The following is a 57,671-nucleotide window of genomic DNA, read 5'->3' on the forward strand; positions in this document are numbered from 1 at the left end:
CACCCCCTTCTCGCTGTCGCCCCCTGTTCCGCGCGTCTTGTTCCAGATCTAAACTCCCCCGGCCCCCCCCGCCCCCCCCCCACTACGGATTGGGCTGACTTGTGGGAGCGGCGTAGGCCTCGAAGCTGGCAATGCTTGAAAGGCCTCAAGAGCCAACCCCTCCCCAACCCTCCCCTACGCCTTCGGCGCAAGGGAGGGAGCGAAACAAAACAAAACCCCGCCTTTCGGCGGGGTTTTGTGTACTGCAAGCAGCGGTGAGGCTGCGGCGGACTTAGAAGTCCATACCGCCCATGCCACCCATGCCGCCCATACCGCCGCCGCCCATGGCCGGCTCGTCCTTCTTCGGAGCTTCGGCAACCATGGCTTCGGTGGTGATCATCAGGCCAGCGATCGAGGCTGCGTTCTGCAGTGCCGAACGGGTCACCTTGGTCGGATCCAGGATGCCGAATTCCAGCATGTCGCCGAATTCGCCGGACGCGGCGTTGTAGCCGAAGCTGCCAGTGCCTTCCTTGACCTTGTTGACGATGACCGACGGCTCTTCACCGGCGTTGGCAACGATTTCGCGCAGCGGGGCTTCCATCGCGCGCAAGGCGATCTGGATGCCGTGGTTCTGGTCTTCGTTGTTGCCCTTCAGGCCGGCCAGAGCGGTGACAGCGCGCACCAGCGCAACGCCGCCGCCCGGGACCACGCCTTCTTCGACGGCAGCGCGGGTAGCGTGCAGGGCGTCGTCAACGCGATCCTTCTTTTCCTTCATTTCGATTTCGGTCGATGCACCGACCTTGATCACGGCAACGCCGCCGGCCAGCTTGGCAACGCGTTCCTGCAGCTTCTCGCGATCGTAGTCCGAAGAGGTTTCTTCGATCTGGGTCTTGATCTGCTTGACGCGCGACTCGATGCCGGCAACGTCGCCAGCGCCGTCGATGACGGTGGTGTTTTCCTTGGAAACCTGCACCTTCTTGGCGCGGCCCAGGTCCTTGATGGTGGCCTTTTCCAGCGACAGGCCAACTTCTTCGGAGATCACGGTGCCGCCGGTCAGCACGGCCATGTCTTCCAGCATCGCCTTGCGACGGTCGCCGAAGCCCGGTGCCTTGACGGCAACGACCTTGACGATGCCACGGATGGTGTTGACCACCAGGGTCGCCAGCGCTTCGCCTTCGATATCTTCGGCGATGATCAGCAGCGGCTTGCCTGCCTTGGCGACGCCTTCCAGCACCGGCAGCAGGTCACGCACGTTGGAGATCTTCTTGTCGTGCAGCAGGATGTACGGGTCTTCCAGGTCAGCGGTCTGCGACTGCTGGTTGTTGATGAAGTACGGGGACAGGTAGCCGCGGTCGAACTGCATGCCTTCGACGACGTCCAGCTCGTTTTCCAGGCCCGAGCCTTCTTCAACGGTGATCACGCCTTCCTTGCCAACCTTCTTCATCGCTTCGGCAATGATGTTGCCGATCGACTCGTCCGAGTTGGCCGAGATGGTGCCGACCTGGGCAATGGCCTTGTCGTCAGCGGTGGGCTGGGAGATGTTCTTCAGCTCGGCGACGGCGGCGATCACGGCCTTGTCGATACCGCGCTTCAGGTCCATCGGGTTCATGCCGGCAGCAACGGCCTTGGCGCCTTCACGGATCAGGGCCTGGGCCAGCACGGTGGCGGTGGTGGTGCCGTCGCCAGCGTCGTCGTTGGTGCGCGAAGCAACTTCCTTCACCATCTGCGCGCCCATGTTCTCGAACTTGTCAGCCAGTTCGATTTCCTTGGCGACGGACACGCCGTCCTTGGTGATGGTCGGGGCGCCGAAGCTCTTCTCGAGCACGACGTTGCGGCCCTTCGGGCCCAGGGTTGCCTTGACGGCATTGGCGAGAACGTTGACGCCGCGCACCATGCGCGAACGGGCGTCTTCACCGAAACGAATATCCTTGGCAGCCATAGCTTTGAAACCTCGGGAATGGGGATAGGGGAATAGGAGAGAGATAGATCAGCAGCGGTGTTTCAGGGACCGGGGAAAGGTCGGCGCCAGGCGCCTATGCCAATTCCGGCATCACGATTCACCGCTACAAAGGCAATCAGCCGATGATGGCGAGGACGTCGTCTTCGCGCAGCACCTTGTACTCAACGCCTTCGGCCTTGTAGGACGAACCGGCGTACTGGCCGTAAATGACCTTGTCGCCAACCTTCAGCGACGGGGTACGCACCGAACCGTTGTCCAGCGGCTTGCCCGGGCCCACGGCCACGACTTCACCCTTGGTGGACTTTTCCTTGGCCGAATCCGGGATCAGGATGCCGCCGGCGGAGATTTCGTCGGCTTCGATCGGCTTGACCACAACGCGGTCGTGAAGCGGCTTGATGCTCATGAAGGACCTCTTAAGTAATTGATTGGCCTGAAATTCCGGCGACACCGACGGGGAAACAGAGGGACGCCGGCATCACGCGTAAAAAGGCCCGTCGTGCGGGCTTGTTTGGGAGATGGGGCTGGCTGGGGGCCTTTCAAGGGCCGGCCGGCAAATTGATCATTTCCGCCATCAGGGTCTGGCGTTTGCCGCTGCGAACGCACCGGCCTTCGCCCCCCGGCCGTTGCCAGCTCCGGTATCGTCGATGCCCGCCGCGAATGACACCGGGTGGTCGCTGAGGGTGAACACAGTTCGCCCGACCGCAAAAAAAATGGCGCGCCCCGGGGGATTGCGGGACACGCCATGCCAAGAGAGAGCCGCCCAGACTGCGGGCTGAACTACTTTTTTTGGAATATCACAGGTACCGCGACCATTGCACCGAGGCGCTGGCCGGGCTTGCAGGCAGCCCGCCACTGCCGGTGCTGCAGACCGGGAGCAGGTTCAAGCCACCACCACTGGGAACATCAACCGAGATACCGCCAGCAGAGATCTTGGTGTCGGCGGTCTGGTTGCTGCCTACCGTCAAGCTGCCGTGAATGGTCACGGTGGCACCGCTGGTCGACAGCTGTTTGCCCAGCATCACGCTGCCACGAAGCTCCCAGCCAGCAATATCGGCCGCGCCTTCGGCGATGATGGTGGTGTTGCCGATCGGCAAGCCCTGATAGGTCTGCGGCTTGCCATCTGCACCCGGCCCCTCCCACTCCACGAACTGCGAGCGGCTGGCGCATAGGTTGGCCGGATAGAAATCGCCACCGCAGACCCTGGCTGCGCCAGCGAAATTCGGGGCGACGAGGTCGCGGTGACCGGCGCCGGTGAGGGTGATATTGCCACCACAGTTGGCCTGGCTCGGGTCACTGCAGCCGCGCACCACCACGGTGTTGAGGAAATCGGTGCTGGTGCCATCGATCTTCACCGACTGGTCAAACCACAGCACGCCGGCCGGCATCTTGCTGACCCCATGCAACAGCCAGCTGCCATCGTTCTGGCGGACCTTCAGGCAGCCCTTGTCATTGGTGTTGTTGCAGGTCATCAGCTCCTGCAGGATCGCCAGCTGCGCCGCATTGGGACTCTTCAACGGGTACACGCCATCGATGGAGTCGCCGTTGGCGCGCTTGACGTTGCGGATGGTCAGCTGTGGCGCGCCATCAACCGTAGTGAAAGCGTAGTTGGCCATGCCGAGGAAGTTGTCGGCATCTACCGGCTTCACCCGTGCTTCGCAGTAGGGGATGCCGGGCAGGCCCGGACTGGTGCCTGTCTGCTTGGCCTGCACGTTGGTTACTGGAGGGTTGAGGCTTCCGGCCAGCAGGCCCGACCCGGTCACCTTGACGTCGTTGACCGTCATGTCGCCGCCGCCGAGCAGGTTCTTGACCGTACCCGAGGTCAAGGCAATGTTGCCACTGGCCCACAGCGTTTCGTACTTGCCGCTCCAGCCGGACACCGTGACGTTGTAGCCCCATAGCTGGCCCACGGTAAGCGTTGCAAGCCCGACCGTGCCACCGGCAATACGGCTTGAGCGGAAGCTCAGCGCATCCGGCAGGCTGACATCGTCGGCGCCCTTCAGTTGCTCGGCACTGGCCGTACCCGTTACCAGGCCAGTGGCGGGATCAACCCTCAACAGCGGTTGGCCGGCGCTGTCCTGCTTGCCGAAATCCAACAGGTACTGACTGTTGTCGGTCAGCGTGATCACCACATGGCCGCTGTTGAACGGCGCCACGGTCCCGGTAACCCACGGCGTGCCGCCGGTCACGGTCGAAGCAATCAAGCGGCCACCGACTTCGGCAGTGCCGATCATCTGGGTGCCGGAGTAAACGGCAACTGCATAGGCACCGGCCTTGATCGCGTTGTAATTGCCGCCGCTGACGCCATTGCCGATCTTGACGTTGCGCGCCCACAGCGTGGTACCGCTGGGGTTGCCCATGCCATTGATTTCGATATCGCCTTCCGAGTACAGATGACCGTTGTCGGTGATGCCACCGCCGGTCATGTCGACCTTGCCTTTGACACAGCCGGAGATGCGCGCAGTGGAGCCGCCACCAATCGTGAGGTTGCCGGCAACAACGATGTTCTCGTAATCAACCGTGTTGGTGACATCAAGCTTGCCACCGCTGTATTCCAGATTGCCGTTGAACACCATCGGCGCCTTGGGCATGGATGCGCACACCGGCGGTATGCCCGGCGTGCCGTTGCCTGGCACCACGTCATAGATCACTTCCACCGTGGCGGTGGTCAACGCACTGCCGACGCCGGCCATGCCGACAACCTGGGCGCTGACCCGGTAGTGGTCGCTGCCCGCAGCCTCCACCGACGTGACTGTTGCAGCGCGCACGCCCAGCGCTTCCATACCACTGACCGGCTTGGCGTCGTTGCCTACCCAGCCCGGCCATACGCCGGTTTCCACCTGCAGCAGGTATAGACGCAGCGCCTCCACGCCACGCCAGGCCGCAGCTTGCGCGGCGGTGGCCGAATGGGTTGTGAGCTGCTGCGACTGGGTACCACGCAGCGAATAAATGGTTGCGGCAACAGTGACCGATACCGCAAGGCCAACCATCAGGACGATCAGCAGCGTGGCTACACCGCGCTGCCGCTTGAAAGCGGAAAAGCGATTCCTGTCCATGCGTACACGCTCCTTATGCATCAGCTGGTCACTGCAAGATTGGGCAGGCAGGCCAGGAACAGATGGCTGCTGCCATCACTGCGCTCCAACGCCAGTTGCTGCCCAACGGCGGCAGTAGGGGTGGTACTGAAATCCTGTTGCATGTAAGGCAGGCATTGGCGCTGGCCCTTGAGCGAAAACACATAGCCTGGCGCCAAGCTCATCGCACCCACTTCCTGCTCACCCGAGGCAAAGGCACTGCCGTCCTTCTGCATCGGAGTGAAGAACGCCGCACTACCCGCAAGCAGGCGTCGCTCATTGCTGTTCCATGTGGCTGCCGCGGCATCGCTGCAGGCCTTGGGGGTGAACCGATACAGGCCTTCACCGTCGACCAGATGCAGGCCCGAGCAGACATAACCGCTGGCGCTGAGTTCGGCCTTGTAACGCCAGACCAGCGCCTTGCCCGCTTCGCGCACATGCAATTTGCTGTCCAGGCTCTCAGCCGCAGGCACGCCGAAACCCGCGCTCTGCAGGTCCATCTGCGCCGACAACAACGCCGCCGACACCTGACCATCGCGCAATGCCGAACGCGAGGCGTTGCTGGAAACTTCGATCATGGTTTTGTACAGCGTCATCATCGCGGCAATGGTGATCAACGAGATCACCAGACCCACCATCATGCTGATCAGGCTCTGTCCGCGTTGCTGCTGGCGGCCTGGCCGCTGGGCGCTGTGTGTGTGCATGCTCATTGCCTCGTGGACACAAGCAGATCGGGGTCGTTCTCGCTGCCGCCCTTGCTGCCGATATCACCGGCCGCCACTTTCAGGTCCACCCGCTGCGGTGCGTCTACCGTGCGCGCCACGCCTGCCATGGCCAGCGTGGCCGTTGTCGCCTCGCAACTGACTGCGGCGTCTTTGGTAGTACCGTTGGGCAAGCTGATTTGCAGCGTGTTGCTGCCACACAGGCCTATGCCTTGGCCGTGCAGACTGTCACGCAGGCGCTCGACCATCAGGTTCTCCACCTTGGCATCGCGCTGGCTGTTCATCACGTTGGCCACAACATGGGCCAGGCCGGCACCGATGATGCTGGTGATCAGCACCCCGACCAGAGCCTCGAGCATGATGTCGCCGCGCTGGCGGCGTGCTGGATCAAAGCAGATCGACATAGAGCGGATCCTGGCTGTTCATGCCAATGGCTATGCGCGAATGGCTGGGCCCACTGCTGCAACTGGCCGCATCCGGCAGGCGTTGGCCGCGGTTGTCGAAGGCCACACAGGACAGCAGATCCGCCGAGGCTTGCAGTTGCTCGGCATCGGCGTAGTCGCTGCCCCCGGCCAGTCGGTATTCGCCACCACGCGGCAACTCGCCCTGCCACAGCACTTCGTTGCCATCGCCACGCAGTACCTGCAGGTTCCGCTCACTGCGCTGCAGGCGCGCCGAGGTGCCTGCACCGGTGACGTGTTCCGGGTTGCGCAGCGCCAACGAACGGGTCTGTGCAACCGCCTCCCACAGCAGATTGCGGGCCTGCATCTGCCGGTTGCTGTCGATCCACTCCCGTGCGAACGGCATGCCTGCCAGCGCCAGCACCGCCATTACCGCCAGGGTCACCATCAACTCGACCAGTGAAAAACCCATGGCGCGCCGGCTCATGGCCAGTCACTCACACCGGCACAGCTGCCCGAAACCGTGCGTCCATTGCCGGAATCGAGCTTCAAGGTGCAACCACGGGCCTTGCCCAACGCACTACCGGCAACCGCCTTCAGCTCGTAACCGCCGCTGCTGGCCGTGTAGCTGTAGGTGAACTGGCCGGCCTTGGTCCCCGCGCTCCAGCCTTTCTTGGCCGCTGCGTCGGTGGCCGGATAGCCCAGCGTGCGCTGACGGTGGTTCTCGACCGTACTGGACAACGCCATCAAATCGCTCTGCGCTGTACGGATCTTGGCGCGCAATGCGTAATCCGAATACAGCGGCAATGCGATCGTGGCCAGGATGGCGATGATCGCCACGACGATCATCAGCTCGATCAGCGTGAAGCCTCGATTGTTGCGTTGTTGCATACGCCCCCCTGTAGAGCCTTGCGAACAGGTGCATCCGTTGTGGAATGGCACTTCGTAAGAAATGGCCTTCATCTTTCGTCAGATGAAGAACAGGTGAAACTGTGATCGACGGCAATATACAATCGGTGACAACGATGTCAACACTTCCATCCGAAAACGCCTCAAGCGCTTCTGCCACAATGGCCGGATGGACGTAAGACTGGTCTTCTGCACCTGCCCCGACGGTCAAACCGCGCAGGCATTGGCTCACCACCTGGTAGAGCGGCGTTTGGCTGCCTGTGTGAACTTGTTGCCTGCGATGCGGTCTGTGTACCGCTGGCAGGGGCAGATTGAACAAGCTGAAGAGGTTCAGCTGATCATCAAAACCTGTGCTGATCGGTTGGATGCATTGAGCGCCGCGATCAGGCTGCACCACCCCTACGAATTGCCGGAGATCGTGGCGATCTCCCCCAGCGCCGGCTTGCCGGCGTATCTGGACTGGATCCGGGCGCAGACCCGGGAGGAAACCTGATTAATGATGCTGTTGCGACAATTTGCCGCTTTCTGCCTGCTTTCCCTGGCCGCCCTGCCGGCGCTGGCCATCAATGAAAAAGACCTGCTGCCGGTGGACCAGGCCTTTGCCCTGCGCGCCGAGGCCCCCAGCCGCGATCGCATCGAGCTACGCTGGGACATCGCCCCGGGTTACTACCTGTACCACCACCGCACCAGCGTCAAGGCCGGCCCCGGTTTCACTGCCGGTGCGCTGCAGATGCCGCAAGGCGAGAAGAAGCACGACGAATTCTTTGGCGATGTGGAGACCTACCACCGCCAGCTGCGCTCGATCCTGCCAGGCACCGCCGACGCAGGCGCCACCAGCGTCACCCTCGAAGTCCGCTACCAGGGCTGTGCCGATGCCGGCGTGTGTTACCCGCCACAGAAGCGCAGCATCGAAGTAAAGCTGCCCGCCGCAGGCGGTGCCGCACCGGTGGTTGCCGCCGTCGCACCGTCCGCTGCCCCCATCTTCAACCCACTGGCCGGCAACAGCGGCGGCCTCAACCTGCCCGGCGCCCCCGCCGTGCAAGGCCTGCCGCTGCCATCGGAAAAAGCCTTCGGCTTCGAGGCCATCGTCGACAACGGTAACCGCCTGCTGCTGCGCTTCTCGCCGGCACCGGGCTATTACCTGTACCGCGACCGCACCTCGCTGGCGCTGGAAGGCGCCGATGGCGTGCGCGCAGGGCGCCCGCAATGGCCGGCAGGCAAGCCTTACCGCGACGAACACTTCGGCAATGTGGTGGTGTATTTCGACCAGGTCGATGTGCCGTTGCCGCTACGCCGCGACAAGCCCGATGCTACCCCGGCCACCCTGGTTGTCACCTTCCAGGGCTGCCAGACCGACGGCATCTGCTATCCACCGATGACCCGCCGGGTGCGGTTGTCGCTGCCCGTCGGCAAGATTTCCTCGAAAGAAAAAGAAGAGCTGGCCGTCGCCCCGTTGGTGATCCAGCCGTTGCCGGCCGGCAAAAAGGGCGAAGTTCCGCCGATGCCGCTGATCGACCCGGCCAATCCGCCGGCACCGCAGCCGCTTGTTGTACGTCCGGCGGCCGAGGCCGCCAGCCTGGCCGAGGCCGCGCCGGACGCATCGGCCGACAACACCCGCCGCAGCCAACCACCAGCCGATACTGCCGGCAATGGCTCGCTGCTGTGGATCCTGCTGCTGGCGCTGGCCGGTGGCCTGATCCTCAATCTGATGCCCTGCGTCCTGCCGATTCTGTCGCTGAAGGTGCTGGGCGTTGCGCAGAGTGGCGAGAGCCGCCAGCGCGCCCGCAACCATGCGCTCTGGTATACGGCCGGCGTACTGGTGGCGTTTGCTGCGGTCGGCGGACTGGTGCTGGCGCTGCGCGCTGCCGGGCAAGCCGCCGGCTGGGGCTTCCAGCTGCAGCACCCGTGGTTCATCGCTGCCCTGGTGTACCTGATGTTTGCTGTTGGCCTGAGCCTGTCCGGGCTGTTCACCCTTGGCGGCAGCGCTGGCCAACTGGGCCAGAACCTGGCCAAGCGCAGCGGTCCCAGCGGGGACTTCTTTACTGGCGTACTCGCCTGTGTGGTCGCCAGCCCCTGCATCGCGCCGTTCATGGGCCCAGCACTGGCCTACGCCTTCACCGCACCGCCGGCCTTGGCGATGCTGGTATTCCTCGCATTGGGCCTGGGTCTGGCCCTGCCGTTCCTGTTGATTGGCTTTGTACCGGCACTGGCCAAGCGCCTACCCAAGCCAGGCGCTTGGATGGAAACCTTCAAGCACGTGATGGCGTTCCCGATGTACCTCACCGCCATCTGGCTGTTGTGGGTGCTGGGCAAGCAACGTGGCATCGATGCGATGGGCCTGATGCTGATCGGCATGACCCTGTTGGCCTTGGGCCTGTGGTGGTTTGAACGCAGCCGCTGGCATAGCCGCACGATCGGCATGGTGCTGGGCGCGGTGATTGCACTGTTGGCCCTGGTCCCGGTGTGGGGCGTGACCCGCCTGCCACCGCCGGGCGCGGCGGCCGCCAGCGAAGGCACCGTGTCCTACTCGCCGCAGATGCTGGACCGCCTGCGCGCCGACAACCGGGTGGTGTTCGTCAACATGACCGCCGACTGGTGTGTCACCTGCAAGGCCAATGAACGCAATGTGCTGAACCGCGACAAGTTCCGCGACACACTCAAGCGGGTAAATGCGGTGTACATGCACGGCGACTGGACCAATGTGGATCCGCAGATCAGCGCCTTCCTCGAACAGCACAAGGCGGTCGGCGTTCCGCTGTATGTGGTGTATGGGCCGGGCGCACCACCGCGCGTGCTGCCGACCGTACTGACCCAGGCCACCGCCGAAGAAGCGCTGCTGCGCGCGGCGCGCTGATGCGCCGCGTCGTTTGGTGGGTAGCAGGTATCGCAGCAGCAGCCGGGCTGTCTGCCGGTGCATGGTTGAGCCAGCCCATCACGGTAGTGGTGCCTTCGATGAGTACGCCATCAGTACCTCTGAAGTCGGCCATGCCGGTACAGGGAGTACGCGTCGGTGATGTGATGCCTTCGTTTACCCTGCCTGATCTGGATGGCATGCCGGTACAGTTCCCGGATCGCTTCAAGGGCAAGCCGCTGCTGATCAATGTATGGGCCAGCTGGTGCGCGCCGTGTATTGAAGAAATGCCGGAGTTGGCGCGGTTTGCCACGCGGCATGCGGACACTGGACCACAGGTGGTGGGGTTGGCATTGGATACCCCCGATGCCGTGCTGGATTTCCTCGGCAACGTGCCGGTGTATTACCCGATCGTGATCGAGACACCGGGGCCACAGGATGCCAGCGTCAAGCTGGGCAATTCGCAGGGGTTACTGCCTTACAGCGTACTGGTTGATGCGCAGGGGCGCGTGCTCGCGCAGAAGCTGGGGCCGTTCAAGGCGGGTGAGATCGATACCTGGGTTGCGGCGGCGACGCCTTCCACCGTGCAGTGATCTCGTAGTTGCTGGATTCCAATTTGCAGCCTGGGGAGTCGTAGCGGACCTGGGCACGGAATGCTTGCAAAGCGCCAAAAGCCCCCTCATCCGCCCCATAGGGGGGGATGAGGGGGGCGTTGCTCTGAAGCGTTGCTCTGAAGCGTTGCTCTGGCTTCTGGAAGGTGCTTTGCACCGCACCCTCTCCCCAACCCCTCTCCCGGAGGGAGAGGGGCTCGAGCTCAGATCACCAGAACACCGCGTACAGCGCAATCAGAATCGCGACAACGGCCACCGAGCCGGTGTTGAACACACCACCCGTGCGGTAATCCACATCACGGGTGTCGATGATGTCCTTCTCCGGCGCCGCCGGGGTCAACAGTGAAACACCTACCGCCAACGCCAAGGCCAGCAGGAACACCAGGCCAACACGGTCAATGAACGGCAACGCCGGCCACGCCAGTTTCAACACAATCGACAACACGAACGAACCAATTGCCGCCGACAAGGCACCGGCCTCGTTGGCGCGCTTCCAGAACAGGCCGAGCATGAAGATCACCACGATGCCCGGGGTGAAAAAGCCGGTGTATTCCTGGATGTACTGGAAGGCCTGGTCAAAGCTGCCCAACAGCGGCTTGGCAGTGAAGATACCCAGCACCACCGCCACCACCGCCGCAATGCGCCCCACCCGCACCAGCCTGGTCTGATCCGCTTCCGGATTGCGCTTGGCGTAGAAATCCAAGGTGAAAATCGTCGCCACCGAATTGATCTTGGACGCCAGCGAGGCCACGATCGCCGCCACCAACGCCGCAAACACCAGGCCGAGCACGCCGGTCGGCAGCATCCGCATCATCGTCGGATAGGCCTGGTCCGGCTTGTCCAGGTTCGGTGCCAGCATCACCGCGGCGATGCCCGGCAATACCACGATCACCGGCATCAGCAGCTTGAGGAAGGCGGCAAACAGCACGCCCTTCTGCGCCTCACCAATACTTTTGGCCGCCAGCGCACGCTGGATGATGTATTGGTTGAAGCCCCAGTAACTGATGTTCATGATCCACAGGCCGCCGAGCAGCACGCTCAGGCCGGGCAGGTCCTTGTAGAAGGGATTGTCCTTGCTGAGGATCATTTCGAAGTGACCCGGCTGCGCCTGCCACAGTTTGTTGAAGCCGGCGATGATGCCGGCGCCATCGCCGAGCTGGTTCAGGGTCAGCCCGGCAACGAACAGGCCACCCAGTACCAGCAGAGTGACCTGCACGATGTCGGTCAGTGCCACTGCCTTGAGCCCGCCGTACAGCTGGTACAGCAGCGCGAACACGCCGATCAGCACCACCGCGGTCATCTGGTCGATGCCGGTCACCTGGTTCACCGCCACCGCACCCAGCCACAGGATCGAGGTGACGTTGACGAACACGTAAAGGCCCAGCCAGAACACCGCCATCACCGTGCGGATGCGGGCGCCATAACGCTGCTCCAGGAACTGCGGCATGGTGTAGATGCCATTGCGCAGGAACACCGGCAGGAACCACTTGCCGACGATCAACAGGGTCAGTGCGGCCATCCACTCATACGAGGCCACCGCCAGACCGATCGCATAACCCGAACCGGACATGCCGATGATCTGCTCGGCGGAAATATTCGCTGCGATCAACGAGGCGCCGATCGCCCACCACGGCAATGACTTGCTGGCCAGGAAGTAGTCCTTGGCGTCCTTGCTGTGCCCGGCTTTCTCCCGCGACACCCATTGCGCAAGGACGAAGATACCGGCCAGGTAGACCAGTACGATCGCGATATCCAACGTACCCAAACCCATCTCATCACTCCCTGTTGTGCACCGACCGGGCTGTCATCCCTGCGCCCTTTCGCTACCGACCCATCACAGGCCAAATCATCAGGTGCGCCGGTACCCTCCCGTACCGGCGCTTTCGCTGTTTCAGCGTGTTGCGCAGTCTACGTTTACCTCAGCCTCACCGGCAGCGCCAAGAACGATGCGCGATACCGATATGTCTGCAGCCGCAGCACTTTCCAGCTCGGCGGCACGCTGCAGCTTGGACAGGTCCGCACCGCCAGCAGCAAAGCACTTGAGCGGCACGCCAACGCTGACCCACTTGCCTGCCGGGATCGCTGCCAGGGTGGATTGCAGATCCACCTTGGCCGCACAGCCGGCACCGCAGCCGACGCCAACCGTCAGCGGCGCGCTTACCGCCGCATCACGACGCAGGGTGAGCTGTAGCTGCACATCGCCATTGCTCTCGCGGGTGACATCGACCGGCGTGGCCGCGATCAGCGCGAACTTTGCCAATGCCGTGCCCGACCACTGCAGGCGACGGGCGTCTTCCTGCGCCTTGTGATCGACTGCGGTCATCTTCAGCGTGCCGTCGGCCAGCACGGTCGGCACGGTGGTGGCCGGCATGTCAGGCTGTGAGGCGCTGGACAACTGCAGCGCCATGCCCAGCGCCGGGCGGCCCTTGGCGAAGTACACGCCACTGCCGGCCTGCTCACCGCTCACGCCGGAGTCTTCCGGCAAGGCCGCCACGTCGCCCTTGTCGGCATAGCTCAGGCCATGGCCGAACTTGTACAGCGGGTTGTGACCGGGCTTGTTCACTGCCGAGTCGGTGGCGGTACGCGGCCAGGAGAAGCTGAGCTTGCCCTTGAAGTCGTGGTTGATGCTGCCATCGACCTTGCGCAGCAGCACATCGGCGACACCCGCGCCTTCCGAACCCGGCAACCAGGCAGCGACGAAGGCGTCGGCGGCATTGATCTCGCGGTTCATCCACAGCGGGCGGCCGCTGATGAACACCGCCACCACCGGAATGCCTTCGCTCTTTAGCCGCTTGAGCAGTTCCAGGTCGGCGTCGTTGCCCGGCTTGTACAGCAGGTTGGGGATGTCACCCTGGAACTCGGCATAGGGCTCCTCGCCGAACACCACCACGGCCACATCCGGCTTGTGCTTGTACTTGCCATCGACCGCCAGCTCGGCGCTGCCACCCGCCGCACTGACCTCACGCTGCAGGCCTTCCCAGATGGTGTCGGCGTTGGGGAAGTCGGCACGTGTCGTGCCGGTACCCTGCCAGTTCAAGGTCCAGCCACCGGCCTGCTTGCCGATGTTGTTGGCGCCATCACCGGCCACCAGCACCTTCTGGTCGGCACGCAGCGGCAGGATGCCGTTGTTGTTCTTCAGCAGCACCAGCGATTCGCGAACGGCCTGACGGGCGACCGCACGGTGCTCGGCTGCGCCCAGCAATTCGAACTTGCCACCCAACGCACGCGCCGAAGGCTTGGGTGCATCGAACAGGTTCATGCGGAACTTCACCCGCAGCACGCGACGCACGGCATCATCCAGGCGCTCGGTCGAAAGCTTGCCCGACTTCACCGCCGCAACGGTGGACTCGTACATGCCCTTCCAGCTGTCGGTGGCCATCGCCATGTCCAGGCCGGCGTCATAGGTGACCGGGCAATCGGTGGTGCTGCATCCGGGAATCTGGCCGTGGCCGTTCCAGTCGCCGACCACGAAGCCACCGTAGTTCATGCGGCCCTTCAGCACGTCGGTCAGCAGCGGCTTGTGGCCGTGCATCTTGACCCCGTGGAAGCTGTTGAACGAAGCCATCACCGACTGCGCACCGGCCTTGATGGCGGTGACGTAACCGGCGCTGTGGACATCCCGCAGCTCGGCTTCGCTGACCGCGGTATCGCCCTGGTCCTTGCCATCGGTGGTGCCGCCGTCGCCGACGAAGTGCTTGACCGACACCATCACGTGCTTGTCGTCGAGGAAGTCCGGCGCGCCGACCTTGCCCTGCAGGCCTTCAACCATCGCCGCGGCAAACTCGGCCACCAGCTGCGGGTTCTCCGAATAGCCTTCATAGGCACGGCCCCAGCGCACGTCCTGCGGCACCGCCACGGTCGGCGCGAACGCCCACTCCATGCCGGTGGCGCGGGTTTCGGCGGCGGTGATCTCACCGATGCGGCGTTGCAGCTCCGCATTGCGGGTTGCACCCAGGCCAACGTTGTGCGGGAACAACGTGGCGCCCACCACATTGCTCTGGCCGTGCATCGCATCGATGCCGAACAGCAGCGGGATGGCCTTGCCACCGCCGCTGGTATCCATCGAGGCGGCCCAGAAATCATCGGCCACCTTCAACCAGTCCTTTGCCGGTGCGTTGTACTTGCCACCCGGGTCGGAGCTGCCACCGGCCAGGATCGAGCCCAGCCGGTACTTGCGCACATCGTCCGGGGTGATGCTGGCCAGGTCGCCCTGCACCAGCTGGCCGACCTTCTCCTCCAGCGTCATCGTCGCTAGCAGATCGTTGACGCGCTTTTCCAGCGCCGGATCTTCCGCCAGCGGCCATTCCACCACCGGCCACTGTTCCGGATGGATCGTGCCGTCATACGCGGCATCGGCCGTGGCCGCCTGCGGTGCAGACTTGTCGCCGCTGTTGCAGCCGGCAAGCACCGCGATACCCACTGCCAGCGCGCCAACCAGGGCAGCGCGGCGTGTCGAAAACGTCATCATCCTCAACCCTCCATCTGCTCGAGCGAACGACCCTTGGTCTCACGCACGAACTTGATAACAAAGAACACCGAGATCACCGCCGACACCAGGTAGATGCTGTACGTCGATGCCAGACCAATGCCGGCCAACAGCATCGGGAAGGTCACGGTGACAATGAAGTTGGCCGTCCACTGCGCCGCACCGGCAACTGCCAGCGCCGACCCGCGGATCTGGTTGGGGAACATCTCGCCAAGCATCACCCACATCACCGGGCCCCAGGACACGTTGAAAAACACCACGTAGGCATTGGCTGCAACCAGCGCCAGCGTGCCCATGTGACCGGGCAGCTGCAGGTGGCCTTCCACCATCGAACCGCTGGCGAAGGCGTAGACCACCAGCGCCAGCGATACCGCCATGCCGCTGGAGCCGATCCACAGCAGCGGCTTGCGGCCGATCTTGTCGATCAACAACACGGTGACGATGCAGGCACCGATGCTGAGCGCGCCGGACAACACATTGATCAGCAGCGCATCGCTCTCGGAGAAGCCAACCGCCTGCCACAGCACCGCGCCGTAATAGAACACCACGTTGATGCCTACCAGCTGCTGGAACACCGCAAGGCCAATGCCCACCCAGACGATCGGGCGGATCTTGCGGGTGGCTTTGTCGACCAGGTCCGACAACTGCGGGCGGTGGTGGTCCTGCGACAACGACGCATCGATCTCGCCCAGCGTGGCCTGCGCCTGCTCGGCACCGAACAGGCGGGTCAGCACGGCCAGTGCTTCGTCCTTGCGGCGCTTGACCACCAGGAAGCGCGGGCTTTCCGGGATGAACAACAACAGCAGCAGGAACAGCAGCGACGGGATCGCCTGCATCCAGAACATCCAGCGCCATGCCGCCTGGCCGGCCCACAGCGGCTCGGTCGAGGCGCCAGCGGCCTTGGCCAGCAGGTAGTTGCTGAGGAAGGCGATGAACAGGCCGGAGATGATTGCGATCTGCTGCACCGTGGCCAGCCGACCGCGGTAACGCGCCGGTGCAACCTCGGCGATATAAGCCGGCGACATCACGCTGGCCGCACCCACCGCGAAACCACCGACCACGCGCGCGGCAATGAACACCAGCGAGCTGTGCGCCGCGCCGGCACCAAGTGCCGACAGCAGGAACAGCACCGCCGAGATGATCAACACCGAACGCCGGCCCAGCCGATCGGCCAGGCGGCCGGCGAAGAATGCGCCGATCGCACAGCCCAGCAGCATCGAGGCCACTTCAAAGCCCAGCTGTGCCTCGGTGGAACCAAAGGCCTGCTTCAGGCCATCGACGGTACCGTTGATCACGCCACTGTCGAAGCCGAACAGGAACCCGCCTATCGTCGCCACCACGCTGATCAATACGATCAGCGCGGTGTTTTCCTTGTTTGCTGCTGACTGCCCCATCCCCTCACCCTCTCTGTCTGGTTATGTCGTCGGCCTGATGCTCAGCGCAGCAGGTATTGGTTGAGCAGGTTTTCGTAGCGCTCCTGCTTGCCGCTGGCCTGCACCGGCTCGCCGTTGCCGGCCGCGATCCTGGCCAGCTCGGCCAGGCCCAGCTTGCCGCTGGCGAAGTCCTTGCCGGCACCGGCATCGAAGCTGGCGTAACGCTGTGCGCGCCACTGTTCCCACGGCGAGTCGTTGAGCAGGCCGTGGGCCACTTCCAGACCGCGCGCGAACGCATCCATGCCGCCGATGTGGGCAATGAACAGGTCTTCCATGTCGGTGGATTCGCGACGCGGCTTGGCGTCGAAGTTCAGGCCACCGACCAGGCCGCCCTGGCGCAGCACCACCAGCATCGCGCCGACGGTGTCGTAAAGGTCGGTCGGGAACTGGTCGGTGTCCCAGCCGTTCTGCGCGTTGCCACGGTTGGCATCGATGCTGCCGAGCAGGCCGTGATCGGAGGCGACCTGCAGGTCGTGCTCGAAGGTGTGGCCGGACAGCGTGGCGTGGTTTGCCTCGATGTTGAGCATGAAGTCGTCCTGCAGGCCATTGGCCTTGAGGAAGCCGGCGACGGTTGCCGAGTCGAAATCGTACTGGTGCTTCATCGGCTCCATTGGCTTGGGTTCGATGAAGAATTTGCCGGTGAAGCCGATGCTGCGACCGTAGTCGCGCGCGGCGCTGAGGAAGCGTGCGAAGTGTTCGAGCTCGCGCTTCATGTTGGTGTTGTGCAGGCTGGCATAGCCTTCGCGACCACCCCAGAACACGAAGTGCTCGCCGCCCAGTTCAACCGTGGCTTCCAGCGCGGCCTTGACCTGCACCGCGGCGCGGCTGACCACATTGAAATCCGGGTTGGTCGCCGCGCCGTTCATGTAACGCGGGTGCGAGAACAGGTTGGCGGTGCCCCACAGCAGCTTGGTGCCGGTGGCCTGCTGGCGTTGCTTGGCCAGCGCCACCACGTGCTTGAGATTCTTTTCGTAGGTGCCGATGTCATCGGCGTCCGGCGCCATGTCGACGTCGTGGAAGCAGTAGTACGGCACACCGAGCTTGGTGAAGAACTCGAACGCCGCATCGACCTTGGCCTCGGCGGTGGCCATGGCATCGCCCCTCTCCCACGGGAAGCGGCGCGTGCCCGGGCCGAACGGATCGGCGCCGGCGTTGCAGAAGGTGTGCCAGTAACAGGCGGCGAAGCGCAGGTGCTCGCGCATGCTCTTGCCACCGATCAGTTTGTCGGCGTCATAGACCTTGAACGCCAAGGGGTTGTCGGAGTCACGACCCTCGAACGGGATCTGGCCGATGCCGGGGAAATACTCGGTGGCGCCGATGAAGGGCTGCTTGCTCATGGTGCGAATTCCTGTGTCGACAAACTACGGGGAAAGAATCAACCGCGGTACAGCGGCATGACGGCGTGCAGGTGCTGCAGGTAGCGCTGGTAGGCCAGCGCATAGGCCGCGCTGCGCGCGCCGTCGGGCGTGGCAGTGGCTGCGGCATCGGGGGTTACATGGGTGACCGCGAGTGTGGCCAGGGATGCGTCGTTGCCGGCGCTGCGCTGCAATGCCCACAGCGCCTGCAGGGCGGCACCGAATGCAGCGCCTTCGGACTGCTGCGGCACTTCCACCGGCAGGTCGAACACATCGGCGACCATCTGCCGCCAGGCAGCGCTATTGCTGCCGCCACCGGTCAGCACGATGCGATCGAAGCGCATGCCGGCACCGACGAAGGCGTCAAAGCCGTACTTCAGTGCATAAGTCGCCCCCTCCATCGCCGCGCGGTAGAAGTGCGAGGGGTTCATGGTGGTGGCGTCCAGACCCGCCAGCACGCCCTTGCCCAGCGGCAGGTCGGGGGTGCGCTCGCCATTGAGGAAGGGCAGCATCACCAGCCCATCTGCGCCCGGCGTGGTCGCATTGATATGCGCATCGCCGTCGCGGCTGCTGAAGCCGAACATGCGCGCCACCTGCTCGGTGACCACGGTGCAGTTCATCGTGCAGATCAGCGGCAACCAACCGCCGCTGGACGAGCAGAACGCCGCCCATGCGCCATCGGCATCCACCACCGGCACATCGGAACTGGCAAACAAGGTGCCCGACGTGCCCAGGCTCATTGCCAGCTTGCCCGGCGCAACGCAGCCGGTGCCGATCGCGGCCATCATGTTGTCACCGCCGCCTGCGCCAACCTTTGCGGTGGTCGGCAGGCCCAGGCGTGCTGCAGCTTCGGGCGCGATATCGAACAGGGCATCGGCGTCCACCAGCGGCGGCAGACAGGCAGCGAGATCGCGGTTGGCATCGGTCGCCTTCAGCAGTTCCGGCGACCATTGGCGCGTGCGCACATCCAGCCAGCCGGTGCCCGAGGCATCGCCGTGCTCGCAGTAGTACTGACCGGTCAGCACGAAGTTCAGGTAGTCGTGCGGCAGCAGGATATGCGCCAGCTTTGCGTAGGCCTCCGGCCGGTGTTTGGCCGTCCACGGCAGCTTGGAGGCGGTGTAGCCGGCAAGGATGGGATTGCCGGCCAGTTCGATGCAGCGTTGCGCGCCGCCGGCCGCGTCCATGATCTGTGCGCATTCGGCGCTGCTGCTGGTGTCGCACCACAGCTTGGCCGGCGCCAGCACCTTGCCGTCCGCATCCAACGCGACGAAGCCATGCTGCTGGCCCGACACCGCCAGCGCCTGCACCTGCTGGCGCAGCTGCGGGTCTATGCGGGCGAAGCAATCCTCCATCGCCGCGACCCACGCTGCCGGATCCTGCTCGCGGCTGCCGTCATCGGCACTGTGCAGCTGCAGTGGTGCGCTGGCCGTGGCCAGCAACTGCCGTTGCGCGGCGTCGTAGATCACGACTTTCAGGCTCTGCGTGCCCGCGTCGATACCGGCGACGATGCTCATGCCGCGCACCAACGGGAAGCAAGGTGACTCATGCAAGACTCCATTGACCATCGTGCAGCTGCGCGGTGATGCGCTGGCCGGCACGCAGGTCCAGTTTCAGTTCGTGGGTTTGGTAAACGAGGTTGAAGGCGCCGCCGCGTTCGGCCAGCAGGCTGACCTGCTGCAGGCGGCCTGCGCTCCACTGCAGGTCGAGCACGCCGGCATTGCGCACACGCACGCCGTGCACGCTTCCCTGCGCCAGTTCGGCCGGCAGCGCAGGCAGCAGGAACAGCGCCCCGCCCCAGCTCTGCACCAGCATCTCGACGATGCCGGCGGCGCCACCGAAATTGCCGTCGATCTGGAACGGCGGATGTGCGTCAAACAGGTTTGGATAGCTGCGCTGCGGTGCCAGCAGCAGGCGCAGGATCTGCAGGCAACGCTGGCCTTCGCCCAGCCGCGCCCACAGGTTCAGGCGCCAGGCGATGCCCCAGCCGGTCGCTTCGTCACCGCGCAGTTCCAGGGTGCGGCGTGCGGCGGCGCTGAGCTCGGGGGTGTCGCGGCGGTTGATCTGGCTGGACGGGTGCAGGCCGTACAGATGCGAGACGTGACGATGCTGCAGTTCCGGCGCCTGCATGTCCCAATCCTGCTGCCATTCCATCAACTGGCCGGCGCGGCCGACCCGGTTCGGCGGCAGCTGCGCACGCAGCGTGTCCAGTTGTGCGGCGAAGGCGTGATCGGTATCGAGCAGGCGAGCGGCTTCGATGCATTGGCCGAACAGGTCGCGCAGCAGCTGCGCATCCATGGTCGGCCCGGCGCAGATCGCCGCGCCGTGCGGATGCTGGTTCTCCGGCGAGATCGACGGCACCGTGACCTGGTGGCCGGTGTTGGGATCGCGCTGCAGGCTGTTGACGAAGAACAGCGCCGCGCCCTTGAACAGCGGCCAGACCTGGCGCAGGTAAGCCGGGTCGCGGCCATAGTCCCAGCGGTCCCACAGCTGCTGCAGCAACCACGCGCCGCCAGTCGGCCACAGTGCCCACTGCGCGCCATCGGGCGGCGTGCTGACCCGCCACAGGTCGGTGTTGTTGTGTACCACCCAGCCATCAACGCCATACATCTGCTGCGCGGTGAGCGCGCCGCTGCGGGCCAGCTCCTCGATCATCCGCTGCAAGGGCTCCACGCATTCGGGCAAGGCCGCCGCTTCGGCCGGCCAATAGTTCATCTGCGTGTTGATGTTGAGCGTGTACTTGCTCTCCCACGGCGGGTCCATCAGATCGTTCCAGATGCCCTGCAGGTTGGCCGGCTGGGTGCCGGGACGCGAGCTGCAGATCAACAGGTAACGGGCATAGGCGTGGTACAGCGCGACCAGTGCCGGATCATCACCGCTGGCAAAGGCCGCGATGCGTTCGTCGGTAGGCTTGGCGGCGGCAACAGTGCGGCCCAGGTCCAGGCGCATGCGCCGGTACAGGCGCTGGTGTTCGGCCAGGTGATCGGCGCGCAGCTGCGCGGCGCTTCTGCCTGCGGCCTTGGACAACTGTGCGGCGGTGATCGCTTCCGGATCGCCGCCGACGTCATCGAAGGCGCGGTAGCTGGTGGCGGCGACCAGGCGCAGTTCCAGCTCACGCACGCCGTCGAAGGCAATGTGATCGGTGTTGATGCGCAGCTTGCCGCCAACGTGGCGTACCTGCACACGGAACGCAAAACGCAGCTTGCCGGGCAGACCGTCGCGCGACACGTTGTGGCCGCTGACCAGCCAACCATCGTCGGTGGCGGTCGTGCTGGTTGCGTGCTCGTTGGCGGTGCGGATGAAGCCGCCCATCGGCTCACCGTCTTCCACGGTGTAGCGCAACACCAGGCATTGATCGACCGGCGAGATGAACACCTCGCGGCGATGCAGGCCGGCACCGGCGCGGAAGCTGGTGCGGGCAATGGCCGCATCCAGGTCCAGCTCGCGGCGGTAATCGCTGATGCCTTCCAGGCGATGGAACTCCAGCCACAGGTTGCCCAGCGGCTGGTACGGCATCTGTTTGACCGGCCGCGAGATCAGCGTCTCGTTGGCCAGTGCTTCGGCGGCGGCATAGTCACCGGCGAAGACCAGCTCACGCACGCGCTGCACGCTGCCGCGCGCACGCGGGTTGACCGCGCTGTACGGACCACCGGCGTAGAGCGTGTCTTCATTGAGTTGCAGGCGCTCGTTGGCGACGCCACCGAACACCATCGCGCCAAGCCGGCCATTGCCCAGCGGCAAGGCCTCCACCCAGCTGCGCGCCGGCTGCCGGTACCACAGCAGGTCGGCGGCCGACGCCGCGGCTTCCGCCGTCGCGGCCTGCAGCATGCCGGCCAGCGGCAGGTTGCCGATGGCCAACGCGGCCGCCGCGCCCTTGAACAGCGCACGACGGCCGGGCTGTGCCAGCCCGGCGCTTTCAGTGGTCATCCCGACGACCGGGACAGGACCGTTTGCAGCGTTCATTCCGGCCCTCCCAGACTCAAATGTCCACCGGTTTCCATAATGCCGAACTCGGCTGCCGCTGTCAGCGGGCCGCCGGACGGGTGATGGCCTGCGCCTTGCCGTCGTAACGCACCACCACGTCGGCCTTGGGCTCCAGCGTGCCGATGCCGTCACGCGGGCCATCGACCCAGCGCACGCGCAGCTCGCGCTTGTCCTGCATGCCCGGGTAACTGCCCTCGCGCGCACCGATGCTCAGCACGCCCTTGGCCTGGTCCCACTGCAGCGCGATGCGGCTGGACTGGCCACGCTCGTAGCCATAGTTGCGGCCGTTGTCCTCGTACAGCGAGAAGCTGCCGTCGGCGCCGGTATAGACCTCGATGGTGACCGGTGCGTTGGGCTGCTCGTCGACGTACTGCTGGACCACGGTGCGCGGGACGATGGAGCCGGCACGCACGAACAACGGGCTGCGCTCCAGCGGTGCTGCAGCGGTGATGGTCTGGCCGCCTGCATGACGTTCGCCGGTGTTGAAGTCGATCCAGCTGGTACCGGCCGGCAGGTAGACCTGGCGGCTGGTGGCCTTGAACTCGGTCACCGGCGCGACCAGGAAGGCCGGGCCGAACAGGTACTGGTCGGCGATGTCACGCACCTTGGGGTCGGCCGGGAAGTCCATCGCCATCGCACGTAGGATGGTGCCGTCCTTCTGCCAGGTATCGCCGGCCAGGGTGTAGATATAGGGCAGCAGCGTGTAACGCAGCTTCAGGTAGTGCACGAAGCTGTTGTAGTGCGGCGTGCCCTCCGGGGCGATTTCCCATATCTCGCGGTACGGGAACTGGCCGTGCAGGCGGAATACCGGCACGAAGGCGCCGTACTGGAACCAGCGCAGGCTCATCTCGCGCCACTCCGGCAGGTGCGCCGGGTCCTTGTCGATGAAGCGCTGCTCCGGTGCGAAGCCACCGATGTCGAAGCTGACGTTCGGCGCACCGGCCATCGAGGCATTGACCAGGCCGGAGATCTGCTCACGCATGTCGTCCCAGCGCGGCACGATGTCACCGCTCCAGAATGCCGCACCGGCGCGCTGCTGGCCGGCGAAGTAGGCACGCGAGAGGATGAACACACGCTTGTCCGGATCGACCTCGCGCGAGCCTTCGTACACGCCTTCGGAATGCACCAGCGGGTACGAGTTGAAGTACTCCACCGAGGAACCGATCGCGGTCGGCGTGGTGCGCGCCTTGCGCTCGCCGATGTCGATATTGCTGTGCAGGTCCGGCTCGGAGGCGTCCAGCCACCAGGCGTCGATGCCACGGCTGTTGAGCTTCTCGTTGACCTGCCGCCAGAAGATGTCGCGGCCCTTCTGCGAGTACGGGTCGTAGAAGGAATTCAGGTAGCCCTTGCCGATCCAGTCCAGCTCGCCGACTTCGACGTTGCGGTGGTACATGGCACCGGCGGCGTCGAGTTCCTTGTAGTTGGCGGTGGTCGGGTAGAACTTCGGCCACACCGAAATCATGATCTGCGCGTTCTGGTCGTGCACGTGCTTGATCATGCCGGTCGGGTCCGGGAAGTTCTTGCTGTCGAAGTCGTGCGAACCCCAGGCGTCCTCCGGCCAGTACGACCAGTCGAGCACGATGGCGTCGATCGGCAGCTTGCGGCGGCGGTACTCATCCAGCGCACCAGTCAGCTCGTCCTGGGTCTTGTAGCGCTCGCGGCTCTGCCAGAAGCCATACGACCACTTCGGCAGCAGCACGGCCTTGCCGGTCAGTTCGCGGTAGCCGGCGATCAGTTCGTCGGCATTGCTGCCGGCAACCACGTAGTAGTCGATCATCTGCCCGGCTTCGGACCAGATCGAAAGCTCATTGGCCTCGGCGGCGGGCAGCGGGTCGCGATGCAGCAGCGCGATATAGGCCGGATCGATCGCGTCCCATTCCACCTTCACCTGGTGCTTCTGGCCCGCCTGCAGGTCCAGCGCGAACTCGTGGTGCCACGGGTTCCAGTTCTGCCGCCAGCGATCGATCACCAGCTTGCCGTCGATGTAAACCTTGGCGTACTCGCTGTTGTACATCGAGAACGTGTGGCGCCCGCCCTGCCTGGCTTCGATGGCGCCTTCCCACACCACCTGGGTACGGCCGCCCTGGGCCTTGTTCCAACCGTCCGCGGGCAGCGCCTTCAGGTCCTTGATGTACTGGTAGTTGATCTCGTTCTCGCGGCGTACCACGCGCTGCTTGCCGTCGAACGAATAGGTCGCGGTGAATGCACCCGGCTTGCCCTGCGCGTCATAGACCACCAGGTCTTCCTGCAACGGACGCAGGCCCTTGGGATCGCCGTAGCGGGTGATCGAGTTGTTGTCCCAGAGGATGCCGTAGTTGCGGCTGGAGATCAGGTAGGGAATGGCGTTGTCGATATTGTGCTGGAGCAGTTCGACATCGCGACCCTTGAGGTTCATCCAGCCCTGCTGGTGCAGGCCGGTGCCGTACAGCGCTTCGCCTTCGACCGAATCGAAGCGCTGGCGCAGGCTGTACATCGGCTTGCCTTCCACCTGCTCGGCGCTGAAATCACGCGTTGCAGCCGACTCAGCAAGCAGCGGCTTGCCGGCAGCGTCGAAGAAGCTGACGCGGCCATCGGCCAGGGCTACCTGCGCGGAGATACCTGCGGCCTTCAGGGTCACTGCGCTGGCGTCCTGGCTGAGCACGAATGCCGGCACCGGCGCGCTGTTGGCCACGCGCATCAGGCTGGGGCTGCGCTGGAAATCACCATCCACGTCCGCGCTGACACGCACGATGCGGTCGTCCACCAACTGCAGGCGCACATCGGCGGCCTTGGCATCGGCCGGGCGCACGATCACGCCATCGGCCTGGCGCTCCACGGTCTGTGCCGATGCGGCCAGCGGCGCCATCGCGGCGGCCACGGCCAGTGCCAGCAGGCTGGTGCGCAGCCGCGCGTGCTTGTTCTGCAACATCATTGGATCTCCCTCCGTTGGGGCGCCTGGCTGGCGCCTTGCTGTATGCGACTGCTCAGTACGTGGCCAGCTTCACCCGCAGCAACTGCGGTGCGCTGGAGAAATTGAGGCCGTAATCGGTCTGGTCACCGTTCCAGCGGCGGCGGAACGTCCACTCGCCGTCGACATAGGTGCCTTCATCCACCGAGTGGTAGATCTGCCGTTCGGCCACCGCCGGATCGGCCGCCACCAGGCTGATGCGCGCGTGCGCACCGGTGACCAGGAATTCATCCGCAGCCAACTGCACCACCAGCGCCCGGCCAATCGGCTCGGGGTTGCCCGGCGGCTCGCCCTGGAACCAGAACTGCGGCACGCCATAGGTGATTACCGCGTTCCACTTGTCGTCGATCTTCAGGGTCTGCACGGCCTGCCCTGGCTGCTCGGCGGTGGCGCGCACCTTGCCCTCGAAGCTGGCCTTGGCGATCACCCCGGCAGCCGGCGCCACCAGGCGATAGTTGAGCGCGAACGGCTCCAGCGTCTCCGGATTCATGGCCCGTGCGCCGAGTGGATAGTTGGAGTACCTGGAGTAGTCGATGCCGAACGGCGACCAGCCGATGGCCTGGTGACCCAACGCGGAGAAGAAATAACGCGCGTACTCCTCGCGGTTGCCGGTCTCGGCGACGAACAGCGGATTGTCGGCGCGCGAATAGCGCTCCAGCACCGTGGTGTACATCGTGTACTCGGGCATGTAGATGTCCGGTGCCAGCAGGTCGATGTTCGGCCCTGCTGCCTTGTACACGTCCAGCACGTTGTCGGTGGGGCCACCGCTGGCGTACTGGCCGGGCTGGCCCGGGTTGAACGGGCCGCGCAATGCTGCATTGACCAGCATCGGCAGGTTGTATTCCGCCTTGCCGGCGGCAGCGACCTGGTCGATGTAATGGGCGATATGCCAGGCATGGAAGAACTCGTCGGCATCGGCACCAAACACGTCACGCCACGTCCCCGGCTGCTTGCCCAGCTTCTTCAGCAAGGCCTCGGGCACGGCCGCATCGAAATCCTTCTGCGCAAGCGGCGAGAAGTCACGCACGCTGCCATAGGTGCCCGGCTCGTTCTGCGGCTGCACCATGATCACGGTGTGCTGCGGGTCCTTGGCCTTCAGGTGACGCATCAGCTGCACGAAGGCCTTGCGGTCTGCCTCAAGGGTTGCCGGTGCATGCGGCGACAACGAGTTGAGGGTGCGGCCATCGGCGGTGATCACGCGTGGGAAGCGCTGGTTGTCCAGCTTCACCCACTCCGGCGCGTAGTTCGGGCCGTTGTTCTTCCAGGTGGCGAACCACAGCAGGATCAACCGCACTTTCTTTTCGCGGGCCTGCTCCAGCAGGGTATCGACGAAGGCGAAATCGAACTCGCCCTCCTTGGCTTCCACCTGCTCCCAGCCTACCGGCACCATCACCGTGTTCGGCTTGACGATGTCGATGGCCGGCCATACGTCGTCCAGCGCCTGCGGGTAGTTGCTGGAGTTGTTGACCTGCGCGCCAAGGATCAGGAACGGCTTGCCATCGACGAACAAGGCATGGCGACCATTCTCGGTGACCACGCGCGGCAGTTCCGCTGCTGCGGCCGAGGTCGCGGCTGCAGCCTTGGCTTCGCCACCTTGCGCTGCGGGTGCGTCCGGGCTGGCGCCGCCACAAGCAGCCAACAGCAATGCCATCGCGGTTGCGAGCAAGCCACCGGTGACCGGCGCGGAACGTTGGGAAGTCAGCTTCATGGTCGTTTCCTTTTGCTTCATGCAGGTAGTCCGCACGGTCATGGCCCGGTGCGGAAAGGCGACGCCGGCAAGCCGGTGGCACCTGTCAGGTTGGCGCCCTGCGCGGTATCGCTCCAGCCGTAGCGTGCGGCCACCGGCGCCTTCACTGCGCTGCTCTGCAGGATCACCCGGTTGCCATCGATGCGTGCCTGCGCGCGATGGAAATGCCCATCACTGCCAGCAACCTCAAAGCCCTTCAGTTCACCGCCACCGCCTACCTGCAACGGCGCAGCGCCCGCGTCGAAACGCAGCACCACGCTGCTGCCCTGCACGTCATGGCCGACGTAGCCCGGGCCGGACGCAACCACCGTGCTGTCGCCATAAACCAGCTTCCCTGCGGCCAGCGCCAGACGGTCGCCAACGGTGCGCTTGTTGCGCGGGTGGATGTCGTGCACATCACCAACGTCGGTGATCACCACCTGGGCGGTGGCTGGCAATGCCAGTGCCGTGCCCTGCGATTCGCGCAGCAGCGCCCACGGGCTCTCGATCGCTACATCGTCGGCATTACGCTTGTCCGCACCGGACGAGAACGGTGCCAGTTGCACCCACAGGAACGGCAGCGCAGGTGCCTTCCACTGTGCGCGCCATTGCGTGATCAATGCCGGGAACTGCTGTCGGTACTTCTGCGCCTGCGGCAAGGTGTTGGCGTTGGATTCGCCTTGGTACCAGAGCACACCACGCACGCCGTAGTCCTGCAGCGGATGGATCATCGCGTTGTAGAGCAGGGTTGGATGCTGGTTCTTGTCATCGACCAGCGCGACCTGTGCGCTCTCGACGCGGAAGCTCCAGCCATCCAGCGCACGTGCGGCCGCGCCCTGCGGCTGCACGAATACTTCGCTGGCTTCGCCGTGGATGCCACCCCCGCCGCCGAAGTCCTGCACACGCACTGCAACATGGTTGAGCCCGGCATGCAATGCGGACGCAGGCACGCTGTAGCGACGCGCCAGGTTGTACTGCAGCTTGGTTTCGCCGACCTGCTGGCCGTTGACCCAGGTGGTATCACTGTCATCGATGCGGCCCACGCCCAGGGTCACGCCCCTGGCGGCCTCATCGGAACTGAGGCGGAAGCTGGCGCGGTACCAGGCAACGCCGTCCATGCCATTCCAGCCCTGGCTTTCCCACAGGCCGGGCACGGTGATGGTGGTCCACTGCGTCGCATCGACATCGGCCTCATGCCAGTGGCTGGCATCGGCCGGCAGCTGCGGCCAGCGCGCAAGGTTGGCGTGGGTTACCTGCAGCGCCTTGGTGTCGGCCTCGCGCAGTGCAGCCGCCTGCGCGGCCAGCGCGGCGCTGTCCAGGCCCTGCGTTGCTGCATCACTCCAGGCTTCGATGGTGCTGCCGCCCCAGGTACTGTCGATGATGCCGACCGCAACACCAGTGCGCGCACGCAGCTGTTGCGCGAAGTAATACGCTACTGCCGAAAAGTCGCCGGCGGTCCGCGGCGTTGCCTGCCGCCAGTCGCCACCAGTGAGCTGCCACTGCGGTGCACCGGCCCACGACTTGGGAATCTTGAAATGGCGGATCAGCGGATCATTGGCAGCTGCTATCGCTGCATCGGCGCCATCGGTCTGGGCCAGTGGCCATTCCATGTTGGACTGGCCCGAGGCCAGCCACACTTCACCGACGTAGACGTCACGCAACTGCTTTGGCGCAGCCTTGTCGTCGATGCTCAGCACATACGGGCCGCCAGCCGGTAGCGCGGCCAACTGCGCACGCCAGTTGCCGTCGGCAGCGGCCTTCACCGTCACCTGCCTGCCCGCGAAATCGATGCGTACCTGTGCACCCGGTGCAGCCTTGCCCCATACAGGCACGGGCTGGTCACGCTGCAGCACCATGCCGTCGGCGAATACGCGCGGCAGCTCAACTGCCTGTGCACTGCTGGCAAGCGCTGCCAGGCCCATCATTGCGAACAACGGTTTCAATTCGATTCTCCGTACCAGATGCCACGGCCTTCGGTGCCGAAATAGACGCGGCCGGGAATACGCGTATCACCGGTGACGTGACGGATCACGCCGCCAAAGCGTTGCGCGTCGTTGTCGATGCGGGTCCAGCGACGGCCACCGTTGTCGGAGCGATACAGCCCACGCTTGCCGGCCATCTCGCCGAATACGAACAGCACCGGCGCGTCACCGTCCTTGAGCGGCTTGCCCAGCCCGACCGAGAACACGTTGTCCAGACCTTCCACACGGCGCAGCTTGCCCGGCGACCAGTGCAACAGCCCACGCCAGCCGGCGGCGACCCAGGCCTCGCCGGCCTGCCACGGATTCGGGCGGATCTCGGCACGGAACCAATCACCCACCGCGCCGACGCCGGCCTCGGCTTGACGGAATTCCACGCCGCCGTCGCCACTGACATATAGCGCGCCACTGACCGGATCGAAGCCGTAGTACACGCCGGCCTCCAGCTTGTCCGCTTCCACCACCGCATTCTTCGGCAGGCCCTTCACCGCCTGCCAGCGGCCGCCGAAGTCGGCGCTGAGCCAATGGCCGCCATTGCGGGTCTGCCAGATCACCCGCTTGCCATCGGCGGCCAGGGTGATGCGGCCAGCACCCTCACCATCCGGCGGCTCATGCGCGAACGCCGTCCAGCTGTGTCCGCCATCCTTCGACCACGCCGCGCGCACTGCGCCTTCAGGGCGATCATGGAAATAGCCGGTACGCACCATCAGCTGCGGTGCCAGCCCGGCGTAGGCAAGGCTTTCAGTATTGGAGAAACGCACGCCGGCAAACCGCTGCTGTGGTGTGTCCAGATCGTCGTGCACGAAGCCGTCGATGTCACCCAGACCACTGACCAGGTGGGCGCCCTGCGGTGGGCTGACCAACGCCAGTGGAACGGTCTCCTCGAAACCTGCCAGCGGGAAACGCCAGGTGAGGCGCTTGCCTTCGTCGAAGCTGCGCAGGTCGCGCGTATCCCAGATGCCGTAACCGGTAACGAACTGCAGGTGGCCGGCATCGTGCGGGTCAATGGCCAGCACGCCGATCCAATGCGGTCGTGCCTCCGCCGTCCACGGTGCATATGAATGATCGAAGTCGGCGCGTGTGGACAAGGCAGTCCAGCTGCGGCCGCCATCTACGCTGCGGAAGATGTCATCGTGCGGCGCAAAGCGGTTGAAGGTGCTGGCGACAATGCGCTGTGGGTCCTGCGGGTCCACCGCCACCGCGCCCCAGCCAAAGCCATCGCCCTGCAGGTCGGTGGACTGCGGCACCGGAGTGATGTCGGTCCATGCACCGTCGCGCGGATCAAAGCGCCACAGCGCACCGTTGTTCATGCTGTTGGGGCCGGGCTGGTCGCCATAGCTCAGCAACCAGCGGCCCAGGCTGTCTCGCACCATGTGGTTGGGGCGCAAGCCGGTCGGCTGGCCCGGCACTGCCTGCCAGCTGCTGCCGGCATCGTCGGAGCGGAACAGCGCGGCCTGCTGGGTCGAGACGCCGGCGTATACCGTGCCCGACGCACCGTCGCCGCCCTTGCTGCTCGGCTCGAAATTGATGAAGGCCACGCCAATGGCCTGCGCCCCGTTCCAGCTCGGTGCCGTGGCCGCCGAGGATTTGGCGATTGCCGGGAACGACTTCAACTCGCTCCAGCTGATGCCTCCGTCGCCGCTGCGCCAGACGCCGTTGGCACGGGTGCCGAACAGCAGCACCTTGCCGTCGTTCGGGTCCACCGCCAGGCGCTCGCCATTGGCGCGGCCAAGTTCATTGCCGCCCATCTTGAACGGCAGTTCGGTGCGCTGGAAACTCCGCCCGCGGTCGCTCGAACGCAGGATCACGCCATTGCTGCCACGCGCGTGCAGATAGGTACCCACCGCTAGGTACAGGCGATCGGGATCGGCCGGATCAACGGCCATGCTTTCCACGCCGAAGCGGCCCTGGTCGCTGGCATCCATCCAATCCAGCAATGGTTGCCAGCGCTGCTGCGCCGGCTCCCAGCGGTAGGCGCCACCGATATCGGTGCGCGCGTACTGCAGCCCCTGTTGCTGCGGGTGGAAGACCAGCCCGGTGACGAAGCCGCCGCCGCCGATGGCGACGTTGTGCCACTGGTACTCAGGTTCCGCAGCAGCTTGCGCTGCCGGGATGCAGACCACGGTTGGCAGCAGCAATGCCGCTGCCGCCAACCATCGCCGCAGATATCCTGCGCTGCTGGTAGCCGCCTGCCGCTGCGTGCCACCCGTGTTGAAGCGCCTGATACCTGCCATACCGCACCTCCGTCTACCCAAGCCGCGTTTACAGATCCAGGTTGGCCCGGATGCTCATGCCGTAACGGCGATCATTGATGTACCAGCCATTCGGACGACTGCTGCTGCCGTAGTAGTCCGAACGCACCTCGTCGAGCAGGTTGGTGCCGTCAATCGTCAGCGACCAGATCTCGTTGAGGTTGATGCGCAGCGAGGCATCCAGCTGGCCGGTGGCGTCGTGGTACTGCGGCACGTGGCCGGCATTCGGCGGACGCGTGGTGACCAGCCAGGTATCACGCCAGTTGTAGGCGGCGCGGAACGAGACGCGGGACTTTTCGTACATCAGCACCACGTTGTAGCTGTTCTTGGACAGGCCTTCCAATGGCAGGTAGGAGATTTCCACGCCATCGGTGCCTGCCGCATCCGGTGCCGGCGCCTTGCTGTCCACATAGGTGTAGTTGGCTTCAAAGCCCAGGCCATCAAGCGCGCCCGGCAGGAAGGTGAAGAACTGGCGGTAGCCAAGCTCCAGACCCTTGATCTTGCCGTCCTTGCCGTTGGAGCGCGTCTGCAGCTGGAACTCGCGCACGCACTCGGCACTGACGCAGGCGCGGGTTTCGCCGGTGGTCGAACCTTCCAGCGGCACGTCGAAGTTGGCGTCGTAATAGTTGGCCGCGATGGTGTCGTAGTAGTAGAAGCCCTTCACCTTCTTGTAGAATGCGGTGCCGTACAGCATCGAGCCCTGGCCGAAATACCATTCCAGCGAGGTATCGAACTGGTTGGAATACATCGGCTTCAGGTAAGGATTGCCACGGCTGGCATAGGACACGCCACCGGTATTGAAGTCGAAGAAGGTGTCGTTGAGGTAGACGTAGGGATCGAGCAGATCGAAGTCCGGGCGCGACATCGCACGCGAGGCGGCCACGCGCCACTGCAGGCTGTCGGTCAGGAACATGCGGAAGTTCAAGCTCGGCAGAACATCGGTATAGGAGTTGGTGACGTCGATCTTCGCGACTTCGTTCGACGGCGAGTTCTGCTCCAGCTCGTAGCCCTTGACCGAGGTTTCGGTGCGCACCACGCGTACGCCAACGTTGGCATCCCAGCGGAAACGCGCATCATCCTGGCCCAGCCGCAACATCGCATAGGCGGCGTAGGTGTTTTCGGTGTAATCGCGGATGTCGGTGGTCGGGTTGTAGGCAACCGGATCGTGGCCGAACATGCGCACGGTATTTTCGTAATCGGCAACCATCTGGTCACAGGCCACGTAGCCGGTTGGCAGGCCGCTGGCGCCACGGAAATGGTCGGTGAACGGGAACAGCCGGTAGCAGGCGTTCGGATAGTCCTTGAATGGTGCCGCCGAGAAACTGCCCCATGCATTGTCGGTGCCGGCTGGGGCGATCTTCTGCCAGTTCCAGCCCGAGCTGCGGGTAATGGCCGAGCGGTCGGTGTAACGCACGCCCATGCGCAGGTCGTTGAGCAGATCGCTGTCGAGGAAATCCCAGCGCAGGTCGGCGCGCCAGGAGAACTGGTCGGCGTCGTTGTTGTCGCGCTTGTCCAGGTGCGAGTACCAGCCACCGTAGTTGCTGATGTCGCTCATGTAGCCGTCGATCGGCTTGCCGGTGTCACGGTCCAGCACGGTCACGGTCGGGTACTTGCCGGTCATGTCCACGCGTACCGGCGGTACGCCGTAAAGACCTGACCAGCCGCGCCAGTCATCCGGATCCACCTGGCCGGCCAGCAGATCAACCCAGTAGTTGACGCTCTCGGTGGTGGCATCGATGTACTGGAAGTCGGTGGACAGGTGCAGGTTGTCGTTGACCTGCCACTTGCCGCCCAATGCAAGATCGGTGGTGACCGAGTTGCGCCAGTCCATGCGCGAGGTGGTGGTCACCAGCGCATTGTTGAAGGTGCCGTATTCGAACTCACCGTTGCCATCGAAGCCGAACGGGTCGTTGAAGTTCTCATAGCCGGGAATGCTCGGCGAGACGAAGCCCCAGCCGTTGCCGGACCAGTTCACCAGGTCCTGGGTGTTGTTGTTGAGGTTGCCCACGCGCACGCTGTATTCGCGGTTGCGGAACTTGTAATCCGAGCGCAGGCCGGTGGCGTACAGCTCGATGTCGTCGTTGGGTTTCCACTGCAGGGCGATGTACTGGCCGTCGCGCTCGCGGTCACCGAAGTGGCTGTACATGCCGACTTCGCTGGGTACCACTACTTCCTTGCCTTCATAACCGGGCACATCGTCATAGGCCAGGTAGCTGCCCATGTTGATGCGATCTTCGCGGTACTGGCCTTCCTGGTGGGCGATGTTGAACAGCACGCCGAACTCGCCGGCATTGGTATTCCAGCGGTTGGAGAACAGGAACGAGGCCGAGGGCTGCACCGAATCGCGCAGGTCCCACTTGTTGACGGTGAAGCTGCCGGACAGCTTCATGCCATCCTGATCGAACGGCATGCGCGTGCGCAGGTTGACCAGGCCACCGAGGCCGCCTTCGATCAACTCGGCGCTGGGGTTCTTGTAGACATCCACGCCACCCAGCAGTTCGGCCGGCACGTCTTCCCAGCTCAGCGCACGGCCGCTGTTGGCGGTGAAGATGTCACGGCCATTGAGCTCGCTGCGCACCTGGGTGAGGCCGCGCACCATGATGTCGCTGCCCTCGCCCTTGTTGCGGGTGATCTGCACGCCAGTGATGCGCTGCAGTGCCTCGGCGACGTTGTTGTCGGGCAGCTTGCCGATGTCTTCGGCAACGATTGAATCGACGATCTGGTCGCTGGTTTCCTTGATCACCTGCGCCTTGGTCAGGCTGCCACGGGTGCCGGTGACCTGGACTTTGTCCAGCTCGGTGGCTTTGGCGGGTGCGGCATCCTGGGCCTGTGCCGCTGCCGACAACAGCAGCGCGACACTCAGGGCAAGCATAGTGGGTTGCAGACCGGTACACGCACGACGGCGCGCACTATTGGCCACCGTAAGGCGGCGCTGGAACGTTGACATGAGTGTTCCCTCCCAGGACACATGGCGACGATTTGGTTTTTCCCAGCACCGACGTCATTGCGCCTTTGGCACCAGGTGAAGCAGGTTGAAAACCGCGTACTAACGCGCCCCGCAATGGCAAGGCACTCGACTAACCGCTCTTCACATCCTTCGTTGCCGGTGGATTTGCCTGCATCCCCTGTGCCTGCGACCACCGACCCTGATACCGATGGCCATTGACCACCACGGCGGCGAGCATAGGCGCGGGCATACATTCCCGACCAATGAAAAAATGCACAGGATGTATATCGGAAGTGAATACCCCGATTCAGGCGACCGGCGGATACAAGCGCCGCGCGGTCAGCCGCAACGCCTCGAGCACGCGCTCGGCGCCGGGAGAGAGCAACTGGTCACGGCGGCGGATGATGCCGAAGAACTCCATGCGCACGTCCAGTGCGATCGGCAAGACCAGCATCTGCCCGGTCTGCAGGTAGGGCGCGACCGACTCGGCCGGCAGCGCGGTCAACATGTCACTGTGCCGCAACAGATGGATGGTGACCGGCAGCGAGGTGGTCTCGACAATGTTCTGCGGCGGCACCAGCCCGTGCTCCAGGAACACCGCGTCCAGCCGCGAGCGCAGCACGCTGCCATCGGGCGGCATGATCCAGCCGTAGTCGACCAGGTCGCCGTAGCTGACGCGCTTGCGCGCGGCCAAGGGGTGGCCGGCGCGGACGATCACCGAGTGCGGCTCGTCCGCCAGCGGCTCGAACTCCAGTTCGCTGCTGCCCTCGGCGCCCATGATGCGGCCGACCACGATGTCGAGTTGACCGTCGAGCAGCTTGGCCACCAGCGGCCGGCTGTAATCCATCTCGATCCGGATCAGGATGTCGGGGAAGTCGCGCTTGAGCGCGGCCACCGCCTGCGGCACCAGGTTGGTACCGGGGTTGACCACCGTACCAATGGCGGCCTGGCCGGTGCGCCCGCTGCGCAGCGCGGCAATCTCATCCTGGGCGCGGCCGATTTCCGACAGCGCCGAGCGCGCGCGGCGGATCAACACCTGTCCATACCAGGTCGGCTCGACCCCACGTGCGTGCCGCTCGAACAACGGCACCCCCAGCAGGTCTTCCATTTCCGCCAGCAGCTTGGACGCCGCCGGCTGGGTCATATTGGCCGCCTCGGCCGCGCGCAGCACCGAGCGCTGCTCGTAGAGATGCAGCAACAGCAACAGATGCCGGGTCTTCAAACGGGTGGCGTTGAACCAGCCGGTGGTGGGTTGAACCATGCGTGCCGATCCCCTCGACTGAGTAGCTATTCGCCCAGCGAATACATTACGACAAAAATTTCATTTGTCGCACATAGGTTCTCAGGCAAGGCTATGCCACGCTTCGGTCAGCAACGCTGCCGCCCTGCCGGGCCGGCGCGGCCCGTACTGACAGCAGGCTCCAGGGAGAAAGGGATGAAGGTTTCACGATCAGCCGGCGCCAGCAGCGCGGGCAGGTACCGCATTTGCCAAGCCGGAGGCCGGCGATGAGTGGGCGCCTGGCCGACAAGGTGGCGGTGGTGACCGGTGCCGCCAGCGGCATCGGCGCGGCCATTGCGCGCCTGTTCGTCAACGAAGGCGCACAGGTGATCGGCATCGACCTGACTCCTGGCGACGCTCACGGTTTCGAGCTGCTGCAGGGCGACATCACCGATGCCGCCGCGATGCGCAGCCTGATCGAAGCCACCCTCACACGGCACGGCCGCATCGATGTGCTGGTCAACAATGCCGGTGCCGATGTGTTCTCCGATCCGCTGGCGCTGGATGACGCGCAGTGGCAGCGCTGCTTCGCGCTGAACCTGGAAGGTGCCTGGCAGCTGTGCAAGGCCGTGTTGCCCGGCATGGTCGCGCAGCAGGCCGGTGCCATCGTCAACATCGCCTCGGTGCATGGCCACAAGATCATCCCCGGTGCGTTCCCGTACCCGGTAGCCAAACACGCATTGATCGGCATGACCCGCTCGCTCGGCATCGAGTACGCCGCGCAAGGCATTCGTGTGAACTCGATTTCGCCGGGCTTGATCCTGGTGCCGCGCATCGAAGCCTGGTTCGAGCGCGAGCCCGGCGCCCGCGAGCGCCAGACCGCCCTGCTGCCTCCCCGCCGCATCGGCAGGCCGGAAGAAGTGGCGTACACCGCACTGTTCCTGGCCAGCGACGAAGCGCGCTTCATCAACGCCACCGACATCCTGATCGATGGCGGCCGCTCACAGGTGTACCACGACTGACATGACCAGCCTGCCCTTCCAGTTGCCCCTGATCGCCATCCTGCGCGGCATCACACCTGGCGAGGTGGGCGCGCATGTCGATGCGCTGGTCGAGGAAGGTTTCGACGCGATCGAGATCCCCAGCAACTCGCCGGACTGGCAGCAGAGCGTGCAACGCAGCGTGCAACGCCACGGCCAGCGCGCCTGCATCGGCGCTGGCACGGTGGTGCTGCCCGAGCATATCGACGCCTTGCTGCGCGCCGGCGGCCGGCTGATGGTCACCCCCAATACCGACCCGCCGCTGATCCAACGCGCGGTTGCCGAAGGGCTGCTGGTGGCAGCCGGTTTCGCCACCGCCAGTGAAGCGTTCCTGGCACTGCGTGCAGGCGCGCAGATGCTGAAGTTGTTCCCCGCATCCATTCATGGCCCAGCACTGGTGCGTGCCCTGCGCAGCGTACTGCCGCCGGTTCCCCTTTTCGCCGTTGGTGGCGTCTCCCCCGGTACCTTGGCCAGCTATCTTTCCGCTGGTTGCCAGGGTGCGGGCACCGGCGGTGATCTTTATCAACCCGGCCAGTCGGTACAGGCCACGCGCGACAACGCACGTGCCTTCCGCCAGGCATATCTGGACTACTCGGCATGAAGATCGTGCGTCTGACCACCTACCAGGCCGCGCCGCGCTGGCTGTTCCTCAAGATCGAGACTGACGAAGGCATCACAGGCTGGGGCGAGCCGGTGATCGAAGGCCGTGCCGCTACCGTGGAAGCAGCCGTGCACGAGCTCGGCGATTACCTGACAGGCAAGGACCCGGCGCGCATCAACGACCTCTGGCAGGTGCTTTACCGCGGCGGCTTCTACCGCGGCGGCGCGATCCTGATGAGCGCCATCGCCGGCATCGACCAGGCGCTGTGGGACATCAAGGGCAAGGCACTGGGCGTGCCGGTCTACCAACTGCTCGGCGGCCTGGTGCGTGATCGCATGAAGACCTACCGCTGGGTTGGCGGCGACCGCCCGGCCGATATCGTCAACCAGATGCGGCATTACAAGTCACTGGGCTATGACACCTTCAAGTTCAACGGCACCGAAGAACTGAAGCTGATCGACAGCCCGCGTGCCGTCGACACCGCCATCGAGAAAGTCGCCACCATCCGCGACGCCCTCGGCAACAGCGTGGATTTCGGCATCGATTTCCACGGCCGGGTAAGTGCACCGATGGCGAGGGTGCTGCTGAAGGAACTGGCGCCTTACCGGCCACTGTTTGTCGAAGAGCCGGTATTGCCGGAGCAATGGGAGTACTACCGCCCACTGTCGGAGATCAGCAGCATTCCACTGGCAGCCGGCGAGCGCATGTATTCGCGCACCGAGTTCAAGCCGGTGCTGGCTGCCGGCGGCCTGTCCATCCTGCAGCCGGACCTGTCACATGCCGGCGGCATCAGCGAGTGCCACAAGATCGCTGCCATGGCCGAAGCGCATGACGTCGCGCTGGCACCGCATTGCCCGCTCGGACCGGTGGCGTTGGCTGCCTGCCTGCAGTTGGACTTCGTCGCCCACAGCGCGGTGCTGCAGGAACAGAGCATCGGCATTCATTACAACGAAGGCGCCGACCTGCTGGACTACGTCATCAACAAGGACGACTTCGCCTGCGATGCGGACGGTTGCATCGCCGCGCTACCCAAACCGGGACTGGGCGTGGAGATCGACGAAGCGCGCCTGATTGAAGCCAGCAAGAATCCGCCGCGCTGGCGCAATCCGCTGTGGCGCCACAGCGACGGCAGCGTGGCCGAGTGGTGAGTGCACAGACCTTGGAGCCGAACGTGGCCGACGCACGGCTGCTGGTGGACAGCCGTTGCGAGCTGGGCGAAGGCATCCTCTGGTGTGACCGCCGAAATGTGCTGTATTGGACCGATATTCTCGCCGGGCGGCTGTGGCGCTACGATCCGGCCAGCAATCGCAGCCACCAGTGGCAGCTGCATGAAGCGCTGGGCTGCCTCGCATTGGCAAGTGACGGCCGCCTGCTGTTGGGCTTGGCCAACGGCTTGTATGTTGCCGACCCGGAAGCACAGTTGCAGGACAGCGAGCTCAACCTGCAGCTACTGAGCCCGGTGGAAGCAGACAATCCCAATACCCGCATCAATGATGGTCGCGCCGACCGCCACGGCAACTTCGTGTTCGGCACCAAGAGCGACTACGCTGACGGACGTCGCGGTGGCAGCTTTTACCAATGGAGCGCCGGCAAAGGCGTGCGTCTTCTGCCGCTGCCACCTGCGACGATTCCAAACGCGATCTGCTTCAGCCCCGACGGTGAGCGCATCTATTTCTGCGACTCGCCACAAGCCAACATCATTGCTGGTCGCTACGACCCGCACAGCGCCCAGGTGGAAGAACTGGGGGCATTTGCCAGTTTGAGTGAACCTGGCATCGAACCTGACGGCGCCGTGGTCGACACCCATGGCCGTGTCTGGAACGCACAGTGGGGCGCGGGCCGGGTTACCTGCTATTCCGCCGCTGGCCGCATCGAGCAGGAGATCCGTATTCCCACCCAACACGCCTCCTGTTGCGTGTTGGCACCAGGCGCGCTGTACATCAGCAGCGCCCGCACCGGTCTGGATGCGGCTGCATTGACAGCACAGCCCTGCGCGGGCGGCATTTTTGTCTGGGAGCACCCGCAGTTGCAGGCAAGCGTGGACCGAGTGGTGTTGCCATGATCGCCGTTGACTGGGGCACCAGCAGCCTGCGCCTGTACCGCCTCGACGCCAACGGTCACGTCTGCGAGCGCCGCCGCAGTGAGCGCGGGCTGCAGGCGAGCAGCGGACAGTTCGAGGCCGTGCTGTCCGAAGAAATCGCTGGCTGGGACGACCCACTGCTGGTCCTGTCTGGCATGGTCGGCAGCCGCAGCGGCTGGCAGGAAGTACCCTACCTGCCATGTCCGGCCGGCATCGACAACCTCGCCACTGCCCTGGTGCCGTTGCAGGCACCCGCTTTGGCTGGGCGCGCGCTCTGGATAGTGCCAGGTGTAAGCGACACCGACAGCGATGCCGTACCCGATGTGATGCGCGGCGAAGAAACCCAATTGGCCGCGTTGTTGGCGGTGTTGCCGCGTGGCAACCATGTTGTCTGCCTGCCCGGTACGCATAGCAAGTGGGTTTCGATTGCTGACGGCCAGATACGTCGCTTGGCGACGGCGATGACGGGCGAGTTGTACGCCGTGCTGCGCAACCACAGCCTGCTTGGAAAGCTGATGCCGGAAGACGACAGCCGCTTCGACGCGTGGGCATTTGAAAGTGGACTCAAGCGCAGCAGGCAAAAGGGCGGGCTTCTGCACCACCTCTTCGGTGTGCGCACACTCGGCCTGTTCAACCAGCTGGAAGGCAGCGCCTTACCTTCGTACCTGTCCGGTCTGCTGATAGGTCACGAAATACTGTCTTCAGGCGTACTCGAACACACCCCGCGTTTGTCGCAGGTGCACCTGATTGGCAGTGACCGCTTGCTGGCGCTGTATGCGCAGGCGTTGATTTCCTGGGGCGTTGGAGTGCAGCGTCATCCGGAGGATCTGGCGGCGCGCGGCATGTATTCACTCTGGCAACGACGGCTGGAGTTGGGAAGCGATACCTGATTTGCAAGGCTGAGTAGCGGGTTTTGCTTGCGCAGGTTGCGCAGCGGATTTCGGTCCCGATGCTTTTCTGGATTTCCTTTACTTTGCTTTGGCTTTGGCTTTGGCTGTGGCTGTGGCTGTTGCTCTAGCTTTGGCCGTTGCTTTAGCCCTTCTCCCGCCTGCGGGAGAAGGGTTGGGATGAGGGGGCTTTGGCTTTGGGTTTTGCGGTAAAGCCCCTGCCGAACATGGCTCGGCACTACAGCTGATGCTTGACCTTGCGTCGATTCCCATCTACCGCGAGCGGGGCTTCAAGCAACTGCGAGGTGCTTCGCACCTTACCCTCTCCCCAACCCCTCTCCCGGCGGGAGATGGGCTTCAAACAGCAGCTCGGCTCGGCTCGACGCTGCACAGCGCTTGGCTTACTTCTTGAACAACAGCGCCAACACGCTCGGGCGCAGCGCCAACTTCATCATCTGCCGGAACTCTGCCGGCGTGAGACTGGTCTTGCACGGCAACATGCCAGCGACACCATCCATCACCAGCAAACCATCTTCGGCCCTCACGTCATTGATGCGCACGTCCAGCTTCATGGCGGGGGTAGCAACCTTCATGCTCAGCCCTCCCAGTTGCCAAGACCGACGATCTCACGACCCGCAGCACGCCCCGAGATCATCGCTTCGGTAAGGTAGGAACCGTTCTGGTACAGATCGGAGAACATAGAGCCCATCTCACCAGCTTCATACAAGCGCGGGATGTGCTTGCCATCATGATCCAGCACCTCGGACTTGATGTTGCGACGCGCGCCGCCGCCAGTGCACACGATCACCGGATCAACCCGCATGCCATAGAAGGGCGCCTGCATGATCGGATACAGAGTCTCCGGATTGCGCCCGAAATCGGCATCATTCTTCGCCGCGCAAGCCGCGTTGTAGCGCTCCACTTCCGCACGCAGCTTGGCCGGATCACGGTTGATCTTCACCGCCAGTTCTTCCAGCGTATCGGCCTTCTGTATCCAGCCCTTCTCCACTTCCACCGAGTTGTCATCGGACCACCTGTAGCCACGCACCACCGGGTTCCAGCTCATCACTTCCACCACCAGCTTGTTGTACTGGCAGGTAATGGCATCAAAGATCATATGCACCGGCTGCGCGCGGTAATGCGGGGTGTCCACCCAATGACCGTGCTTCTTTTCCTTGTAATGGGTGAGCTGCAGCTCGGCGGTCTCGTTGTAGAAGCGTTCGGTGTTCGCATCCACCTCGATCCAACTGAAGCTCTGCCAGAAGAAATTGCGCAGGAAGCCATTGACGAAGCCCTCCGGCTTGAAGCCCGGCCAGATACCGCCGGACTGCCCCTGGTTGCGCATATGCCACAGATCCGCGCCGGCTTTCTGCAGGATCTTGATGCCGTCGCCGGTGTTGTGCGGCGTACCCAGCGGTGCCGGATTGGCCAGGCCGAAGTAATTGCGCTGCATGTCCAGGTTGGCCTCAAAGCCACCGGTCGCCATCACCACGCCCTTATTGGCACGGATGGCCACGCGCTCGCCGTTCTGCTCGGCGATGACGCCGAATACTTCCAGCGTATCCGGGTCCTGCACCAGGTCCTTGAGCGGCGACTCATAGGCGATCTGGATGCGCGGGCGCAGGCGGATGTTCTCGCGGAAAGCCAGATAGACGCCGGACGGGATCGGCAGGATGGTGGCGGTGCAATGCACGGCCTCACGCGCACCAAACTCCGGGAACTCCAGCACCGCGTCGCGCTCGGAGAAACCGGTGCCGTGGATGAACTGCGCACCAGCCTGGGCCGCGCGCTCCTGGATCCACGGTTCCAGCGCTTCCATCGCCTCGGACCACGGCACCAGCATGTCTTCCGGGATCGGGTTGGCAACGCTCATCTTGCGTTGGTATTCGGCCAGCACCTTGGCGTTCTTGGTGATCAGCAGCGACTGCCCGGCCACCCGGCTGTTGCCGCCGGTCTCGGCCTCGTTGGCCTTTTCAAGGATGAGGATGGACAGGTTCGGGTCCAGGTCGTGCGCCTCGATGGCGGCACACATGGCCGCCAGGCCAAAGCCGGCGATGACGAGGTCGTACTGCTGGTCCCACTGTTTGACGGCGTTGCGACTGGCCATGGTTCCCCTCCCGGGAGATTGCGATACCCCGACTATCAGCGCCCTATCCCGACAACCGCCAACCAATTCGCGTACGATCCACAACCATTGGTTGTTACCACGTGCCGCCATGGATCTCCGCCAGCTCCGCTACTTCCTCTCCGTGGTCGAACACGGCAGCTTCACCCGCGCCGCCGCCGCAACCGGTCGCACCCAGCAGGCCCTGAGCAAGGGCATCCTGGCGCTGGAGCAGCAACTGGGCGCGCGCCTGTTCGAGCGCGGCAGCCGCGAGGCGCGGCTCACCGACGTCGGCCGCCTGCTGATGGAGCACGCCCAGCCGGCCCACGACGCCGTTCGCCGCTTCGAGGACCGCCTGCAGGAGCTGCAGACCGGCGCCGAAGGGCAAGTACGCATCGGCACCGGCCCAAGCACCGCCGGCTCACTGGTCGCACCTGCAGTGCTTGCCCTGCGCCGGCACTGGCCGAAGATCGGCATCCACGTCAGCGGCGGCATCCTGCCCGAGTTGCTGCCCAACCTGCTGGCACGCGAGCTGGATGCAGTAGTCACACTGCACACCTTCGGCGACGGCGACCCGGACCCGCGCATCAAGAGCGAAGTGCTGATGCACGACGAGTACCGCGTACTCGCGAGCGTGCGCCACCCGCTGGCGCGGCAACGTGATATCAGCCCGGCACAATTGCTTGAGCAGGCCTGGATTTTCGGCCGCCGACTTGGTGCTGTCGAAGGCGCGTTCCGGCAGCGCTTCCATGAAGCCGGGCTGGAGCCACCACTCAACACGATGGAGAGTGGCTCGCCGGAATTCATGCGCGCGATGATTCGCGACGGCGGTTACCTGACCCTACTGCCCAGCCGTTTGGCGCAAGCCGAGTTGCTTGCTGGGCATTGGGTGAAACTCGATGCACCAGGGTTCGCATGGCAACGCCCGGTGATGGTTTACACACGTGATGGCGAACCGCAAAGCGCGCCGCTGGCCAGGTTTCTGCAGGCGCTTCGGAATGCGGCGGAGTTGGCGCGGGTGCGGGAAGTGGAGTGAAGGTATGACCGATTGCATCGCAGCGTTTGATCAACTCCGAATTCCTCATGCAGCCTGGACGGACCGATGAAGGATCTACCGCGATCACCGCATTCCAAGCACCAATACGCCTGCCGGAAGGGGACGTATTGGATATCACGGTGAAGAAACGGCGCTAAACCCGGGCGCGGAATGTGATTCCAAGCCGCCTCAATGATCGCAAACCTTTGTTTTCAATGAAAATAATTTCAGTTTAAAGGTGACTTCAAAGTTGGCATACTCGGCTTTACACCGCTTTTAGGCGGTCTACTAAGAGTTAGGCGGCGGTGCGTTGGGTTGGCTGGCCATTCTTCTTTCGGCAGCAACATCGGCAAGTCACCGGTCGGCTCCGGGCAACAGTTCCAACTGTTCCTGACATCGGCAAGTTCACCACCTCGCCTTACGCTTCACTGCTCGTCCGCAATCATTTCATCGCACTTCGGCGGCAACGCTCGGCAAGGTTTCCCGGGCAAGCTCCACTCCGCGAGCTGTGGCATGATCGGTTCGCGTTGGGTTGCACAAGCAGGGCAGCGTTGGCCATGGGTTATGCAATTGGCTACAGCCGCCTAACGGTTCATTCAAGCCGAACCCGCTGCGCGGGTCGGCTTAATTCCAGAGTTAGGGCGCAGATCATGGGTGTCGAAATCATTTTCCCAATCGCTTGGCTCGTAAGCATCGTGTCCATCATCTGGCTCGTGTTTCGATCGCGGTCTGTAGCTATGCGCGCGTACACACTCCCAACCCTTATCGGTTCCGCTGTTATTTCCCTTCTCTGGGCTGCCATCGATCACAAAGATGGCCACTTCTGGCAATCCACGCTAACTTGCTTTGCACCAGTAGTTCTCATACTTGGTAGCCAAGCACATGCCATCAAGTACATGCTTGGGCGCAATGCAGCAACCGCGCCCTAACAGTTCATTCAAGCCGAACCCGCTGCGCGGGTCGGCTTAATTCCAGAGTTAGGGCTCACATGAAGCATCCTCTCACCCCTCAGGAAAAGAAGGCTCTTAGTCTTGAGCATGATCGACGCAACATTGTTGCGGAGAGTCAGTGGGGCGGTCGTAATGCCATCGCCAAGCGCAAGCAATGGGTCAATCAGTCCCATCGCAAAGCCGTTCATCAAGAGCTTTCAGCGCTTTCCGGAGCTATTCCCGCTGATCCAGAAGTAGTTGAGTCGGCCGTGGCATCGGCCAAACGACACAATTGGCGTAAACAACCTGACGTATCGCTCAAGGTTGCGCTTCTAGCACGCCGCTCCCGCCAACCACTGGGCTCCAGTAGTGAGCCCTAACAATTCATTCAAGCCGAACTCGCTTCGCGAGTCGGCTTAATTCCAGAGTTAGGCATCGTATACACGCTCCCGCGAGACAACAGAACAACTCACCGCCAGCCCATATGACCCATTTGTATCGCTACATACCAATTTGGCGTCGTGTACAAAGCGGCGCAGTTCTTTATCGCGTCATTGAGGTCATCGGTATTGGATTCACCGTTCAAAGCAAAGACTACGTCCACGCGGGCGCACCGGTTGGCGCCACGGCATCGCTGGAAGCACAATTCTTGGAGCTGCTAATTGAGCAAGACCCACATCACCGGTTCGGCACTTCATCAACGATTGAGGCGGCGGTTTTGGCGTTCGACCAGTACTTTGAGTCTACCGCCGATGCCTAACAGTTCATTCAAGCCGAACCCGCTGCGCGGGTCGGCTTAATTCCGGAGTTAGGCGCTATGGAGAGTTCCCAGACGTTCCCAACAAAGAGCACGGCTGTTTTATGCAGCTTGGCGGTGCTCCCGGATGGCTCATTGAGGGTGGTGCTCGATGACGCTCGTAAGGGCCAAGAACCGGGTGTTTGGGCATATCAAGGCCTGGTTACCTTCAAGGACTATTCACCCGGCACCCTTGAGGACTTGGCCGCACTACCCGAGGAAGAGTTGGCAAACTTCGGTCATTACGTGCTGGCGCGTCTGCTCGCTAGCAATGGGCTAAGCACCTAACAGTTCATTCAAGCCGACGCCGCTGCGCGGCGCGGCTTAATTCCAGAGTTAGACCCGCATATGGACCGTCGTTATCGAAAGAAGATGAATGCCCACTGGGCGCGTGCCGAGACTAAGGCTCGCCGCACCGTCGATAGCTTGGATCTATCCAGTTGGTTTGATAACTGGCACACGCACGTGGACTGGCATGGAAAGGGCAACTCTTGCCAAGAGAACCGGGCAGATGTCGCAGCAGCGACGGTTCGGTTGCTTCAACACATCGAGCATCGCGCGACTGGACGACGAGAGCCTATCCAACTCTGGGCCATGCTTTTCGGAGACACAAGGTACAACGCTGTCTATGCTCACTCGAAAAACCCAAACGGCACGCCCTTTCCGCACAGCTTTGAGGACGTGACCTGGGGAAAGCTCGCTCCAGACTGGATGACAGCCGAGGTTCCTGACGTTACTTACGAGATTGGCACGGCCAGCGATGCGGATGAGGTCGTTTACCTCATCCGGCGGCGGGCCTAACACTTCATTCAAGCCGAACCCTCTACGCGGGTCGGCTTAATTCCCGAGTTAGGCGGCTGTGTGCTGGGTTGGCTGGCCGTTCTGCTTTCGGCAGCAACATCGGCAAGTCACTGGTCGGCTCCGGGCATCAGTTCCAACTGTTCCTGGCACCGGCAAGTTCGCTACTTCGCCTTACGCTTCACCGCTCTGTCGCAATCATTTCATCGCACTTCGGCGGCAACGCTCGGCAAGGTTTCCCCAGGCAAGCCCCGTCCCGCAAGCTGTGGCATTATCGGTTCGCATTCGGTTGCACAAGCAGGGCAGCATTGGTCCGAGGGTTGGTAAGTGGCCACAGCCGCCTAACAGTTCATTCAAGCCGACGCCGCTACGCGGCGCGGCTTAATTCCAGAGTTAGGCCGCCTAGAAAGATGAGCGATTTTCTTCTAATTTTGCTTGTTCCAGTGCTCGCTTCTTTAGCCTGCCTCGTATGGCTTACGGCCCGCCGTTCGCGGGCATCTCTTCGAGCCGCGCTGACTTGCTCTAGTCTCTCATTGCTAGTCTGGGCTTGGGCATGCTGGCAATTTCGCGACGGCATCGGGCTTGGGCAAGAGCCCTCACAGGGTCTGGCGGCTGTACAAAACCTCGTCGGGCTTGCTTGGGTCCCGTTGCTGGGGTGCCTGGTGTTCTCAGTTGTATCAGCAGTCGTTTACCGCAGACGCAAAGTTCGCTACGGTGCGGCCTAACAGTTCATTCAAGCCGAACCCGCTTCGCGGGTCGGCTTAATTCCGGAGTTAGGCGGCTATGAACTTCCACTGGTTGTTCTTTTCACTGGCGGCGGGTGCTACCACACCTCACAACTCGTGCATGTCCTCAGACCCAAAGCTCATCTATTGCCCGGCGCCAGAAGCACCTCGAATTACAGAGCTGCGCGGTGGCGCAGTTGTGCTGGAGCTGCAGATCGATCCGGACGGTTCAGTTCGTTCCTCCACGGTACTTTCATCATCTGGCCACTCAGCTTGGCCTGGCGTCGCGCAATCTACGGTGGCAAAGTGGCGCTATTCGGCGGATTCGGCTTCCCGAAAACGAAAGGTTCCATTCGACTTCCAGCTTGGCAGCCCGTAGCCGCCTAACAGTTCATTCAAGCCGAACCCGCTCCGCGGGTCGGCTTAATTCCGGAGTCAGGCGCCATGACCAACATCTCCGAAATCAAAGGCCGAGAGTTCGATTGGTTTGCCCGGGACTCGACCGGGGCGATAGCACTGTTTGCTACAGCGGGTAGCGGAGCTGTTCCGGATTGTGTCTTGGAAGCGTATGAGCTCCACGACAGTGCCAATGATCTTATTCCCGTCTTCGGTTTGGGGTCACCGCAAGTCTGGGACAGCTATGCAGCTGTCGGGCTTTTCGCATACGACTGGCATGAGTCAACCGGCCAATACCGTCGCGTGACAAATCCTGCTGGGCCGACGTTCTTGTCTCTCAATGCCGCGCTTGGCGCAATCAAACTCCCCGCATTATGTGGACAGTTCGCTCACGCCCTTGAGTTGGGTCTTGAAGATCTGCAACATGGCGCCTAACAATTCATTCAAGCCGAACCCGCTTCGCGGGTCGGCTTAATTCAGGCGTTAGGCGCTAACACATGCCTGCAAGTCTACTGACAGAGATCATCTTCCGCGGTGCTTTCGAGGTTGTTCTGTATGGCCTCGGATACATCATTGGTTGGCTCCTAGTCCCAATCTTCTCGTTTGGCCACTACGCTGTTGCACCTTGGGATTTCAAGAGCCGAAAATTATCCACTAGTCACCCAAAGCTATCCCCACGCAAGACAGTTTCAGCTGACGCAGCGTGCGCAATCGGGTTTTGCGCCCTGGCAGCAGCATCAACAACCGCTTACTTCGTATGGCGTGCTGCAAGCCCCTAACAGTTCATTCAAGCCGAACTCGCTTCGCGAGTCGGCTTAATTCCAGAGTTAGCCCCTTGAGAATTTCCGAAGGAATCGCAATGTCCCGACTCTTGTTGCTTGCACTGCTTGCTGCGTCTTTCAGTGCAAGCGCGATCGTCATTCGCGATGATGTCGATGACGCGAAGTATCGGGTTCCGGTGTCCGAATTTCCCGCGCTCGCAGACCTCCACGGCGAAGGGCATGGCGTACTGATTGCGCCGCGCTGGGTCGTCACCGCCGCACATGCGGCTCAAATCAAGCAAATCACCATCAATGGAACACCCAGAGATGTTGAACGCCTTGTGCTGCATCCGGGGCACAAAATGCCGTCGCAGAAGCTGCTCGATCAGGCGCTGGCAACATGGGACTGGACGTTGTTCCGGGTGCTGCTGTCCTCTTCGGACGACATCGCGCTTATTGAACTGAAGCAACCTGTTACCGATGTTGCCCCCGTTTCGATATATAAGGGCGATGACGAGTTTGATCGGGTCGTCAAGATCTTCGGGAAAGGTGCCACCGGCAACGGCCTTACCGGATATGAATTCAGTGACTCCCACCGCACCGAACTTCGTCGTGCGTACAACAAGATCACAAGCGCCGATGGCCGATGGCTCTGCTACATCTTCGACAAGCCTTCGGATGCCCTGCCACTTGAGGGTGGGTCTGGAAGCGGCGACAGTGGTGGAGCAATTCTTATTCAGGCTGAGAGAGATTGGCTAGTGGCCGGACTGACTTCATGGTCAGATCCTCAAAGTACTATTAGGACGCCCGGACGGTATGGTCAAATCAGTTGTAACGTCCGCTTAAGCCATTACAGAGATTGGATTGAAAGTATTATCTCTGGGCAACCGCAAGCCGGGGGCTAACAATTCATTCAAGCCGACTGCCCCTTCGTGGCAGCGGCTTAACTCAGAGCGTTAGGCCAAAAGATAGACTATCGGAGACTCATGGACAGAGCACAACTCACTCGTTTGCTACTGGTCTTATCAATTTTGTACGCAATTTGTTTCTATTTTATTGGTAGCGCCATAAAGCCCGGCTATTCGCAATTATCAAACTTCGTGAGCGAGTACAACGCAACGGGTACGGCTCAGGCCAACACGCTCACTTATGCAGGTTTCCTTGTTACTTCCGTTCTCTTGTCAGCTTTCCTTATCTCGGCCGCGCCACTCATTCAAGTATCTGGAGCTAGCCGGTTAGGCTTCTGGCTCTTGTGGTCACTTCCTGCCTCATACTTCCTTGCGCTATTCGCTCCATGTGATGCCGGCTGTCCAATTGAGGGCTCAATTAGCCAAATCATGCACAATTTGTACGCAATCGTGACTTACTTTGGCATGGGTGTCGGCATTGCTTTGATCTCGCTAGCCCCTAAATTCAGTGCGTTCAAGTGGCGCCGCGCTTTTATGCTTTTGGTCGGAGGCGCCTTTCCAGTGGTTTTTGTGATCATGATCCAGCCGGATGTCGCACTATGGAGAGGTTTGATACAGCGATTGCTTGATGTCGCGATGGCGGTATCGCTCGTCCTGATCGCCTGGACGCTCGTTTCGTCAGGCCAGCAAGCTCGCCGGGCTTTGGCCTAACAATTCATTCAAGCCGAACCCGCTGCGCGGGTCGGCTTAATTCCGGAGTTAGGATGTTTTATGAAATGGCGTGAGCCGTGGGCGATTTCCCTTAAGCAACAGCGCCCGTTCAACCTCTTCAGTCGTGAAGGCCTGAAGGGAATGGTTGTCTGGACCGGCGTTCTTGGCGCAGTGTGCCTAATCGCCAATCTCGGTGAAGACTTGGGCACTCAGCTGGAGCGGGCTGCCAACCTTTGGATCGCCCCAGCGATCGGAGTTCCCCTCGCCATCTTTATCTACATCACCGGATGGCTCAGCCCGCGGAGCATTGGTTCAGGGCCGAATGGCATCGTGGTTGTGAAAGGTGACCAGATAACACTCATCCCGTGGCAAGCTATCGAGAGCTATGGCTTCGCTCGCAACGGCGGCCACAATATCCTGCACATCGAGGATCAGTGGGGTGGCAGTCACTCGTTGTATTTGGTGGATAAGGTGCACCCTAAAGAGGTAGAGCGAGAACTTGTGAAGATGGCCGGGAAACACCCTAACAATTCGTTCAAGCCGAAGCCGCTTCGCGGCTCGGCTTAACTAAGGCGTTAGGCCTCATGAAACAGCGCATAGTGTTCGTAGACGTTGATGACACGCTGGTCCGCTCTTTTGGCACCAAGCGCATTCCTATGCCATCTGCGATAGCTCACGTTCGCGAATTGCACCAGCAGGGAGTTGCGCTATACCTGTGGAGCTCCGGCGGCGCGGACTACGCTCGTTCCTCTGCAGCAGAACTAGGCATTGAGCATTGCTTCGTAGCCTTCTTGCCCAAGCCGGATGCATACATAGATGATCAGCCGGTACATGAGTGGCGCTACTGTCAGCATGTGCTTCCAGGCAATTCGATTGAGGCCTAACAGTTCATTCAAGCCGAACCCGCTACGTGGGTCGGCTTAATTCCGGAGTTAGGCATCGTATACACGTTCCCACGAGACAACAGACCAACTCACCGCCAGCCCATATGACCCATTTGTATCGCTACATACCAATTTGGCGTCGTGTACAAAGCGGCGCAGTTCTTTATCGCGTCTTTGAGGTCATCGGTATTGGATTCACCGTTCAAAGCAAAGACTACGTCCACGCGGGCGCACCGGTTGGCGCCACGGCATCGCTGGAAGCACAATTCTTGGAGCTGCTAATTGAGCAAGACCCACATCACCGGTTCGGCACTTCATCAACGATTGAGGCGGCGGTTTTGGCGTTCGACCAGTACTTTGAGTCTACCGCCGATGCCTAGCAGTTCATTCAAGCCGAGCTCGCTTCGCGAGTCGGCTTAATTCCAGAGTTAGGCGCGATGACCACTGCTACGCAAAGAGAAATGCGGAAGTCCGACCTAGCTGTTCTGGCAGCACTTGTAGCCCTCGCCATCGCGGGAATCTTATTTAGGGATGCAATTGGGCTGATTGGATTCCTTGTTCTTCTAGTCGCCGCGCTGATACAAATAGTACGAGTCCTTTTCTTCATGGGAAGCCGAAAGAAACTCAAGGATTTATGGGAGGCGCTTCGAGATGCAATCTGGGGACTTTGAGTTCACAGCCAGCATGGCTTTCGCGCCTAACAGTTCATCCAAGCCGCCGCCGCGTGGCGGCGCGGCGCAAATACAGAGTTTTCCCCATAGAAAATGATAGAGCAATAAAAAGCCAAGCTCCAAAAAGTTGGGGGCGGGCCATCCTTTCGCTCCACTTGGGAGGCGCACCTACTCGGGCACGGAAGTGACCTCTTGTATGTCTCAGCCGGAGAACTGGCAGCTCACTTGCTCACACTGCATAGCGCCGGCGATTCATCGACCTTCCCAGCCTTGGCTGCCGCCATTGAGCAGTTACACCTCAATGGCTCCCCCTGGGTCAACGAGTTCGCTACTTTCGGCATACTGGAGGCCGTTCAGAATATTTGGGGCAACGCTGGCATCGATCCAGAAGCATTTGCTAGCCACCTAGGCCCCGAGAGCCTCCGGTGGTGGCAAGGCCTCAATGATTTCTGGTCTGGCCGGGCTCCAAATATCGTCGCAGGCAGCTAACAATTCATTCAAGCCGACTGCCACTTCGTAGCAGCGGTTTCACTCAGAGCGTTAGGCGGCGGGAGCTGAAACATGGCAATCAGAGCAATGCTCGTTCTTCTCCTGGCGTTTATAGCTGGCTGTGCAACCAAAATCGCAACCAAGCGAACTGATCTTCCTCCCCCTCCCGAGGAGCCCACAATTCTCATTGATGACCCAAAGACTTGTTGCGATGACCCGTGCGTCTATCCAGTGACGACCTCAAAGCACAGCGGACTAGGGTGCACTGATCTACCACCTAACAGTTCATTCAAGCCGAACCCGCTTCGCGGGTCGGCTTAATTCAGGCGTTAGGCCGCTGATGAAAAGTTTCTCGGTACGTTGCATATTTTGCTGGGAGCCACGCACTGACCAGACGCACACGTATGTCTATGAAGATCGCATCACACTGTGGCGGGCTTCAGACGTTGATGAGGCGATCGATTTTGCCGAGAGTGAGGCCAAAGCCTATGCTTCAGAGGCGGGATTGGAGTACCTGAAGTGTTGCTAGGCATACGCGCTCTTTGACGCTGTGGAGGCAAACGGTGCCGATGTTTTCTCTCTTCTTCGTGACAGCGACTTAGAACCAGCGCGATACTTGGACACCTTTTTCGATACTGGGAGTGGGCGCGCACATGCGGCCTAACAATTCGTTCAAGCCGACGCCGCTTCGCAGCGCGGCTCAATTCGAGAGTTGGGTGCAACACGGATGCTTAGCCAAATTTCTGATACCTGGCAGTTCAATTTCTAGCTAGGTCTCGCCAGTCTTTGCGCTGGTTTAGTTGTCGTTTCGCCCTGCCTGTTGTTCCCCACTTTGCGTCGCCGGATACTGCAGGCCGACCTGGATATCGAGGGCGTGGGATTGATCGCACTGGCAGTCGCTATCGTTGCCATTGGGTGCTACAACTACTTCAGCGGCACTGCTGGCGCCTAACAGTTCATTCTGCCTAGTCCGCTTCGCGGAGCGGCTTAAATATCTAGGATTAGGTGCCATGTCAAAATTAATCCTGATAATTGGACTAGTCCTTTTGACGGCATGTAGTGAGTCGCCAAGTTCGGCGAGTCACAAAAATTCGCGCAGCGAGGCCCTTCCGGCGGCTCCTCCAGGCCCAGACTTCCGGGACTTGCTGGACGGAAAATGCCTTGCCAATAACATCAACCCTGTCGCGCTCAATAACTATGAGAGCTGCTTTGTCACCGAGCTATCCAAACAATGCAGCCCAGCGAACGATTGCCTCATAAGCTGCCTGGTTTCGGGTCAAGCGCGTCAGATCGGCGGCGGCTGTTGGCATGCATGTTTCCAGGAACTCGCCAGCTACAACGCATATCATGAGCCGGCTCAGGCTGCTCGGTGCAGATTGCTGGATCCACATCAAACACCCAACAACTCATTCAAGCCGCCCCCGCTTCGCGGCGCGGCTCGGCTCAACTCAGGCACTGACCGCCTCAGGAGGCACCCATGCAATCTGGAAGTTGTCATTGCGGAGCAGTGAAGTTCACCGCTCAAGGTGAGATTGACCAAGCCATTGAATGCAACTGCTCGCACTGCAGCATCAAGGGACTCTTGTTCTGGTTCGTTCCACGCGAAGCATTTGCTGTCACATCAGGAGCAGACAAACTCACGACCTATACCTTCAACACGCACAACATCCTGCACCAGTTCTGCTCGGTCTGTGGCTGTCAGGCCTTTGGCCTCGGGACCACGCCTGACGGAACCAAGATGGCGGCAATCAATGTTCGCTGCGTGGATGGAATAGACCTGGCCGAGCTCAAACGTGTCCCGGTAAATGGCAAGGAGTTCTAGTGGCAATAGCCGGCAGCTCATTCAAGCCGAAGCCGCTGTGCCGACAAGCTGAATCGATGCATCAGGCAGCGCAGCAAACAGCCTGCAATCTTCCGATTCGAACCGGGAGATGAGCAGCGATTCCGCCGCGGCGGGGCCGCTCCCCGCTTCCGGCATTCAGCAGCCCTTAGATGGCGACCATTCCAGCAGAGCCAACAGACGCAGCCGCGGATAGGTCACAGGCGTGAGCCTCGGCGATCGGCTATGTTACGAACCCTTCCCTACTTCCATTCAAGCGCCGACGCATGCAAGCGAGCTTGATGATTGTCCGAAACCGGCTATGGTTCAACTGCTTCGCATTGTCCGCCATGCTATTGAGCGCGGGATGTACGGACAAGAACGTCCCGGCGAAAGATCTCGCGGCTGACATAGATGAAGTAACGGCAACACTGATCGCGCAACCATTGCTCCACTCAGCCTCGATCGCCGTGGTATATCGGGGCGAGGAATTCATCCGTCATCACGGCGACATGGAAGCCGGGAAGCCATCTCCTCCGACCGATGCGACGCTCTACGAGATCGGCTCCTTGAGCAAGACCCTGACCGGGACCTTGATTGCCGGTGCAGTGCTGGAGCACAAGCTGGATCTGGATGACGATGTCCGCATGTATCTGCAAGGGGACTATCCGAACCTGCAGTACAAGGGCGAACCCATCCGTATCCGTCACCTGCTGTCGCATACCAGTGGTTTGCCAAACATGCTGCCGGAACGCGCGAACACCGTGCTCGCAGAATTCACCGATCACCGCACACCTGCCCAGCTCAATGCCCTCTACAAGGGCTATGGAAAAACAGATTTCTTCAATGACTTGCACACTGTCGAGATAGGCCGCGCGCCCGGGAGGGACTACGCCTATTCCAGTGCGGGAACGCAACTGGCAGCGCACATCCTGGAAGTGGTTTACAAGCGCGACTACGAGTCACTGCTGCGCGGATTCTTTCGCGATGCAGCGGGAATGAGCGACATTCGGATCAAGCTGAGCGATGACGAAGCGGCCCGGCTTGCGGCTGGCTATCACAGTGACAATCCGGTGCCGACCACACCAATGCCGGAGTTACCCTGGGGCGCATCCGGAAACGTGAAAGCCACACCCCCGGACATGCTGAACTACCTCAAGTTCCAACTGGCCGGCGGGCCCGTGGTGACGGAATCCCATCGTTCTCTGGTCAGATTCGATTCCGAGTTCAGCATTGGCTACTTCTGGAACATCGTCAGTGGCAATCGGCTGAAGGGAAATTACTACGCGCACCATGGCGGCGTTCCCCGCTCGCAGTGCTACATCTACATCATGCCGAAATATGATCTTGGCATCTTCGTCATCACCAACCAGAGTGGCGACCAGACAGCCCATGCCATGGAAGCGGCTATCGATACGCTGATAGAGAGAATCGCCGCGCGGGAGAAGCTTGCTGAGCATGGGCTGCACCGATAGCGTCTACCAGCGTAGGCCTGCTCGCCGTTCGGCGCTGGCCGTCATACGCAACCTCGCCGCCCAACAATCACTCAAGCCGACCGGCTTCACCGGCAGGCTCGGTTCTGGAGTTGAATACCAACGTCATGGCTAAACAATCCATTCAAGACCTCCTGGATGACGTCCGCATGCTTGGCGAGGATCAATTCTCCCTGCTCCAATCTGTCCGCGCGCTCGTAAAGCAAACCATCCCGGCAGTGACCGAGGAGGTCAAGTACGGCGGCATTATTTTCAGCTCAGGGCAGTCGTTCTGCGAGGTCTTTGCCTATAAAAATCATGTTTCGGTCGAGTTCGGCAGCGGCGCCAGGGTCCCGGACTCGTTGGGCCACCTTGAAGGCGCAGGCAAAGGGCGGCGGCACATCAAGCTGCACTCGGCAAAGGACATCAACACCAAGAACCTGGCCCACTACCTTCCGCTGGCTCTGGAGGCCGCAAGAGGTACAACCTGACCACCTTCCAGCAAGTCACAGATTGCAACTTGGTCCAGCGCCAACCTGGGAGCGCGCATGGCAAGCACACGCCATCTCAAAGGCATCTCCCGCTCACTCGGCGAAACCTTCATCAGCCGCAACAATGACCTTGCCGGCTATTGGGGCCTGGGCTTGCTTTGCCTGGAGACAGCAGCGCTCGCCGATACATCCGCCCGGCTTGACCTGCTCGCCCGAACGTCCGAGCCAGGCGGCCCAATCAGCCAGGCGCTGGCTGCCAACTACGCCGATGTACTGACCGCCCTGCTTGCCCGCGCCAAAATACGATCATCCGAGCTCACATCGGCAGCCATGGAAGTCAGATTCGGCAGTTTCGGAGAGTGTGCCACGCCACCGTGGAGCGGCCGAGGCGCCCCTTACCACTGCTCCAGTGTGCTCGTCAGCCAAGCTGGCAAGGCCTATATCAGCAATCTTGCCGGCTATTGCGCGCCGCATGACCCCGGCATCGAGAGCCGTAGCACTCGGGCCAACGCTCTCCAACTCTGCGGCGTCTTGGAAGATGAGATCAACACACCGGGACAGTAAACTCGCTACACCCACATCAAACACCCAACAGAAGAATCACCCATGAAAGGAATCATCACCACCGCCCTCGTCGCGGCCTCTCTGCTTGTACTTCCCTGCATGGCGGCGCACGGCAAGCTGATTGAACACGGCTGGGTGAAGGTAGACGAGAACCATGCCGAGCTGGAGCATGCCGGCCGCAGCTATGCGTTGGATACCTATATCGTGATGTTCCAGCAGCCTTACTACATCCATGTCCGCAGCAAGGACAAGCAGCCGCTTGAGGCCGCCGAGTTGGTGGAGATGGCCAGCGAGTACATCAAGCCGCGCGGCTGCACGCAGCCGTTGGAGCGGCGCAGCGATCTGGATCGCAGCAATGCCGATAAATCCGAGCTGGTGCTTGGCTTCCAGTGCTGAGCGGACTCTGCAGCACACCACTCAACCATCAGATACAGCCTTGCCGCTGGCCTCGGTCGGCGGCACTCCGTTGGCGATGTACATCGCCCAACTTCGACGCTCCGGTGCCTTGAATGTTTGAACTCCTCGCCATCCCCATCCTGATGACGTTGCTGGTACTGCTCGCAGCCATTGCGCTGTTCAAGTTCCGGGCGCGTTTTTCCAATTGGCCGATCCTGTATCGCGTGGTGCTTTCGGCACTGATCGCGTCGTTTGCTCCCACCCTTTTCGTGGCAGGCCACGGCGGAATTCCGGTTCCCACCATCACCGGGCTCGTTCTCACGATCATGCAGATGAAGTGGCTGGACGATCTTCATCTGTCGATCATGGGGGTGGGATCAACCAACATGGGAGTCTACCTGCCTCCTTTCCTCGTCTGCTTCGCGTTGAGCCTGCTCCTGGCCTGCAGCAAATTCCGCAAGCGCGTGCCTGCCATGAAGCCTTCGCAGCCCTGGTGAGCCATCCCGGGCTTCCTTGAGCTCATCGCCGAGACCTTGATCTGGACGGGTGCCGCCTTTGCCCTGAAACGCCATGCCCGTTCCGGATTCGCGCCGCCGAAGCCGCCATAATCAGCCGCCTCTTTCGCCTATTCACATTTATCCAGGGAGCTTCGATGACAAAGGCCTGTCTGCTCGCCCTCGCACCCATCCTTGCCTGTTTTGCCCTGCCCTCGGCGCAGGCCCAGGCGGTGTACAAGTGCAGCAGCCCGAAGGGAGAGACCAGCTACCAGTCCATCCCCTGCAGCGAAGGTGAAACCTCGCTGCGCCGGTATGCGTCGCCCTCCCGGTCCAATCCGACCCAGGCCATCTCCGCCGCGCCGGCCGGTCCGGGCCAGCGGCGTGTGCAGGTCCGTTACACCACCACTGCGGCCAACGAAAAGTGCGATAGCGCCAAGGCTCTGCGCACTGCAGCGCTGGGCGCGGCCGGCGCGCAGGCAAGCGCCGATATGCGCGGCAACCTGGACCAGCAGGTCAACGCAGCCTGCCGTTGATGTACGCTGGCACGGCGTGGTTCAAGGCCCAGGTAAAGCTGTTGGATCAGCACCCGCTTCCGATGTCGCCGCTGCTTTCCCTATCCGTATAGGAGAGTCCGTGAGCCAGTTCATCAACAGGGCACTGATCCTCGCGTTCACGCTTGTGCTGCCCTTTGCGGCCTTCGCCCAGAGCGAGCCAGCACTGAAGATCAACAGCACCCAGGTCGTTGGCCTGACCGCGTTGCTGGAAGCACAGCCAAGGCACCCGGAGGCAACCAGTATCCGTGCCTTGCTGCTTGAGTGGGAGGACAGCAGCACCGACGTGGTGGACTACGTCTGCCCGGATGTGTTGGCACCGATACCAGGCAAGGGCACGGCGAATGGCCCCGAGCTGTTGGCACAGTTCATTTTTGGCAGTGCGGCCTTCCAGGTCGCCAATCCTTCGCAGAAGGGCGCGCTGCAACCCTCCCAGCTGGCCGGCATGCGCAGCATGCTCAAGGCATACAAGGTCTTGCTCGCCACCGACGCCAGTGCCCGTATTCCCCGCTTTGATGCGCTCGCGGTGATGGATGCACAAGGCACGTTGCCGGCGTACCTGGAGCCAATAGTGACGCTAGGTTGCAGGTGATGCTTTCGCTGCGTTCAAGCGCAGCGTAGGTTCGTGATCAAACCCGCTGGCACAACATCAATCCTTTCTGCACGGTCTTGCTTCATCGCCGTGCGCGCTTTCAAGCTTCGCTCGCACACCGATCTTGATCGCCCAATTAGTTTCGAATCATGACCACATTGGGTGCGTCATTCGCTCACAACCACCAAAGCCAGACACGCATGAACCTGCAGATCCGCCCTGAAACAGCCAATGACAGCGCCGCCATTGCAGCCGTGACCATCGCCGCATTTGCAGACGCCGCGCACAGCAGCCACACCGAGCAGTTCATCGTGGCCGCGCTGCGCCGCGAAGGGCAGCTCAGCGTGTCACTGGTTGCCGAAAGCGCCGGTGCCGTTGTTGGCCATGTCGCTGCATCGCCGGTCACCATCAACGATGCCCACCTTGGCTGGTATGGCCTGGGCCCGGTGTCGGTGTTGCCATCGCTGCAGGGCCAAGGCATTGGCACGCAGCTGGTCGAGTCCGCGCTTGATCTGCTTCGCCGGCACGGCGCGGCAGGCTGCGTGGTATTGGGGGATCCCGCTTACTACCGGCGGTTTGGATTCGTTGCGACGCCTTCGCTGGCGCTGCCGGGCGTGCCCGCCGAGTATTTCCAGGCCCTTTCG

General features: G+C 62.4%; 50 protein-coding genes and 1 pseudogene (1 of these 51 running past the window's edge). 30 read left to right on the forward strand and 21 right to left on the reverse strand.

Annotated features, from left to right (window positions below; genetic code table 11):
• Positions 1-271: 271 nt before the first annotated feature.
• The 7 genes from groL to ACVOL0_RS01435 form a co-directional block, all read right to left on the reverse strand.
• Positions 272-1,918 carry a chaperonin GroEL gene (gene groL / locus ACVOL0_RS01405; RefSeq protein ID WP_481547558.1) on the reverse strand — a complete coding sequence of 549 codons (1,647 nt, stop codon included), beginning with the start codon at positions 1,916-1,918 and terminating at the stop codon, positions 272-274.
• Between the two features lie 136 nt (positions 1,919-2,054).
• Positions 2,055-2,342 carry a co-chaperone GroES gene (locus ACVOL0_RS01410; protein ID WP_481547559.1) on the reverse strand — a complete coding sequence of 96 codons (288 nt, stop codon included), beginning with the start codon at positions 2,340-2,342 and terminating at the stop codon, positions 2,055-2,057.
• A gap of 391 nt (positions 2,343-2,733) precedes the next feature.
• Positions 2,734-4,992: a hypothetical protein gene (locus ACVOL0_RS01415; protein ID WP_481547560.1), complete on the reverse strand. Its 2,259-nt coding sequence runs from the start codon at positions 4,990-4,992 to the stop codon at positions 2,734-2,736.
• Between the two features lie 20 nt (positions 4,993-5,012).
• The gene (locus ACVOL0_RS01420; protein ID WP_481547561.1) at positions 5,013-5,714 is read right to left on the reverse strand and encodes a PilW family protein; all 702 of its coding nucleotides are present in this window, start codon (positions 5,712-5,714) and stop codon (positions 5,013-5,015) included.
• A 2-nt stretch (positions 5,715-5,716) separates the two neighbouring features.
• Positions 5,717-6,136 carry a hypothetical protein gene (locus ACVOL0_RS01425; protein WP_481547562.1) on the reverse strand — a complete coding sequence of 140 codons (420 nt, stop codon included), beginning with the start codon at positions 6,134-6,136 and terminating at the stop codon, positions 5,717-5,719.
• A complete protein-coding gene (locus ACVOL0_RS01430) occupies positions 6,120-6,620 on the reverse strand; it encodes a pilus assembly FimT family protein (RefSeq protein WP_481547563.1) in 501 nt (166 codons plus the stop codon). The genes ACVOL0_RS01425 and ACVOL0_RS01430 overlap by 17 nt, the downstream gene beginning before the upstream one ends.
• The gene (locus ACVOL0_RS01435) at positions 6,617-7,024 is read right to left on the reverse strand and encodes a type IV pilin protein (RefSeq protein WP_481547564.1); all 408 of its coding nucleotides are present in this window, start codon (positions 7,022-7,024) and stop codon (positions 6,617-6,619) included. Before ACVOL0_RS01435 ends, ACVOL0_RS01430 begins: the two co-directional genes overlap by 4 nt.
• 187 nt (positions 7,025-7,211) lie before the next feature.
• Here ACVOL0_RS01435 and cutA point away from each other — a divergent pair, with 187 nt between their 5' ends.
• The 3 genes from cutA to ACVOL0_RS01450 are packed head-to-tail and all read left to right on the forward strand — an operon-like array spanning position 7,212 to position 10,486.
• Positions 7,212-7,535, forward strand: a complete 324-nt coding sequence (gene cutA, locus ACVOL0_RS01440; protein ID WP_481547565.1) for a divalent-cation tolerance protein CutA — start codon at positions 7,212-7,214, stop codon at positions 7,533-7,535.
• 3 nt (positions 7,536-7,538) lie between these two features.
• On the forward strand, positions 7,539-9,896 hold the full coding sequence (locus ACVOL0_RS01445; protein WP_481547566.1) for a protein-disulfide reductase DsbD family protein: 2,358 nt from the start codon (positions 7,539-7,541) through the stop codon (positions 9,894-9,896).
• Positions 9,896-10,486, forward strand: a complete 591-nt coding sequence (locus ACVOL0_RS01450) for a TlpA family protein disulfide reductase (RefSeq protein WP_481547567.1) — start codon at positions 9,896-9,898, stop codon at positions 10,484-10,486. The genes ACVOL0_RS01445 and ACVOL0_RS01450 overlap by 1 nt, the downstream gene beginning before the upstream one ends.
• 226 nt (positions 10,487-10,712) lie before the next feature.
• On the opposite strand, the gene ACVOL0_RS01455 is transcribed toward ACVOL0_RS01450, so the two are convergent.
• From ACVOL0_RS01455 to ACVOL0_RS01510, 12 genes are all read right to left on the reverse strand, one after another.
• Positions 10,713-12,275 (reverse strand): sodium/sugar symporter, encoded by a 1,563-nt coding sequence (locus ACVOL0_RS01455; RefSeq protein WP_481547568.1) that lies wholly within the window; start codon positions 12,273-12,275, stop codon positions 10,713-10,715.
• Between the two features lie 120 nt (positions 12,276-12,395).
• Positions 12,396-14,972, reverse strand: coding sequence for a glycoside hydrolase family 3 protein (locus tag ACVOL0_RS01460; RefSeq protein WP_481547569.1), 2,577 nt, complete (start codon positions 14,970-14,972; stop codon positions 12,396-12,398).
• 2 nt (positions 14,973-14,974) lie between these two features.
• Complete coding sequence (locus tag ACVOL0_RS01465) at positions 14,975-16,384, reverse strand: sugar porter family MFS transporter (RefSeq protein ID WP_481547570.1); 1,410 nt, start codon at positions 16,382-16,384, stop codon at positions 14,975-14,977.
• Between the two features lie 41 nt (positions 16,385-16,425).
• A complete protein-coding gene (gene xylA / locus ACVOL0_RS01470) occupies positions 16,426-17,760 on the reverse strand; it encodes a xylose isomerase (protein ID WP_481547571.1) in 1,335 nt (444 codons plus the stop codon).
• Between the two features lie 38 nt (positions 17,761-17,798).
• Entirely contained in the window at positions 17,799-19,292 is a 1,494-nt protein-coding gene (xylB, locus tag ACVOL0_RS01475; protein WP_481547572.1) for a xylulokinase, read from the reverse strand.
• 28 nt (positions 19,293-19,320) lie between these two features.
• The gene (locus tag ACVOL0_RS01480) at positions 19,321-21,702 is read right to left on the reverse strand and encodes a glycoside hydrolase family 95 protein (protein WP_481547629.1); all 2,382 of its coding nucleotides are present in this window, start codon (positions 21,700-21,702) and stop codon (positions 19,321-19,323) included.
• A 97-nt stretch (positions 21,703-21,799) separates the two neighbouring features.
• Positions 21,800-24,670, reverse strand: coding sequence for a TIM-barrel domain-containing protein (locus ACVOL0_RS01485; protein WP_481547573.1), 2,871 nt, complete (start codon positions 24,668-24,670; stop codon positions 21,800-21,802).
• Positions 24,671-24,722: 52 nt separating this feature from the next.
• On the reverse strand, positions 24,723-26,414 hold the full coding sequence (locus ACVOL0_RS01490; protein WP_481547574.1) for a DUF5597 domain-containing protein: 1,692 nt from the start codon (positions 26,412-26,414) through the stop codon (positions 24,723-24,725).
• 38 nt (positions 26,415-26,452) lie between these two features.
• Positions 26,453-28,357 (reverse strand): sialate O-acetylesterase, encoded by a 1,905-nt coding sequence (locus ACVOL0_RS01495; protein ID WP_481547630.1) that lies wholly within the window; start codon positions 28,355-28,357, stop codon positions 26,453-26,455.
• A 14-nt stretch (positions 28,358-28,371) separates the two neighbouring features.
• Positions 28,372-30,645: a cellulase gene (locus tag ACVOL0_RS01500; protein ID WP_481547575.1), complete on the reverse strand. Its 2,274-nt coding sequence runs from the start codon at positions 30,643-30,645 to the stop codon at positions 28,372-28,374.
• A gap of 28 nt (positions 30,646-30,673) precedes the next feature.
• A complete protein-coding gene (locus ACVOL0_RS01505) occupies positions 30,674-33,610 on the reverse strand; it encodes a TonB-dependent receptor (RefSeq protein WP_481547576.1) in 2,937 nt (978 codons plus the stop codon).
• Between the two features lie 307 nt (positions 33,611-33,917).
• Positions 33,918-34,871 (reverse strand): LysR substrate-binding domain-containing protein, encoded by a 954-nt coding sequence (locus ACVOL0_RS01510; protein ID WP_481547577.1) that lies wholly within the window; start codon positions 34,869-34,871, stop codon positions 33,918-33,920.
• A gap of 245 nt (positions 34,872-35,116) precedes the next feature.
• On the opposite strand from ACVOL0_RS01510, the gene ACVOL0_RS01515 reads away from it, so the two are divergent.
• The 5 genes from ACVOL0_RS01515 to ACVOL0_RS01535 are packed head-to-tail and all read left to right on the forward strand — an operon-like array spanning position 35,117 to position 39,440.
• Positions 35,117-35,851 (forward strand): SDR family oxidoreductase, encoded by a 735-nt coding sequence (locus ACVOL0_RS01515; RefSeq protein WP_481547578.1) that lies wholly within the window; start codon positions 35,117-35,119, stop codon positions 35,849-35,851.
• A gap of 1 nt (position 35,852) precedes the next feature.
• Complete coding sequence (locus ACVOL0_RS01520; RefSeq protein WP_481547579.1) at positions 35,853-36,470, forward strand: 2-dehydro-3-deoxy-6-phosphogalactonate aldolase; 618 nt, start codon at positions 35,853-35,855, stop codon at positions 36,468-36,470.
• The gene (gene dgoD / locus ACVOL0_RS01525) at positions 36,467-37,618 is read left to right on the forward strand and encodes a galactonate dehydratase (RefSeq protein WP_481547580.1); all 1,152 of its coding nucleotides are present in this window, start codon (positions 36,467-36,469) and stop codon (positions 37,616-37,618) included. Before ACVOL0_RS01520 ends, dgoD begins: the two co-directional genes overlap by 4 nt.
• Positions 37,615-38,532, forward strand: coding sequence for an SMP-30/gluconolactonase/LRE family protein (locus ACVOL0_RS01530; RefSeq protein ID WP_481547581.1), 918 nt, complete (start codon positions 37,615-37,617; stop codon positions 38,530-38,532). Before dgoD ends, ACVOL0_RS01530 begins: the two co-directional genes overlap by 4 nt.
• Positions 38,529-39,440, forward strand: coding sequence for a 2-dehydro-3-deoxygalactonokinase (locus ACVOL0_RS01535; RefSeq protein WP_481547582.1), 912 nt, complete (start codon positions 38,529-38,531; stop codon positions 39,438-39,440). Before ACVOL0_RS01530 ends, ACVOL0_RS01535 begins: the two co-directional genes overlap by 4 nt.
• Positions 39,441-39,838: 398 nt before the next feature.
• Here ACVOL0_RS01535 and ACVOL0_RS01540 read toward each other — a convergent pair whose 3' ends face one another.
• Complete coding sequence (locus tag ACVOL0_RS01540; RefSeq protein WP_481547583.1) at positions 39,839-40,030, reverse strand: hypothetical protein; 192 nt, start codon at positions 40,028-40,030, stop codon at positions 39,839-39,841.
• 2 nt (positions 40,031-40,032) lie between these two features.
• Complete coding sequence (locus tag ACVOL0_RS01545) at positions 40,033-41,544, reverse strand: FAD-dependent oxidoreductase (protein ID WP_481547584.1); 1,512 nt, start codon at positions 41,542-41,544, stop codon at positions 40,033-40,035.
• Between the two features lie 109 nt (positions 41,545-41,653).
• Here ACVOL0_RS01545 and ACVOL0_RS01550 point away from each other — a divergent pair, with 109 nt between their 5' ends.
• The 22 genes and pseudogenes from ACVOL0_RS01550 to ACVOL0_RS01655 all read left to right on the forward strand — a co-directional run.
• Positions 41,654-42,577 (forward strand): LysR family transcriptional regulator, encoded by a 924-nt coding sequence (locus ACVOL0_RS01550; RefSeq protein WP_481547585.1) that lies wholly within the window; start codon positions 41,654-41,656, stop codon positions 42,575-42,577.
• A 988-nt stretch (positions 42,578-43,565) separates the two neighbouring features.
• Positions 43,566-43,886, forward strand: a complete 321-nt coding sequence (locus ACVOL0_RS01555) for a hypothetical protein (RefSeq protein WP_481547586.1) — start codon at positions 43,566-43,568, stop codon at positions 43,884-43,886.
• 104 nt (positions 43,887-43,990) lie between these two features.
• Positions 43,991-44,266 carry a hypothetical protein gene (locus ACVOL0_RS01560; protein WP_481547587.1) on the forward strand — a complete coding sequence of 92 codons (276 nt, stop codon included), beginning with the start codon at positions 43,991-43,993 and terminating at the stop codon, positions 44,264-44,266.
• A gap of 384 nt (positions 44,267-44,650) precedes the next feature.
• Entirely contained in the window at positions 44,651-45,103 is a 453-nt protein-coding gene (locus ACVOL0_RS01565) for a hypothetical protein (RefSeq protein ID WP_481547588.1), read from the forward strand.
• Between the two features lie 843 nt (positions 45,104-45,946).
• Positions 45,947-46,204, forward strand: coding sequence for a TonB family protein (locus ACVOL0_RS01570; RefSeq protein ID WP_481547631.1), 258 nt, complete (start codon positions 45,947-45,949; stop codon positions 46,202-46,204).
• Between the two features lie 65 nt (positions 46,205-46,269).
• A complete protein-coding gene (locus ACVOL0_RS01575; RefSeq protein ID WP_481547589.1) occupies positions 46,270-46,656 on the forward strand; it encodes a hypothetical protein in 387 nt (128 codons plus the stop codon).
• A 424-nt stretch (positions 46,657-47,080) separates the two neighbouring features.
• A complete protein-coding gene (locus ACVOL0_RS01580) occupies positions 47,081-47,887 on the forward strand; it encodes a trypsin-like serine protease (RefSeq protein WP_481547590.1) in 807 nt (268 codons plus the stop codon).
• 81 nt (positions 47,888-47,968) lie between these two features.
• Positions 47,969-48,601: a DUF998 domain-containing protein gene (locus ACVOL0_RS01585; protein ID WP_481547591.1), complete on the forward strand. Its 633-nt coding sequence runs from the start codon at positions 47,969-47,971 to the stop codon at positions 48,599-48,601.
• 60 nt (positions 48,602-48,661) lie between these two features.
• On the forward strand, positions 48,662-49,168 hold the full coding sequence (locus ACVOL0_RS01590; protein ID WP_481547592.1) for a hypothetical protein: 507 nt from the start codon (positions 48,662-48,664) through the stop codon (positions 49,166-49,168).
• A 17-nt stretch (positions 49,169-49,185) separates the two neighbouring features.
• The gene (locus tag ACVOL0_RS01595; RefSeq protein WP_481547593.1) at positions 49,186-49,485 is read left to right on the forward strand and encodes a DUF705 domain-containing protein; all 300 of its coding nucleotides are present in this window, start codon (positions 49,186-49,188) and stop codon (positions 49,483-49,485) included.
• A 104-nt stretch (positions 49,486-49,589) separates the two neighbouring features.
• On the forward strand, positions 49,590-49,865 hold the full coding sequence (locus ACVOL0_RS01600) for a hypothetical protein (RefSeq protein WP_481547594.1): 276 nt from the start codon (positions 49,590-49,592) through the stop codon (positions 49,863-49,865).
• 441 nt (positions 49,866-50,306) lie between these two features.
• A pseudogene (locus ACVOL0_RS01605) lies at positions 50,307-50,645 on the forward strand (DUF7674 family protein); the annotation flags it as partial.
• Positions 50,646-51,465: 820 nt separating this feature from the next.
• On the forward strand, positions 51,466-51,597 hold the full coding sequence (locus ACVOL0_RS01610) for a hypothetical protein (protein WP_481547595.1): 132 nt from the start codon (positions 51,466-51,468) through the stop codon (positions 51,595-51,597).
• A gap of 525 nt (positions 51,598-52,122) precedes the next feature.
• On the forward strand, positions 52,123-52,467 hold the full coding sequence (locus ACVOL0_RS01615) for a GFA family protein (protein ID WP_481547596.1): 345 nt from the start codon (positions 52,123-52,125) through the stop codon (positions 52,465-52,467).
• A 299-nt stretch (positions 52,468-52,766) separates the two neighbouring features.
• On the forward strand, positions 52,767-53,939 hold the full coding sequence (locus ACVOL0_RS01620; protein ID WP_481547597.1) for a serine hydrolase domain-containing protein: 1,173 nt from the start codon (positions 52,767-52,769) through the stop codon (positions 53,937-53,939).
• A gap of 110 nt (positions 53,940-54,049) precedes the next feature.
• Positions 54,050-54,427, forward strand: coding sequence for a DUF1801 domain-containing protein (locus ACVOL0_RS01625; protein ID WP_481547598.1), 378 nt, complete (start codon positions 54,050-54,052; stop codon positions 54,425-54,427).
• A 57-nt stretch (positions 54,428-54,484) separates the two neighbouring features.
• Positions 54,485-54,991 carry a hypothetical protein gene (locus ACVOL0_RS01630; RefSeq protein WP_481547599.1) on the forward strand — a complete coding sequence of 169 codons (507 nt, stop codon included), beginning with the start codon at positions 54,485-54,487 and terminating at the stop codon, positions 54,989-54,991.
• Positions 54,992-55,033: 42 nt separating this feature from the next.
• On the forward strand, positions 55,034-55,387 hold the full coding sequence (locus ACVOL0_RS01635; RefSeq protein ID WP_481547600.1) for a hypothetical protein: 354 nt from the start codon (positions 55,034-55,036) through the stop codon (positions 55,385-55,387).
• Positions 55,388-55,500: 113 nt separating this feature from the next.
• Positions 55,501-55,884 carry a hypothetical protein gene (locus ACVOL0_RS01640; RefSeq protein ID WP_481547601.1) on the forward strand — a complete coding sequence of 128 codons (384 nt, stop codon included), beginning with the start codon at positions 55,501-55,503 and terminating at the stop codon, positions 55,882-55,884.
• A 155-nt stretch (positions 55,885-56,039) separates the two neighbouring features.
• Positions 56,040-56,417, forward strand: coding sequence for a hypothetical protein (locus ACVOL0_RS01645; RefSeq protein WP_481547602.1), 378 nt, complete (start codon positions 56,040-56,042; stop codon positions 56,415-56,417).
• A gap of 100 nt (positions 56,418-56,517) precedes the next feature.
• The gene (locus tag ACVOL0_RS01650; RefSeq protein ID WP_481547603.1) at positions 56,518-57,027 is read left to right on the forward strand and encodes a hypothetical protein; all 510 of its coding nucleotides are present in this window, start codon (positions 56,518-56,520) and stop codon (positions 57,025-57,027) included.
• A 200-nt stretch (positions 57,028-57,227) separates the two neighbouring features.
• A protein-coding gene (locus ACVOL0_RS01655; protein ID WP_481547604.1) for a GNAT family N-acetyltransferase crosses the window boundary here: on the forward strand, positions 57,228-57,671 show its 5' portion. 63 nt of this gene lie beyond the right edge of the window; only the first 444 of its 507 coding nucleotides appear in the window; it begins with the start codon at positions 57,228-57,230; its stop codon lies off the right edge, out of view.

The organism is Stenotrophomonas sp. STEN021, assembly GCF_056760175.1.

What these genes read in the sequence shown, in the direction of transcription:
- ACVOL0_RS01510 (WP_481547577.1), bottom strand. Translation starts at nt 34,871, where the DNA reads ATGGTTCAACCCACCACCGGCTGGTTCAACGCCACCCGTTTGAAGACC.
- ACVOL0_RS01545 (WP_481547584.1), bottom strand. Translation starts at nt 41,544, where the DNA reads ATGGCCAGTCGCAACGCCGTCAAACAGTGGGACCAGCAGTACGACCTC.
- groL (WP_481547558.1), bottom strand. Translation starts at nt 1,918, where the DNA reads ATGGCTGCCAAGGATATTCGTTTCGGTGAAGACGCCCGTTCGCGCATG.
- ACVOL0_RS01460 (WP_481547569.1), bottom strand. Translation starts at nt 14,972, where the DNA reads ATGATGACGTTTTCGACACGCCGCGCTGCCCTGGTTGGCGCGCTGGCA.
- ACVOL0_RS01430 (WP_481547563.1), bottom strand. Translation starts at nt 6,620, where the DNA reads ATGAGCCGGCGCGCCATGGGTTTTTCACTGGTCGAGTTGATGGTGACC.
- ACVOL0_RS01515 (WP_481547578.1), top strand. Translation starts at nt 35,117, where the DNA reads ATGAGTGGGCGCCTGGCCGACAAGGTGGCGGTGGTGACCGGTGCCGCC.
- cutA (WP_481547565.1), top strand. Translation starts at nt 7,212, where the DNA reads ATGGACGTAAGACTGGTCTTCTGCACCTGCCCCGACGGTCAAACCGCG.
- ACVOL0_RS01540 (WP_481547583.1), bottom strand. Translation starts at nt 40,030, where the DNA reads ATGAAGGTTGCTACCCCCGCCATGAAGCTGGACGTGCGCATCAATGAC.
- ACVOL0_RS01600 (WP_481547594.1), top strand. Translation starts at nt 49,590, where the DNA reads ATGACCCATTTGTATCGCTACATACCAATTTGGCGTCGTGTACAAAGC.
- ACVOL0_RS01590 (WP_481547592.1), top strand. Translation starts at nt 48,662, where the DNA reads ATGAAATGGCGTGAGCCGTGGGCGATTTCCCTTAAGCAACAGCGCCCG.
- ACVOL0_RS01445 (WP_481547566.1), top strand. Translation starts at nt 7,539, where the DNA reads ATGATGCTGTTGCGACAATTTGCCGCTTTCTGCCTGCTTTCCCTGGCC.
- ACVOL0_RS01635 (WP_481547600.1), top strand. Translation starts at nt 55,034, where the DNA reads ATGAAAGGAATCATCACCACCGCCCTCGTCGCGGCCTCTCTGCTTGTA.
- ACVOL0_RS01640 (WP_481547601.1), top strand. Translation starts at nt 55,501, where the DNA reads ATGTTTGAACTCCTCGCCATCCCCATCCTGATGACGTTGCTGGTACTG.
- ACVOL0_RS01520 (WP_481547579.1), top strand. Translation starts at nt 35,853, where the DNA reads ATGACCAGCCTGCCCTTCCAGTTGCCCCTGATCGCCATCCTGCGCGGC.
- ACVOL0_RS01580 (WP_481547590.1), top strand. Translation starts at nt 47,081, where the DNA reads ATGTCCCGACTCTTGTTGCTTGCACTGCTTGCTGCGTCTTTCAGTGCA.
- ACVOL0_RS01410 (WP_481547559.1), bottom strand. Translation starts at nt 2,342, where the DNA reads ATGAGCATCAAGCCGCTTCACGACCGCGTTGTGGTCAAGCCGATCGAA.
- ACVOL0_RS01505 (WP_481547576.1), bottom strand. Translation starts at nt 33,610, where the DNA reads ATGTCAACGTTCCAGCGCCGCCTTACGGTGGCCAATAGTGCGCGCCGT.
- ACVOL0_RS01455 (WP_481547568.1), bottom strand. Translation starts at nt 12,275, where the DNA reads ATGGGTTTGGGTACGTTGGATATCGCGATCGTACTGGTCTACCTGGCC.
- ACVOL0_RS01550 (WP_481547585.1), top strand. Translation starts at nt 41,654, where the DNA reads ATGGATCTCCGCCAGCTCCGCTACTTCCTCTCCGTGGTCGAACACGGC.
- ACVOL0_RS01575 (WP_481547589.1), top strand. Translation starts at nt 46,270, where the DNA reads ATGACCAACATCTCCGAAATCAAAGGCCGAGAGTTCGATTGGTTTGCC.
- ACVOL0_RS01570 (WP_481547631.1), top strand. Translation starts at nt 45,947, where the DNA reads ATGTCCTCAGACCCAAAGCTCATCTATTGCCCGGCGCCAGAAGCACCT.
- ACVOL0_RS01565 (WP_481547588.1), top strand. Translation starts at nt 44,651, where the DNA reads ATGGACCGTCGTTATCGAAAGAAGATGAATGCCCACTGGGCGCGTGCC.
- ACVOL0_RS01495 (WP_481547630.1), bottom strand. Translation starts at nt 28,357, where the DNA reads ATGATGGGCCTGGCAGCGCTTGCCAGCAGTGCACAGGCAGTTGAGCTG.
- ACVOL0_RS01555 (WP_481547586.1), top strand. Translation starts at nt 43,566, where the DNA reads ATGAAGCATCCTCTCACCCCTCAGGAAAAGAAGGCTCTTAGTCTTGAG.
- ACVOL0_RS01500 (WP_481547575.1), bottom strand. Translation starts at nt 30,645, where the DNA reads ATGGCAGGTATCAGGCGCTTCAACACGGGTGGCACGCAGCGGCAGGCG.
- ACVOL0_RS01585 (WP_481547591.1), top strand. Translation starts at nt 47,969, where the DNA reads ATGGACAGAGCACAACTCACTCGTTTGCTACTGGTCTTATCAATTTTG.
- ACVOL0_RS01560 (WP_481547587.1), top strand. Translation starts at nt 43,991, where the DNA reads ATGACCCATTTGTATCGCTACATACCAATTTGGCGTCGTGTACAAAGC.
- ACVOL0_RS01480 (WP_481547629.1), bottom strand. Translation starts at nt 21,702, where the DNA reads ATGACCACTGAAAGCGCCGGGCTGGCACAGCCCGGCCGTCGTGCGCTG.
- ACVOL0_RS01535 (WP_481547582.1), top strand. Translation starts at nt 38,529, where the DNA reads ATGATCGCCGTTGACTGGGGCACCAGCAGCCTGCGCCTGTACCGCCTC.
- ACVOL0_RS01465 (WP_481547570.1), bottom strand. Translation starts at nt 16,384, where the DNA reads ATGGGGCAGTCAGCAGCAAACAAGGAAAACACCGCGCTGATCGTATTG.
- xylA (WP_481547571.1), bottom strand. Translation starts at nt 17,760, where the DNA reads ATGAGCAAGCAGCCCTTCATCGGCGCCACCGAGTATTTCCCCGGCATC.
- ACVOL0_RS01435 (WP_481547564.1), bottom strand. Translation starts at nt 7,024, where the DNA reads ATGCAACAACGCAACAATCGAGGCTTCACGCTGATCGAGCTGATGATC.
- ACVOL0_RS01615 (WP_481547596.1), top strand. Translation starts at nt 52,123, where the DNA reads ATGCAATCTGGAAGTTGTCATTGCGGAGCAGTGAAGTTCACCGCTCAA.
- dgoD (WP_481547580.1), top strand. Translation starts at nt 36,467, where the DNA reads ATGAAGATCGTGCGTCTGACCACCTACCAGGCCGCGCCGCGCTGGCTG.
- ACVOL0_RS01630 (WP_481547599.1), top strand. Translation starts at nt 54,485, where the DNA reads ATGGCAAGCACACGCCATCTCAAAGGCATCTCCCGCTCACTCGGCGAA.
- ACVOL0_RS01620 (WP_481547597.1), top strand. Translation starts at nt 52,767, where the DNA reads ATGATTGTCCGAAACCGGCTATGGTTCAACTGCTTCGCATTGTCCGCC.
- ACVOL0_RS01425 (WP_481547562.1), bottom strand. Translation starts at nt 6,136, where the DNA reads ATGTCGATCTGCTTTGATCCAGCACGCCGCCAGCGCGGCGACATCATG.
- ACVOL0_RS01450 (WP_481547567.1), top strand. Translation starts at nt 9,896, where the DNA reads ATGCGCCGCGTCGTTTGGTGGGTAGCAGGTATCGCAGCAGCAGCCGGG.
- ACVOL0_RS01645 (WP_481547602.1), top strand. Translation starts at nt 56,040, where the DNA reads ATGACAAAGGCCTGTCTGCTCGCCCTCGCACCCATCCTTGCCTGTTTT.
- ACVOL0_RS01595 (WP_481547593.1), top strand. Translation starts at nt 49,186, where the DNA reads ATGAAACAGCGCATAGTGTTCGTAGACGTTGATGACACGCTGGTCCGC.
- ACVOL0_RS01485 (WP_481547573.1), bottom strand. Translation starts at nt 24,670, where the DNA reads ATGATGTTGCAGAACAAGCACGCGCGGCTGCGCACCAGCCTGCTGGCA.
- ACVOL0_RS01490 (WP_481547574.1), bottom strand. Translation starts at nt 26,414, where the DNA reads ATGAAGCTGACTTCCCAACGTTCCGCGCCGGTCACCGGTGGCTTGCTC.
- xylB (WP_481547572.1), bottom strand. Translation starts at nt 19,292, where the DNA reads ATGAGCATCGTCGCCGGTATCGACGCGGGCACGCAGAGCCTGAAAGTC.
- ACVOL0_RS01420 (WP_481547561.1), bottom strand. Translation starts at nt 5,714, where the DNA reads ATGCACACACACAGCGCCCAGCGGCCAGGCCGCCAGCAGCAACGCGGA.
- ACVOL0_RS01415 (WP_481547560.1), bottom strand. Translation starts at nt 4,992, where the DNA reads ATGGACAGGAATCGCTTTTCCGCTTTCAAGCGGCAGCGCGGTGTAGCC.